We start from the raw sequence: 57,671 nt of genomic DNA, 5'->3' as shown, positions 1-57,671 counted from the left end.
GGGCACCATGCCCCCGGCGGAGCGGGAGAAGCTGCGGCAGATCGTCGGCGCCGCGCACCACGCCCGTCAGCGGGTGCGCTTCTGGGCCACTCCCGATGCGGCGGGGCCGGAGCGCGACGCTCTGTGGCGCGAACTGTTGGCCGCCGACGTCGACCACCTCAACACCGACGACCTGGCGGGTCTCGAGGACTTCCTCCGCGGCACCCGCTGAGCGGACGGGTGACCGGACAGCTGACCGGACTGGTGGCGGCGGACAGCAAAAACCCGTCGCGTTCCGCCGTCACCGGCGTCATGCTGACGGCCATGCTCATCAGGACCGCCACCCCTCAGGACTGGCCCGCGATCTGGCCCTTCCTGCACCGCATCGTCGCCGCGGGCGAGACCTACACCTATCCGCGCGACCTCGACGAGGACCAGGCGCGTGACCTCTGGATGCTGACGGCCCCGGGCCGTACCGTCGTCGCCACCGACCCCGACGGCACCGTGCTCGGCTCGGCCAAGATGAACCCCAACCACATGGGTCCCGGGTCGCATATCGCAAGCGCCAGCTTCATGGTGGCGCCCGAGCAGGCCGGACGCGGGGTCGGACGGGCCCTGGGCGAACATGTCCTGGAGTGGGCGCGGGCCGAAGGCTACCGGGGCATGCAGTTCAACGCCGTCGTGGAGAGCAACACCCGGGCGGTCGCGCTGTGGCGTTCACTGGGCTTCGAGGTGGTGGGCACCGTCCCGGAGGCGTTCGAGCATCCGACGAAGGGCTATGTCGGACTCCACATCATGCATCAGCACCTGTGAGCGCGGCCGGGCCACCGGACCTCGCCGTCGGACCGTCGAGCCCGGAGCGGTCCGACGCCGCCGCGGAACCGCGCACCGCACGGAACCGGGCGGTCACGACCGCCGCCGCGCGGTGTCCACCGCGCGGTTCCCTCGGGCACCGACGGCGGCGCCCGGGTCCTTGAACGCCGCGGGATCGTCGAGGACCGCCCGGACGACGGAGTGGGCCGCGCCGAGCAGCGGGCCCTCAGCGCCCAGGCGGGAGACGGTGACCGTCTCCCGACCCGGCCGGGCCGGATCGGCCACCCGCCGCCCCAACTCCCGTTCCAGGACGGGCAGCAGCCAGGGTGCCAGCGGGGTGAGGGCCCCGCCGAGCACCACCTTCTGCGGGTCCAGCAGATTCACCGTGCCCGCGAGCGCGATCCCGAGGGCCGCGCCCGCGTCCCGGAGCGCGCGCCGCACCCGGCGGTCGCCCGCGGCGGCCCGCACGGCCAGCAGGGCGATCCGGCCGCCGGGGCCGGGATGTTCGGCCGCGGCCTGCTCGGGGGAGAGGCCGCTCGCCCGCAGCACCGCCTCCTCGCCCGCGTACCGCTCCAGACAGCCGCGTCCGCCACACGGGCACTCGGGCCCCTCCGGACGGACCGGCACATGGCCCAGCTCGCCCGCGAAACCGCGCGTACCGCGCAGCAGCCGACCGTCGAGCACCACCGCGGCACCGATGCCGATCTCGGCCGAGACATGGACGAAGTCACGGAGCTCCGGATCGTGGCCACCGCGCCAGAGCTCGGCGAGCGCGCCCAGGTTGGCCTCGTTGCCGACCGTCAGGGGGAGGTCGGGCAGTTCGGCGCGCAGTCCGGGGCCGATGTCCACACTCTCCCAGCCGAGGTTGGGGGCCCGTACGACCAGGGACGAGCCACGGGCCACCAGACCGGGCACCGCCACCGTCAGACCCACCGGGCGCAGCCCCGCGCCCTCCGCGTCGGCCGCCACCGTCCGCACCAGGTCCGCCAGTTGACCGAGGACCGGTTCCGGGGCGCGGTCCCGGTTCGCCGCCGCGATCTCGGTCCGGGCCCGTATCCGCCCGCGCAGGTCCACCGCGCACACGGCCAGCCGGTCCACGCCGATCTCCGCGCCGAGCCCGGCCGGACCGCGTTCGTCGAGCTGGAGCGCGCTGCCAGGGCGGCCGACCGTACCGGGCCGGGAGGGGCCCAGCTCGACCAGCAGCCCGTCCCGGATCAGCTCGTCGACGAGGGTGGAGACCGCGGCCCGGGTCAGCCCCACCTCACCGGCGACGGCCGCGCGGGACAGCGGGCCCCGCGCGGCCACGGCGTGCAGGACGAGGGACAGATTGCGTCGGCGCATCGCCTGCTGGGTGTTGGGCAGTGGCGCTGCCACCGTCGTGGTCTCCTCTCGTGGTGCGTCAGGTCCGGTGGAGCAGACCGTCGGCGTCGGACAGCACCCCCGCGACACGCTCCAGCGTCGCTTCGTCGCGCGGCACCGCATCGTAGGACGGCCCCTGTGCCGTCGCCCAGCGCCGGGCCACCGCCGCGGGATCCTCGCCCAGCAGCAGCCCGGCGGCCTGGGCGGCGGCACCGAGGGCGACCAACTCCTGGGCGCGCGGCACCTGGACGGGGCGGCCGCTGAGCCTGCGCACCGTCTCCCGCCATGCCGTGCCCTTGGCGCCGCCACCGATGAGCAGCAGCGGAGCGTCGGACGCGCCGTCCCCGTCCAGCACCCGGTCCAAGGCGGTGAGCAAGGCGAACACGGCGCCGTCGTAGGCGGCTTGGAGCACCTGGCCGGGCGTGGTGTCATGGCGCAGCCCGTGCAGCAGGCCGGAGGCATTCGGCAGATGCGGGGTGCGCTCGCCGTCCAGGAAGGGCAGCAGCACGGCCGAGCCGCCCGGTTCCACCGCCTCCCGTTCCCGGCCGAGCAGCGCGGCGATCCGGTCCACCGCCAGGGTGCAGTTGAGGGTGCAGGCGAGCGGCAGCCAGGCGTCCCGGGTGTCGGCGAACCCCGCGACCACGCCGGTGGGATCGGCGGGCCGGTGCGCCGAAACCGCGTACACGGTGCCGGAGGTCCCCAGGCTCAGCACCGGCTGTCCCGGGCGCAGCCCGAGCCCGAGGGCGGCCGCCATGTTGTCGCCCGTACCGGTGGCCACCAGGGCGCCGCTGGGCAGCGGAAGGTCCGGGAGGTCCCGTACGGTCCCGGCGGCCTCGCCGTGGCGCAGCACCCGCGGCAGCAGCTCCGGCGGCAGCCCCACCCGCTCCAGGACCTCCTCGTCGTACGCCTCGGTCGCGGACGCCCACCAGCCGGTGCCCGAGGTGTCCCCGCGGTCGGTGGTGCCATGGCCGGTCAGCCGCTCGGTCAGGTAGTCGTGGGGGAGGCGTACGGCCGCGGTGGCGCGGGCCGCCTCCGGTTCGTTCTCCTTGAGCCACGCCCACTTGGTGACGGTGAAGGCGGGCGCGGGCACACTGCCGATCCGCTCCGCCCACGCCTTCGGGCCGCCCAGCTCCGCCACCAGCCGGTCGCGCTGCGGCGCCGAGCGCACGTCGTTCCACAGCAGCGCGGGGCGCACCGAGCGGCCGGAGGCGTCCAGGGTGACCAGACCGTGCTGCTGGCCGCCGACGGAGACCGCGGCCGCCTCGTGGGCGGGCGTCCCGCACTGGCGCAGGGCCTCGGTCAGCGCCTCCCACCACTGCTCCGGCGCGGACTCCTTGCCGGTGCCGTCGCGGCCGGTGGTGACGGTGTGCGGGGCCTGCCCGCGTGCCACCACCCGCCCCGTCGCGGAGTCGACGACCAGTGCCTTGGTCGACTGTGTGGAGCTGTCCACGCCGACGACCAGCGGTCCTTCCGGCACGGGCACGGCTGCTGCTGCCATCTCGGGCTCTCCCTTGCGTCCCAGGTGTGCGGGTGTGCGGGTGGGGGTGCGGGTGCGGGTGCTGCGGGGCTTCCCCGGATTGCTTGCGCATACTAATTTGTAAATCGCCATGACGAAATAGGCGAAGGAGCCGCGATGAGCCACACCCCCACCCCCGAGGACAGGTTCACCTTCGGCCTGTGGACCGTCGGCTGGCAGGGCCGGGACCCGTTCGGCGACGCCACCCGTCCGGCGCTCGACCCCGTCGAGACCGTGACCCGGCTGGCCGAACTCGGCGCCTGGGGCGTCACGTTCCACGACGACGACCTGATCCCCCATGGCGCCCCGGAAGCCGAGCGCGAAGCCCGGGTGAAACGTTTCCGGCAGGCTCTGGAGGCCACCGGCATGACCGTGCCCATGGCCACCACCAACCTCTTCACCCATCCGGTCTTCAAGGACGGCGCCTTCACCGCCAACGACCGGGACGTACGCCGTTACGCCCTGCGCAAGACCCTCCGCAACATCGACCTCGCCGTCGAGCTGGGCGCCACGACGTATGTGGCCTGGGGCGGCCGCGAGGGCGCGGAGTCCGGCGCCGCCAAGGACGTACGGGTCGCGCTGGACCGGATGAAGGAGGCGTTCGACCTGCTCGGCACGTATGTCACCGAGCAGGGCTACGACCTGCGCTTCGCCATCGAGCCCAAGCCGAATGAACCGCGCGGTGACATCCTGCTGCCGACCGTCGGCCACGCCCTCGCCTTCATCGAGCGGCTGGAGCGGCCCGAGCTGTTCGGGGTGAACCCGGAGGTCGGCCATGAGCAGATGGCCGGGCTGAACTTCCCGCACGGCATCGCCCAGGCGCTGTGGGCGGACAAGCTCTTCCACATCGACCTCAACGGTCAGTCCGGAATCAAGTACGACCAGGACCTGCGCTTCGGGGCGGGCGATCTGCGGGCCGCCTTCTGGCTCGTCGACCTCCTGGAGACGGCCGGATACCAGGGCCCGCGCCACTTCGACTTCAAACCGCCGCGCACCGAGGACAGGGAGGGCGTCTGGGCCTCCGCCGCCGGGTGCATGCGAAACTACCTGATCCTCAAGGAGCGGGCCGCGGCCTTCCGCGCCGACCCCGAGGTCCAGCGGGCGCTGCGCGCCTCCCGTCTGGACCAGCTGTCCCGGCCCACCCTCGGCGAGGGCGAAACCCCGGCGGCCCTGCTCGCGGACCGCACCGCCTTCGAGGACTTCGACCTCCAGGCGGCGGCCGAACGCGGTATGGCCTTCGAACGCCTCGACCAGCTGGCCATGGACCATCTGCTGGGGGCGCGGGACTGAGGGACTCCGCCCCCGGTGGTGGCCCGGACAACGAGCCACCACCGGGGTACGCCGGGCGCCTGCGCTCAGTCGGACGACTCCAGGCCCGCCAGTGCCGCCGCCGGGTCGTCGGCCGACGGACCGGCCGGCCACCAGCGGCTCCGTTCCTTGCGGTACGGCCACCACCGGCCGTCACGCCCCAGACGCACCTGGGTGTCGGAGCCCACGACCGTCCACCGGTTGCCCGCCATCCGCAGCCGCGGCGCCCGCTCGCCCTCCTCCCAGGCGGCGGAGAGCCGGGCGCGGGCACGGGCCAGCGCCTCCGTGTCCGGGGTCCACTCCTCCTCCAAGACCGCGAGGGCGGCGGGTCCGCCGTGCCCCCACGCCCTGACCGCCTGTGCCAGTTCGGCGCGATCGCGGCCGCAGCCCGCCGCGAGCCGCCCCGCGACCTCCTCCGGAGGCCCGGCCGCCATCAGCCGCACCGTGTCCTGCCACGCCGTGAGCGCGTCCGGGGCCCCGGGGGTGACCGGGGCGGTGGCATGGCCGGGTGACAGTGCCTCGGCCAGGTGCCGCTGGGCGCGTACGGCCGCGTCCGCGGCGAGGAACTCCAGCGCGGCCACATCCAGCCCCGGCGCCGGTTCCGCGCCGCCGACCAGCGCCGGTGGGCGGCCCGGCGTGGCCACCGCGGGCGGGGGCGCGGGGAGCGCCGCCGGGCCGGGCACGGCGAACGCCTCCCGGGCCGGTATGCCCGCCGGAACGGACAGCGGGTCCGGTCCCGCGGCGGCCTCCTCGGCCGGGGCGCGCCGCGCGGCACGCGCCACACTGCGCATCTGGAGTTCGTCCAGCAGCTCCCGCTCTCCCCGCCCGCGCATCAACAGCAGGACGAACGGATCCTCGTCCAGCAGCCGCGCCAGCTGGTAGCAGAGCGCGGCGGTGTGCGGACAGTGGTCCCACGCCTCGCATGCGCACTCCGGCTCCAGATCGCCGATCCCCGGCAGGAGATCGACGCCCGCGGCGGCCGCGTCCTCGACGAGCTGCGGGGGCATATCGCGGTCCAGCAGCGCGGCGATATGGCCCGAACGGTCCGCCACCACCTCCAGCAGCCGGTCCCATGCGGCCTCGCTCAACTCCTGGACCAGGACGTCGGAGCGGTAGGGCGTACGGTCCCGGTCCCGCACCACCGCGGTGATCCGGCCCGGCCGGACGCTGACCGCGCCCACCGCGCCCTCGCGGGCGTGCTTGCGGCCGCTTTTGAGCTGTTGGCCGTCGAGCGCCGTGTCCTCCAGGGCCTTCAGCCACGCCTGGCCCCACCAGGTCCGGGCGAACCCGCGGCCGCGGGCGGGCGGCAGCGCGTCGAAGACACGCTCCGCGCGCGGGACGGCACCGGCCGGGACGCCCTCGGTGTTCCGGTCATGGCTCATCGCTCGCTCCCCCTCAGCTCCACGAGCTCTGCCAGCTCGGCGTCGGTCAGTTCGGTCAGCGCGGCGTCGCCGGTGCCGAGCACCGCGTCCGCCAGCTCCCGCTTGCGCTCCAGCAGCGCGGCGATCCGGTCCTCCACCGTGCCCTCCGCGATGATGCGGTGGACCTGCACCGGCTGGGTCTGTCCGATGCGGTACGCGCGGTCGGTGGCCTGCGCCTCGACGGCCGGGTTCCACCAGCGGTCGTAGTGCACGACATGTTCGGCCCGGGTGAGGTTCAGCCCGGTGCCCGCGGCCTTCAACGACAGCAGGAACACCGGCACTTCGCCGTCCTGGAAGCGCCGCACCATCTCCTCGCGCCCTGCCACCGGGGTGCCTCCGTGCAGTAGCTGGGTCGCCACCCCGCGCTCGGCCAGGTGTGTTTCGAGGATCCGCGCCATCTGGACGTACTGCGTGAACAGCAGCACACTCGCGCCCTCGGCGAGGATGGTGTCCAGCAGTTCGTCGAGCAGCTCCAGCTTTCCGGAGCGGCCGGGAAGGACGGGGTGTTCCTCCTTCAGATACTGGGCGGGATGGTTGCAGATCTGCTTCAGACCGGTGAGCAGCTTGACGATGAGCCCGCGCCGGACCAGGCCGTCGGTGCCGGAGATCTCGGCGAGGATCTCGCGCACCACGGCCTCGTACAGCCCGGCCTGTTCGGTGGTGAGGGCGACCGCGCGGTCGGTCTCGGTCTTCGGTGGCAGTTCGGGGGCGATGCCCGGGTCGGACTTGCGGCGCCGCAGCAGGAAGGGCCGGACGAGTTTCGCCAGCCGCGCGGCGGCGGCCGGATCGCTGCCGCTCTCGACGGCCTGGGCGTAGCGCCTGCGGAATGCGCCGTGGGTGCCCAGCACCCCCGGCGTGGTCCAGTCGAGAATCGCCCACAGCTCGGACAGGTTGTTCTCGATGGGCGTGCCGGAGAGTGCGACGCGGGCCTTGGCCCCGATGGCACGCAGCTCTTTCGCGGTCGCCGAGAACGGGTTCTTGACGTGCTGGGCCTCATCCGCGACCACCATGCCCCAGGGCCCCGCCCCGGCCAGGCGCTGGGCGTCGAGCCGCATCGTCCCGTACGTGGTGAGGACGAACTCCCCGTCGGCGAGGTCGTCCAGGTTGCGCGCGCTGCCGTGGTAGCGGCGCACGGGGGTGCCCGGCGCGAACTTCTCGATCTCGCGCCGCCAGTTGCCCATCAGGGAGGTGGGGCACACCACGAGGGTGGGTCCGGCCGCCTCGGGGACGCCCTGACGGTGCAGATGCAACGCGATCAGGGTGATGGTCTTGCCGAGCCCCATGTCGTCGGCGAGACAGCCGCCGAGGCCGAGGGAGGTCATCCGGGCCAGCCAGTCCAGACCGCGTAGCTGGTAGTCGCGCAGGGTGGCGGTGAGCGCCGCGGGCTGGGCGACGGGCGGCTGCTCGGGATGGGCGGTCCCCTCGGGGTCGGCGAGCCGGTCGCGCAGCGCGGCGAGCCAGCCGGTGGGCTCGACGTCCACGGCGGTGCCGTCGGCCTCCGTACGGCCGGTGAGGACGGCGTCGAGTGCGTCGATGGGGGTGAGTTTGCGGTCCGTGCGGTCCCGGGCCCGGCGCGCCGACTCCGGGTCCAGGACGACCCACTGGTCGCGCAGCCGCACCACCGGACGACTGGCCTCGGCGAGCCGGTCGAGCTCCTCGCGGGTGAGGTCCTGGCCGCCGATGGCGAACCGCCAGCTGAAGCGGAGCAGCGCGTCGGCGGAGAGGAAGGACGGCATCCGGGGGCCGAGGCCGTCCTCGGCCCGGTCGTCCTCGTCGGGGCCGATGACGGCGCGCGCGGTGAGCCCGCGCACCAGCTCCCTGGGCCAGTGCACCTGCACCCCAGCGGCGTCCAGTGCCTCCGCCGCCGGGCCGAGCAGCTCGGTGACCTCCTCGTCGGCGAGGTCGATCGCATCGGGCACGGCGGACGACAGCAGCGGGGCGAGCGGGGGCCAGGCGCGGGCCGCGCGCCGCAGGGTGAGCAGCGCGTCCATCCGGGCGCGCGGGCCCAGTGCCGTGCCGACCGGAGAGGTGCCCGCCCAGATGTCGGCGGCGTCCGCGACGAGGGCAGGGTCGGTGAGGCTGTGCAGCTGGAGGACGGCGCGGAAGTCCGGCCCCGCGGGGGCGTGGTCGCCGTCGGTGGCTCGGATGTCGCCGCGCAGCACCTCGATGCGGAGCGACAGCCGCACCCCGGCGTCGTGTCCGGCGGCCACATCGGCCGCCCAGGCACGCTGTTCGGGCAGGCGCACGGGCGGCGCGGCGGCGAATGCGGGGCCGCCCGCGGCCAGGGACGCGGCGGGGGTGCGCGGCAGCCCGTCCGCCACCGCGTCCAGGAACGCACGCAGATGCCGCTCGGGCTCGGGCAGCAGAACGGGGTCGGTGCCGGGCAGCGGCAGGGCGTGCGCGGCGGGCGGCATGGCGCCGGCCAGTTCCCGCAGCCGCTCCAGATCCTCAGGGGTGAGCGGGCCGACGCGCCAGGCGTCGTGGTCGGTGGCGGTGAGACCGGGCAGCAGCCGTCCGCGGGCGGCGAGTTGGAGGGCGAGCACGGCGGCAGCGCCCCAGAAGGCTGCCGTGGGGTCGGTGTCGGCCGCACCGTCCGCCGCGCGGGCGGCGGCCCGTGCGCGGGCGCGGGTGAGGACCGGCAGCGCGGCGCTCAGGGGCAGGACGAGCGCCGGGACGGTACGGGTGCGGATGGTGCGGCCATCGTCGGGGGCGCCGTCCGGGCCGTCGGAGACCTGAGCGACGTCCGGAGCCGTGACGTCTGGAACGACAACGGTCAGCTCCTCGGTGGAGCCGGGGCCGGACGGGGGCGGGCCGTCCGGGGACCAGAAGGCGACCCGTCCGGTGCGTGCCGGGTCGGCGGGCAGGAAGACCGTGGTGGAACGGCAGAGTTCGGCGATCTCGGAGGGCGTCGCCGCGCGAGGTGGTGTCACAGCGCTGATTTATTCCTCAAATTTGACTAGTGGGTCGGGGCGGTCGAGGGTACAGGACGGCGGGACGATTGAGGAACCGGAGACCGCCGGTGTGCGTTGTGAGGAGTGAAAGCGGCTCGGAGCCGTGAAGAACGCGGCTCGGGGCCGTAGAGGAGGCGGGTGAGATGTCCACGCGCGCGAAGGTCGCCGCCGGAGGTGTGGCGGCAGGTGTGATCCTGATGTGGCTGCTGCCCTTCTGGGCAGCCCTGCTGGTGCTCGTCGGTGTGCCCGCGGCGGCCTATCTGCTGCTGGACCCCTCCCAGCGCCGCAGGCTGCGCCGGGTCTCCCGAAAGGAGCTCGGCCGCTGACCCCGGCCGCCAAGGACCGCTGGCCGGGCCCGGGGCCCACGGCGACACGCACCTGGGAGTGACCGTGCAGCACCGATCGCGGGCCGCCCGGCGTCCCATACGGGACCCGGCCAGACGGGGAGAGGGATGGCCGCGGCGGGTGCGGCGGTGCCGACACGCACCGCCGCAACCGCCGCGGCACGGGCCGCGCGTCAACCGCCACCGCACCGGTCTCCGCCAGGTCGTCCAGCGCCAGATGATGGCTGGTCGCGTGACGTCCGTCGATCAGCTTCGCCATGGCCGGGATCAGTGAGCCGCCACAGACCGTGGCCACCGTCACCCCGGGACTGTCCAGGGCGGCCTTCAGCAGCACCGGGAGCCGGGTGCCGAGCGCACGCGCAATCAGGGTCGGGATCGCGTCCTCGCCCGCCTTCTCCATGTCCTCACCGGGCGCGGGTATCCGCCCCGCGGGACCCGGCGCCACGATCAGATCCGCCCGCTCAGGGTCCATCGGCCCCCCCAGCCCGCAGCGACACCGGCTCCAGACCGCTCGGCACCTCGCGCGCCCCCTCCGCGGACACCACCTCCGTACGGATCGCCCCGCCGCTGACCACACCTCCGATGGCCATGGTCTCGAACGGCGCGATGACACGATGGCCGCCATGACGCAGGGAAAGGACGGCCTCGCGATCTCTCAGTGATCGCCTGGCCTCATACGGAACACCTCAGCCGCTGACCCCCTCCTGGCTCCGGGCCTACCGCGACCCGCTGCCCCGGCCTCAGTTGGGGCGTACGGCCAGTTCGTCCAGCGCGGTCAGCAGCCCCGGGAGTTCGGGGCCGCGCCCCACCGGAAGCACCTCGCCCGGTGCGTCGTCCAGCAGGACGAACGCGATGTCGTCGGTGCGCGCCACCATGCTCCAGCCCGGCCCGTCGGCCCGCAGGGTCCGCGCGTCACCGGCGGCGAACGCGGAGCGGACCCGGCCGAGCGGCGGGGGCGTGTCCAGATAGCCGCGCACCTCTTCGAGTACCCGTCGCACCCCTCCGTGCGGCTTCTCGCCGGGGGCGACGAACGTGACGTCGTTGTCCACCTGTTCACGCCAGATGGCCCACTGGAGGGCGATCTCGTCCGCGCCGAGCCGCCGCTGTGCCGGGCCCCACCGCTCGGAGTCCGGCGGTGCGAGCGGCGGCCGGGCGGTGTCCCCGAGCTCGGGACCGGGCTCGGGGTCGTGCGGTGCGGGGACGCCCGGGGCGGCCACCGCCACGGCGAGCGGCCAGCCGGGGAGGGAGGCGACCATGGTGCGTTCGTCGAGGGACAGGTCGTACTCCATACCGCAGTCCCACGTCGCGATGGCGCAGGCCACGAGTGAGACGTCGTCGGTGACCACCGTCCAGCGCGCTCCGTGGCCGTCCTGCCCCAGCACCAGGCCGTAGCCGACCTCGTAGGGCCGCAGACCGAGGGCGGCGCACGCCTCGGGGTAGTCGTCGCCGAGCACGCTCGGGAATTGAGCGGGTGTCAGCAGCACCGCGGTCAGCACGTACAGTGCGTCGTCGCCTGACTCCTCCGTGGCGGGCACGGCAGCCTCCTCTTGCAGTCCCGGATCCGATGGGCGATCCGTCGTCGGCGCACCCTAACCAGCCGGTAGCCACGGCGTCGAGATGGCTGCGACCAGGTCAGTCGCCGAAAGTGGCCCCAGGGTCTCCAGAGTGCTCCGCAGCCGGGACGGTTCGGTCCGGCCGGTGGCGCGGGCGATGGTGGGGAGCCCGCGCGGAACGTATCGCCGCCGCCTCGGTTCTCGCCGGACGCCGGTCGCTCTTCGTCGACCTGCCCGGCCACGGGATCGGCGCGGCGCTCACCGCGCGGGGATGAGCCGATCCTGGCCCAGTCGCGCACTGAAGCGTCCCTGACGGCCCTCAGCCCTCACGTACCGACAGCGCCAGAAAGCGGGTGTCCTCATCCGTGTACGACTCCAGTCGCCAGCCGGAACGGGCCAGCAGTGACCGCAGATTGGGCTCGGCCCGCAGATCGTCGGGGGTCAGCGGGCGGCCGTGACGGGCCGCGAGCGCGGCCCGGCCCACCGGGTGGAACAGCGCGAGCCGTCCGCCGGGGCGCACCACCCGGGCCAGTTCGCGCAGCCCGGGGCCGGGTTCGCCGAGATGCGAGATCAGCCCGGCGGCGAACACCGCGTCCAGACCGCCGTCACGCAGAGGCAGCCGGGTGACGTCGGCGAGGACGAGCGACGCCGCGCCGTCCCGCCCCGCGCGGACGGCGGCCTCCAGCATGGCGGGGGTGAGATCGGCCCCCAGGACGGTGCCCTCCGGACCGACGGCGGTGAGCAGGGCGGGCAGTGCCCGGCCCGTGCCGCAGCCCGCGTCGAGCACCGCGTCCCCGGTGCGCAGCCCGAGCTCGGCGACGGCGGCCGCGTAGGCGGGTCCGTCGTCGGGGAAGCGGCTGTCCCAGTCGGCGGCCCGGGGAGTGAAGAACTCCGTCACCTCGGTCGCCCCGCCCGCGCCGGGGCCGTGGCGATGCCGCTGGTGCTCGTCCTGGGGCATGACGCTCCTCCCTGTCGGTGGATCACCGTGGAGGAACCGTATCCGGCGGATCACCATCGATGGACCACTCCCGGTGCTCCCAGTGCACCACTCTCGGTGAAGCGGAAACCAAGGCCGACCTCCGTTGACGTACACATTCGGGCATCGATCGATCGCTCTGGCATCTGACCCTGTCAATACCCGGCAGATTCCGTAACTCGCCCCTCTCGCGCGCCCCGACCAGGTCTAGCGTCCCGAGCCAAAGGGGGCCACCTGGTCCAGGGGACAGCCGGAGCGCCGCCCGGTGCGGTGGGCGCTGACCGAGGGAGACCGCTCGTGACCAAGCACCGTGGCGCCGACGCCCGCTCCCTGACCGACCTCGATCGGATGCTGGACGACCTGGTGGACTGGGCCCGCGATGTACGCCATGTGGTGATCCTCTCCGGCGACGGGGCCACGGTGAGCGCGTCCCGGGGACTCTCCCGCGCGGAGGCCGAGCACCTGGCCGCCGTCGCCTCCGGGTTCCACAGCCTCGCCACAAGCGCCGGGCGCCGTGCCCGCGGCGGTAGGGCCCGTCCGGCGGTGATCGAGACGGAAGGGGGCCACCTCTGTGTTGCCGCGGTCGGCGACGGCGGGTGTCTGGCCGTCCTGGGTACCGCCGGAGCCGACCCGGCAGCCATCGCCGCCGAGACGGCCCGGCTGGTGGAGCGGGCGCGCGCACAACTGGACGGGCGGCGCGGATCGTGGCCCCGGCGCCGCTTCGGCCGGTCTCCTCGGGGTACCCGGAGGGACCTGCCGAAGACCACGGCGAAGGGACACGGCGATGCGAGCGGTGACCTGGCAGGGTCGGCGTGAGGTGAGCGTGGAGACGGTCCCCGACCCCATCATCAAGGAGCCCACGGACGCGATCGTCCGGATCACCACCACCGCGCTGTGCGGGTCCGATCTCCACCTCTACGAGGTGCTGACGCCTTTCATGACCCCCGGCGACATCCTCGGCCACGAACCCATGGGAATTGTGGAGGAGACCGGACCGGAGGTGACGAACCTCAGCCCCGGCGACCGCGTCGTGGTGCCCTTCCAGATCGCCTGCGGGAACTGCTGGATGTGCCGCTCGGGTCTGCCCACGCAGTGCGAGACCACCCAGGTCGTCGAGCACGGAATGGGCGCGGAGATGTTCGGCTTCAGCAAGCTCTACGGCGCGGTCCCGGGCGGCCAGGCGGAGTATCTGCGCGTGCCCCAGGCCCACTACGGACCGATCAAGGTGCCCGAAGGGCCACCGGACGACCGTTTCCTGTACCTCTCCGACGTCCTGCCCACGGCATGGCAGGCGGTGGACTACGCGGCCGTCCCGCAGGACGGCACGGTCGCGGTCCTCGGGCTCGGCCCCATCGGCAGCATGGCCTGCCGGATCGCGACGGTACAGGGAGCCGGCCGGGTCATCGGGGTGGACCTGGTGCCCGAGCGGCTGCGGCGGGCGCGCGCCGACGGTGTGGAGGTGTTCGACCTCCATGACTACGCCCATCAGGAAGATCTCGTCGAGGCCGTCGTCTCCGTCACCGAAGGCCGGGGGCCGGACGCGGTCATCGACGCCGTGGGCACCGAGGCCCACGGAAGCCCGGTCGGCAGGACGGCCCAGCTGGCCGTGGGATTCCTCCCGCGGGACTGGGCCGTCCGGCTCACGGCGAAGGCCGGGGTCGACCGGCTGGCGGCGCTGCGCCTGGCCATCGCGCTGGTACGGCGCGGCGGCACCCTCTCGCTCAGCGGGGTGTACGGCGGTATGGCCGATCCGATGCCGCTGATGACGATGTTCGACAAACAGATCCAGGTGAGGATGGGTCACGCGAACGTACGGCGCTGGGTCGACCACATCCTGCCGCTGCTGACGGACGAGGACCCCCTGGACGTCGACGGGTTCGCCACCCACCGCATGCCGCTGGACGAGGCGCCCCGCGCCTATGAGCTGTTCCAGCACAAGGAGGACGGGGCGATCAAAGTTCTGCTGCGGCCTTAGTGGTGGATGGACAACAGTCCGCCACGAAGCGAAGAATTTCGGTCGAATGTCATCAGTTGGCGGCTAGTCGGCAATGTCGGCGAACCCGACGACTTTCTCGATACGCACCCTGACCAGCAGTTCACCCGGTACACCGTTGCGTGCGCCGAACTCCTCCGCGCGGTCCTCGCCCATGTACCGCGCGGCGATCCGGGTCGCCCAGTCGCGGACCTGCGCCACGTCATCGATGAGCTCGGCGCGGCCCTGCACCGTGACGAACGAGAACGGCGGCCGCTCGTCGTCCACACAGAGACTGACCCGGCCGTCCCGCGCCATGTTGCGCCCTTTGAGCGTGTCCTGGCCCGTGTTGAAGACGAGATCGTCGCCGTCGAGCAGAAACCAGACGGGTGCGATGTGCGGGCTTCCGTCGGCGCGTACGGTCGACAGCTTTCCGGTGCGAGTGCCCTCGGAGACGAACGTCTGCCACTGATCCTTGGTCATTTTCTGTGCCATGTCTCCATCCTGCGTCAAACGGTCCACATCCCCGTGATGACGGACAGGGCGGGTTGCCCAGACGGCGGCAGTGAGAAAGGCTGGCACGCAGCTCTGGGGAATCGGGGAGGAACAGACATGGCACTCAGCAAGGGGCTCGACTGGTTACTGGACGACCTGACCGAGCGGATCGCGCAGATAGAGCATGCGCTGGTGCTGTCGAACGACGGGCTGGTGACGGGGGCGAGCTCCACGCTCGAGCGCCAGGACGCCGAGCACCTGGCGGCGGTCGCCTCCGGGCTGCACAGCCTGGCCAAGGGGTCCGGTCTGCACTTCAGGACCGGCCGGGTGCGGCAGACGATGGTCGAATACGACGAGGGAGTCCTCTTCGTCATGGCGGCTGGTGACGGCAGCTGCCTGTGCGTGCTCAGCGGACCGGAGGCCGATGTGGGCCAGGTCGCCTATGAAATGACGCTGCTGGTCAACCGGGTGGGAGAGCACCTGGGCGTCGAGGTGAGACAGGAGAGCGCCGCGTCCAGCTGACCGGGAGCGGCGGGCGGCTCCTGCCGGTGCTCATGAGGCGCTGACCTGCGCCCCGCGGAAGTTATCCACAGCCCTGACGCACTGTCGCGCCACGCGGCTATCGTCGTCACTGTCAGTGATTGATGGGTCGCGGGGGAGGACATCGCCATGACCGTGCAGATGTATGTGGGGCTGAAGGAGCGTCAGGGGTCGTGGGGACCGGCCGGTCCGGAGCCCGGTTCGCCCGAGGGGGAGCCTCGCTCGTCAGGGGAGGGGGAGGGCGTCGCGTTCGGCGCGGCGGCCCGCGCTCTGGGTCTCAGGCCCCGCGAGTTGGAGCTCGCCGTGCAGCTGGGAGAGGTGCACACCGTCGGCACCGGCGCTCGACCCCGGGTGGCGCACGCGGAGTTGGCGCGGCTGACGACCGCCGAGGGCTTCCCGGAAGCGCTGGCCGCCCGGCTCCGGGTGGTCGGCACGGCGGACGGGGCCGACTTGCTGGGCATCAGCCCTGGGCGGCTCACCCGGCTCGCCCGTGGCGGCTTCTTCGCCCCGGTCCGCTTCTATGTGAACCGCTATCGGGTGGTGGTGTGGATCTATCTGGCGGCGGATCTCACCGAGTTGGCCGCACGTCGGCCAGAGCTGCTGTCCGGCCGCACCCCGCCGGGGCTGAGCGCGGCGCTGGCCGCGGGGGAGGACCGGCGCGCTGAGTCCTGGCGCCGCCGCCGGATCGAGCAGCTGCTCGCGCGGACCGAGGAGCCCTGGGCCCGTGCTGCGGTTCTTGCTTCCGCCCTCGCGCCGGACGACCTCGCCGTCGTCGTCGGCGATCCGCACGAGCGGAGTCAACTGCGGGAGCTGCGCCCCGCCTTGATCCGGGTCCGCCCCGACAGCGGTCCGGTGCGCGAGGTGATCGACAGGACGGTGACGGCGGACGACCCTCGGGAGATCCGGCGCTACGGGGCCGCGCTCACCGAAGCCCTGCGGGACGTCCGCGCGTCCCTGCCCGCACCGTGCCCGGAGGCGGAGGAGCCCCCGCAGCGGGGAGGCCGTCACCGGTCCCCGGACCGTCCGCGGGGGCTGTGGCGCAGGCTGACCGGCAGGCGCTGAGCCATGGCCGTCGGCGCTCTCACAGTCCGCGCGGAAGTCGCTCTTACCGTGCGCGAGTCCGCGTGGCGGTCCGCAGCCGCTCTCCCCGCGTCCCCCGTTGAGCCCTCGGGGCCCGTGGTTCCCGCGGTGGGGGTCAGCGGGCGGAAGAGCCCCTCTCGGGAAGGTCTTGCACGTCCTGGACAGGACGAAAGAGCCCCTCTTGCACTACCGAGACCAGCAGCTGCCCCTCGCGGTTGTAGATCCGGCCGCGCGCCAGTCCCCGGCCCCCGGTGGCCACGGGAGACTCCTGGTCGTACAGGAACCACTCATCGGTGCGGAACGGGCGGTGGAACCACATGGCGTGATCCAGCGAGGCCATGTCGAAGCCCCGGCGGCCCCAGAGCGGTTCGACCGGCACTCGCACCGCGTCCAGCAGCATCATGTCGCTCGCATAGGTGAGCGCGCAGGTGTGCACCAGCGGATCGTCCCCGAGCGGGCCGACCGCCCGCATCCAGACGGCGCTGCGCGGCTCCGCACCCTTGAGCTCGTCTTCCGTCCAGCGCAACCGCTCGACATAGCGGATGTCGAAGGGCTGGCGGCGCTCCATCCGCGCGAGCGCCTCGGGGAGGGCCCCCAGATGGGCGCGGATCTCGTCGGCGAGTTTCGGCAGGCTCTCCGGCTCAGACACCCCGGGCATCGGCAGCTGCTGCTCGATGCCCGGCTCCGGACGGTGGAAGGAGGCCGTCAGATTGAAGATCGTCCGACCCTGCTGCACGGCGACGACCCGGCGGGTGGTGAAGGAGCGCCCGTCCCGGACGCGCTCCACCTGGTACACGATGGGCACGCCCGGCCGCCCCGGGCGCAGGAAGTACGCGTGCAGCGAATGCACCGGGCGCTGCCCGTCGGTCGTTCGCCCGGCGGCCACCAGCGCCTGTCCGGCCACCTGTCCGCCGAAGACGCGCTGGAGCGACTCATCGGGGCTCAGACCGCGGAAAATGTTCTCCTCGATCCGCTCCAGATCGAGCAGATCCACCAGACGCTCGGCGGGATTGGTCATCTGCGGCGTTCCTTCGCTGAGGGGGCTCGCGAGATGGCTCGCGGCGGGGATGGGGCTCAGGAGGCTACCGAGGCTACAGCGGACCCACGTCGGTGACCCGGACCACGGCGCGGCCCTCCTCGTCGGAGGCGGTCAGATCCACCTCGGCCGAGATGCCCCAGTCGTGGTCGCCATTCGGATCGTCGAAGGTCTGTCGCACCCGCCACAGCCCGTCCTCCGGCTGCTCCTCGATCCGCAGCAGCTTCGGCCCGCGGGCCTGCGGTCCGGTGCCCAGTTCCTCGTACTCCTCCCAGTACTTGTCCATCGCCTCCGCCCAGGCGTCCTCGTCCCAGCCGGCGTCCGCGTCCAGCTCGCCGAGCTCCGCGACCTGGTCGAGCGCGGCGAGCTCCACCCGGCGGAACATGGCGTTGCGCACGAGGACGCGGAAGGCACGGGCGTTCGCGGTGACCGGCCGCACCTGGTCGGCGCGCTCCTGTGCCTCCTCCGCGGACTCCTCCTCCGGATTGGCCAGCTGCTCCCATTCGTCGAGCAGGCTGGAGTCGACCTGACGCACCATCTCACCGAGCCAGGCGATGATGTCCTCGAAGTCGTCCGACTTCAGATCGTCCGGCACGGTGTGGTCCAGCGCCTTGTAGGCGCTGGCCAGGTAGCGCAGCACGATGCCCTCGGTCCGGGCGAGGTCGTAGAACGAGATGAACTCGGTGAAGGTCATCGCCCGCTCGTACATGTCGCGGATCACCGATTTGGGCGACAGCGGATGGTCCCCGACCCACGGATGGCTCTTGCGGTAGAGGCCGTAGGCGTGGGAGAGCAGTTCCTCCAGCGGCTTGGGATACGAGACGTCCTGGAGGCGCTCCATGCGCTCCTCGTACTCCATGCCCTCCGCCTTCATCGCCGCGACCGCCTCGCCGCGCGCCTTGTTCTGCTGCGCGGCCAGGATCTGCCGTGGATCGTCGAGGGTCGACTCCACGACCGAGACCATGTCCAGGGCGTAGGACGGCGATTCGGGGTCCAGCAGCTCGAACGCGGCGAGTGCGAAGGTGGACAGCGGTTGGTTGAGCGCGAAGTCCTGTTGCAGATCCACGGTCAGCCGGACGATACGGCCCTCGGCGTCCGGTGTATTGAGCCGTTCGACCACCCCGCCGTCCAGCAGCGAGCGGTGGATGGCGATGGCCCGGCGGATGTGCCGCAGCTGGTTCTTGCGCGGCTCGTGGTTGTCCTCGAGCAGCCGGCGCATTCCCTCGAAAGCGTTGCCCGGCCGGGCGATGACGGACAGCAGCATCGCGTGGGTAACCCGGAAGCGGGAGGTGAGCGGTTCGGGGTCGGAGGCGATCAGCTTCTCGAAGGTGTTCTGGCCCCAGTTGACGAAGCCCTCCGGTGCCTTCTTGCGGACCACCTTGCGGCGCTTCTTCGGATCGTCCCCGGCCTTCGCGAGCGCCTTCTCGTTCTCGATGACATGCTCGGGCGCCTGGGCCACCACAAAGCCCGCGGTGTCGAATCCGGCCCGGCCGGCGCGGCCCGCGATCTGGTGGAACTCCCGTGCCCGCAGCGTCCGCACCCGCTGCCCGTCGTACTTCGTCAGCGCGGTGAACAGCACCGTGCGGATCGGCACATTGACGCCCACTCCGAGGGTGTCCGTACCGCAGATGACCTTGAGCAGTCCGGCCTGCGCCAGCTTCTCCACCAGCCGCCGGTACTTCGGCAGCATGCCCGCGTGATGCACTCCGATCCCGTGCCGGACGTAACGGGACAGGTTCCGGCCGAACTTGGTGGTGAACCGGAAGTTGCCGATCAGCGAGGCGATCTCGTCCTTCTCCCCGCGTGTGCACATATTGATGCTCATCAGCGCCTGGGCCCGCTCCACCGCGGCGGCCTGGGTGAAGTGCACGATGTAGACGGGTGCCTGCCGGGTCTCCAACAGCTCGGTCAGCGTCTCGGTGAGCGGCGTTGTGCGGTACTCGTAGCTCAGCGGCACCGGCCGCGTCGCCGACCGCACCACCGCGGTGGACCGCCCGGTACGCCGGGTCAGATCCTCCTCGAACCGGCTCACATCGCCGAGTGTCGCGGACATCAGGATGAACTGCGCCCGCGGAAGCTCCAGCAGCGGGATCTGCCAGGCCCAGCCCCGGTCCGGCTCCGCATAGAAGTGGAACTCGTCCATCACCACCTGGCCGATATCGGCGTCCTTGCCGTCTCGCAGGGCGATGGACGCCAGGACCTCGGCCGTACAGCAGATGACCGGCGCATCCGCGTTGACCGACGCGTCACCGGTCAGCATGCCGACGTTCTCGGTGCCGAACAGCTTGCACAGCTCGAAGAACTTCTCCGAGACCAGCGCCTTGATCGGCGCGGTGTAGAAGGTGACCTCGTCACGGGCGAGGGCGGCGAAGTGGGCGCCCGCCGCCACCAGGCTCTTCCCCGAACCGGTCGGGGTGGACAGGATGACGTTCGCGCCCGACACCACCTCGATCAGCGCTTCCTCCTGGGCGGGATAGAGCGAGATGCCCCGCTCCTCGACCCAGGACGAGAAAGCCTCGAAAAGGGCGTCGGGGTCGGCGTCGCTCGGCAGCTGATCGATAAGAGTCACGTCCCTATACTGCCTGGTTCCCCGGGCGGGACGGGAACCGGCTGTGCGGGCGAAGATCGTCCGCCGCTAGGCTGTGGCGCGCCGAAGCAACCAACTCCCGCCTGGGCGCGGGCACGAACAGGGGCGGGGTACGACCATGATGGGACCGGCGCATTCGCTGTCCGGAGCCGCGGCCTGGCTGGGGGTGGGGGCGGCCGCCGCGGCGGCCGGCCACGAGATGCCCTGGCCGGTGCTGGTCGTCGGCGCGCTGATCTGCGCCGGAGCGGCGCTCGCCCCCGACCTCGACCACAAGGCGGCGACGATATCCCGCGCCTTCGGGCCGATCTCCCGGGGCCTGTGCGAAATGATCGACAAGATCTCGCACTCCGTCTACAAGGCGACCAGGAAGCCCGGCGACCCCCGTCGCACGGGAGGGCACCGCACCCTCACCCACACCTGGGTCTGGGCCGTCCTCATCGGAGCCGGTGCCTCGGTGCTCGCCATGGTCGGCGGCCGCTGGGCCGTGCTCGGTATCCTCTTCGTCCATATGGTGCTGGCCGTCGAGGGGCTGCTGTGGCGGGCGGCCCGGGTCTCCAGCGATGTCCTGGTCTGGCTGCTCGGCGCGACAAGTGCCTGGATCCTCGCGGATATTCTGAACAAACCGGGCAATGGTGCGGACTGGCTGTTCACCGCGCCCGGTCAGGAGTACCTCTGGCTGGGACTGCCGATCGTCCTCGGCGCCCTGGTGCACGACATCGGCGACGCCCTGACCGTCTCCGGCTGCCCGATCCTGTGGCCCATCCCGATCGGCCGCAAGCGCTGGTACCCGCTCGGCCCGCCGAAAGGGATGCGCTTCCGGGCGGGCAGCTGGGTCGAGTTGAAGGTGCTGATGCCGGTCTTCATGGTGCTCGGCGGCGTGGGCGGACTGGGCGCCTTCGGCATCATCTGACCACCCCGGTACCGGCCGCCCCGGTACCGACCGCCCCGATTCCGGATCCGAGCGCCCCGCATGCGGATCCGACCACCCCGGTCCGGATGGACCCGGGCCGGGGTGGTCAGCCGCCGCTCATCCGCACCGGGGACTCACTGGTGCCAGGAGCGCCACAGCGCCGCGTACGCCCCGTCCGCCGCGACGAGTTCGTCGTGACTGCCGAGTTCGCTGATGCGACCCGCCTCGACCACAGCGATGACATCCGCGTCATGTGCGGTGTGCAGCCGGTGGGCGATGGCGACCACGGTCCGGCCCTCCAGCACCCGACCCAGCGAGCGCTCCAGATGGCGGGCCGCCCGCGGATCCAGCAGCGAGGTCGCCTCGTCCAGCACCAGGGTGTGCGGATCGGCGAGCACCAGCCGGGCCAGTGCGATCTGCTGCGCCTGCGCCGGGGTCAGCGCCAGCCCGCCCGAGCCCACCTCGGTGTCCAGGCCGTCCTCCAGCGCGCCTGCCCAGCCGTCGGCGTCCACCGCGCCCAGCGCCGCCCACAGTTCCGCGTCCTGTGCGGAGGTGCGGGCCAGCAGCAGGTTGTCCCGCAGCGAGCCCACGAAGACATGGTGCTCCTGGTTGACCAGAGCCACATGCTCACGCACCCGCTCCGCGGGCATCCGCGCCAGCTCCGCACCGCCCAGGGTCACCTCGCCCGCCCGGGGCGCGTAGATCCCGGCGAGCAGCCGTCCCAGCGTGGACTTGCCCGCCCCGGACGGCCCCACCAGCGCCAGCCGGGTCCCCGGCCGCACCTTCATGGACACCCCGTGCAGTACATCGCTGCCCGCCCGGTAGCCGAAGCGCACCTCGTCGGCCCGCACATCCCGGCCCTCCGGCGTCACACCGCCGTCCCCGGGACCCTGCTCGATCTCCCGCACCCCCACCAGCCGGGCCAGCGACACCTGGGCCACCTGGAGCTCGTCGTACCAGCGCAGGATCAGCCCGATCGGTTCGACCAGCATCTGCGACAGCAGCGCCCCAGTCGTCAGCTCCCCGATGGACATCCAGCCCCGCATCACACAGACGCCGCCGATCATCAGCACCGATCCGGTGATCAGCGTGTAGGTCACATTGATCACGGGGAACAGCACCGACCGCAGCCAGAGCGTGTACCGCTCCCACGCGGTCCATCGCTGGATACGCAGTTCGGACTGGGCGATCCGCCGGTCGCCCAGCCGGTGGGACTCGATGGTGCGCCCGGCATCCACGGTCTCGGTGAGGGACGCGGAGACCGCCGCGTATCCGGCGGCCTCCGAGCGGTAGGCGCTCGGCGCCCGGCGGTAGTACCAGCGACAGCCGACCACCAGCACCGGAAGCGCGACCAGCACGGCCAGCCCCAGCGGCGGGGCGGTCACGGTCAGGGCGCCCAGCAGCAGCCCGGTCCACACCACACCGATGGTCAGCTGCGGTACGGCCTCGCGCATCGCGTTCGCCAGCCGGTCGATATCGGTGGTGATCCGGGAGAGCAGATCACCGGTCCCGGCCCGCTCCAGCACACCCGGCGGCAGACCCACCGATCGTACGAGGAAGTCCTCCCGCAGATCCGCGAGCATCTGTTCGCCCAGCACCGCGCCGCGCAGCCGCACCATCCGCACGAATACGGTCTGCACCGCCAGCGCCGCCGCGAACAGTGCGATCGTGCGCCCGATGGGCGGATCGTCCCGGCCCTCCGAGAGATCCTCGACCAGACCGCCGAGCAGATGCGGGCCGACCATCGAGGCGAGCACGGCGGTGGCGTTCACCACCATCAGCACAATGAACGCCCGGCGATGCCGCCGCAGCAGCTCGCGCAGATAGGCCCGGACGGTCGTGGGTGTGCCGACGGGCAGGGTCGTCGCCGACTCCGGCGCGGCCGGGTCGTAGCCGGGGGGTGCCACGCCGATCATGCCGACTCCTCGATCTGTTCCTCGATGCGGTCGATGTCCACGAGTCCGCTGCCGTCCGGCGTTGCACCGTCCTGTGGTGCCGTGCCGTTCAACGGCTCGGCACCCGTCAGCCGCTCCGTACCGTCCGGCCCGTCCGGCGGCGCCGTCCTGCCGCAGGGCTCGTCGTCCGGCTCACGGGTGACGACCGCGCGGTACGCGGGGTCACTCTTCAGCAGCTCCCGATGGGTGCCCACCCCGGCCACCTCGCCGTCGTGCACGAAGACCACCCGATCGGCCCGGTCCAGCAGCAGCGGGCTGGAGGTGAGGACGACCGTCGTCCGCCCTTCCCGTAGCCGTCGCACCCCCTGCGCGATCCGCGCCTCGGTATGCGAGTCCACGGCGGAGGTGGGCTCGTCGAGCACCAGCACCTCCGGGTCGGTCACCAGCGAACGGGCCAGTGCCAGCCGCTGCCGTTGGCCGCCCGACAGCGATCGGCCGCGCTCGGTGATCCGTGTGCGCAGCGCGTCCGCCTCGCCTGCCTCGTCGAGGGACGCCTGTGCCAGCGCCTCCAGCACATCGCCGCACTGGGCCGCGTCCAGTGCCTGCTCCGCGGTGACCCGGCCCGACCGCGGTACATCGAGCAGCTCGGTCAGCGTTCCCGACAGCAGTACCGGGTCCTTGTCCTGCACCAGCACCGCGCCGCGCGCCGCGGCCAGCGGCAGCTCGTCCAGTGCGACTCCGCCGAGCAGCGCCGACGGCGCCCGGCCGGAGCCGTCGGCGTCCGTGCCGTGCTCCGGGGGATGTCCGCCCAGCCGGTCGGCCAGCCGCCCCGCCGCGTCCGGGTCACCGCAGACCACCGCGGTCAGCCGCCCGGCCGATGCGAGCATGCCGCTCGCCGGGTCGTACAGATCGCCACCGAGTGCTGCCGCCCCGTCGGCCCCGTCGCCGTCCCCGCTTCCACCGCCGGGCGTGCCGTCGGCGTCGCCGCGAGGAGCTGGTGAGGGGCGCTCCAGCGCCAGCACCCGCGCCGCGCGCCGCGCGGACGGCCGGGAGAAGGAGTACGCCATGGCGATCTCCTCGAAGTGGCGCAGTGGGAAGAGCAGGAAGGTGACCGCGCTGTAGACGGTGACCAGCTCGCCCACGGCGATCCGCCCGTCCTGGGCCAGTGCCGCCCCATACCAGACGACACCGATCAGCAGCAGCCCCGGCAGTGCCACCTGGACGGCCGCGATCAGCGCCCACATCCGCGCGCTGCGCACCGCCGCGACCCGCACCTCCTGCGATGCGCGCCGGTAGCGGCCGAGGAACAGCTCCTCGCCGCCGATACCGCGCAGCACCCGCAGCCCGGCCACGGTGTCCGAGGCGAGCTCCGTCGCCCACCCGGCCTTCTCCCGCTGCTCATCGGCCCGACGGGCCGCGGGCGGCAGCAGCGGCAGCACGGCCAGCGCCAGGGCCGGCACCCCGAGGGCCACCATCACACCCAGCGCCGGCTGGTAGATCACCAGGGCCACACACACCCCGATCGTGGTGATCGCGGCCGCGGTGAAGCGGGACAGCGCCTCCACGAACCAGCCGATCTTCTCGACATCGCCGGTGGACACGGCCACCACCTCGCCCGCCGCCACACGCCGGGTCAGCGTCGAGCCCAGTTCCACCGCCTTGCGGGCCAGCAGCTGCTGGACCCGCGCCGCCGCCGTGATCCAGTTGGTGACGGCCGCGCGGTGCAGCATCGCGTCCCCGAGCGCGGTGAGCACGGTCAGCCCCACCATCAGCGCCCCGGCCAGCGCGAGTCGCCCACCGGAGCGGTCCACCACCGCCTGCACTCCTAAGCCGATGGCCACCGGGAAGCACACCAGGGCCGCCATGTGGAGCAGCCCCCACAGCGCGGCCTTGATCTGCCCGCCCAGCTGGTTCCTGCCCAGCCAGAGGAGAAACCGGGGACCTGACCGTACGTCGGGCCTGCCGGGGTCGGTGTACGGAAGATCGCGAATGTGCATGGGGTCCCAGGTCTCGGGCAGTGCGCGGGCGGGCGGAAACGGGCGGAAAGACGAGCCAGAGTCGCCCCCCGAGGGGTACGAATTCAACTGGTTTTTCCTCAAGGAGCAGGGAACACGCCACTCCGCGTGCGGTGCTTCAGCGTCGGGATGGGACCATGGGAAACATGCGAATGTCCGGCACGATGTCCATGCGTACGGCGGCCGCGACCGCCGCCGCGCTGCTCCTCCTCACAGCCTGCGGCGGTGGCGGTGACAGCGGTGGCAACAAGGGCGGTGATGAGGGCAAGAAGCAGGCGCCGCAAGGCGGAGCGTCCACGCCGGACCCCACCCGTATCCCGAAGGTCGGCGACACCCTCCAGTCCCGGATCCCGGCGAACGCCCGCCAGGTCGTCGCGGTCTACGGCAAAGGGGTGAACTCCGCGGACTCCACCGTCGTGCTTTACACCAAGCAGGGCAAGTCCTGGGAGCGCACCCGCAGTTGGGCGGCGCACAACGGCAAGCGAGGCTGGACGACCAGCCATCACGAGGGCGACAAGCGCAGTCCGGTGGGCGTCTACACGCTCAGCGACGCGGGCGGGGTGCTGCCCGACCCCGGCGCCCGGCTGCCGTACACCGCGTCGAACTCCTTTGCCGCGCCCCACTCCTGGCCCAAGTCCCACTGGACCGACTTCAACTACGTCATCGCGATTGACTACAACCGCGTCAAGGGCGCCTCACCGCTGGACCCGACGCGGCCCGAAGGGCAGAGCAAGGGCGGGTCCATCTGGCTGCACATGGACCACGGCAGCGGTACCTCGGGATGCGTCAGTCTCTCCAAGTCCGGCATGGAGTATCTGCTGAAGAACCTCGACCCCAAGCAGCACCCGGTGGTGGTCATGGGGGACAGGGCGCATCTGGCCGACTGAGACTCCGTCCGTCTGACGTCACGACATATGTCCCGTCGCTCACGACAGATGTGCGTACACAGGTACGTCACCTGCGCAAAATGTTTCTGCAAGTGACTGGAAACCTTTGCGTCATGTCTTGACGTGTTCAGCGCCAGCCCGGCAGGCTGCCGTCCGGAACCACCGCCCTCGGTGCGGCAGTTCCACTTCCCCCCACGGTGGCCTGGCGCGTGGCTGCCTTCGTGGGCACTTCGGTGCCCGGATTCCGAAGGAGCCGCTTTATGCGACACCGGTCCCGTCTGCTGGGCGGAGCGCTGGCCGGGCTGCTCACCGCAGCCGCCGTCGCCACCGTCGTCCCCTGGCCCTCCCAGGCCACCCCGCCGGGCGACAAGACGGTCACCGCCACCCTCTTCGAGTGGAAGTACGACGCGGTCGCGCAGGCGTGCAAGGACTCGCTGGGCCCTGCCGGTTACGGCTATGTGGAGGTCTCGCCCGCCTCCGAGCACATCCAGGGCGGACAGTGGTGGACCTCGTACCAGCCCGTCAGCTACCGGATCGCCGGGCGGCTCGGCGACCGGGACGCCTTCAGGAACATGGTGGACGCGTGTCACCAGTCGGGTGTGAAGGTGATCGCTGACGCGGTCATCAACCACATGTCGTCCGGTTCGGGCACCGGAACCGGCGGTACGTCGTACGCCAAGTACACCTACCCGGGCACGTATCAGGACCGGGACTTCCACGGCTGCCGCAAGGACATCACCGACTACGGCAACCGCGGCGACGTCCAGAACTGCGAACTCGTCGGCCTCGCCGACCTCGACACCGGCAGCGACGACGTCCGCGGCGCCATCGCCGGCTACCTCAGCGACCTCCGCTCGCTGGGCGTGGATGGATTCCGCATCGACGCCGCCAAGCACATGGCCGCCGATGACCTGGCCGCCATCAAGGGCAAGATGTCAGACCCGGGCATGTGGGTCTCGGAGGTCATCCACGGTGCGGGCGAGGCCGTTTCGCCCGAGGAGTACACCGGTATCGGCGACGTCGACGAGTTCCGCTACGGCGGCCACCTCAAGAGCGCGTTCCAGGGCGGGAACATCGCCCAGCTGAAGTCGGTGGCCGACGGCAAGCTGAGCGGCGACAAGGCCCGGACCTTCGTCGACAACTGGGACACCGAACGCAATGGCTCGACCCTCACCTACAAGGACGGCGCGTCCTACACCCTTGCCAACGTCTTCATGCTCGCCTCGCCCTACGGTTCGCCGAATGTGTACTCCGGCTACGAGTGGACCGACAAGGAAGCGGGCCCGCCCTCGGGCGGCGCGGCAAGCTGCGGCAACGGCAGCGGCTGGACCTGCACCCACGCCAGGGCCGATATCACCGGCATGGTCGGCTTCCACAACCAGGTCGCCGGTGCCGAGCTGAAGGACTGGTGGGACAACGGCGGGAGCGCCCTCGCCTTCAGTCGTGGCGACAAGGGCTTCGTCGCCCTCAACAACGGCGACGGCGAGCTGAGCGAGGCCTTCCGCACCTCGCTTCCCGCCGGTACCTACTGCAATGTGGCCAAGGCGGCGCCGGACCACTGCGACGGCCATACGGTGACGGTCGCCGACGACGGCACGGTGCGCACCACCCTTCCGGCCAAGAGCGCACTGGCGCTGCACACCGGCGCCAAGGGCTGAACGCCCGCCGGCTCCCGCCCGCCGCCCACGCGCCCCGCGTACGCGCCCGACGTACGCGGGGCGCGTACGGTGTCGCGGGAGGGGGCGGCCGTGAGGCGGCTTGAGCGATGGCGGCCGTACGCGGCCTCAGCAGTGGCGGCCGTGAGCGGTGGAGAGGGTGTCCAGCAGTCCGCCGAGGACCTCCCGCTGCTCAGGGCTGAGCGGCGCCAGGATGTCCTCGGCGGCCGCCCGGCGCGCGTCGTGCAGTGCCCGGAGCGTCGAGCGGCCGGTGTCCGTCAGCTCGACGCGCACCACCCGCCGATTGGTCGGATCCGGTACCCGGCGCACCGAGCCATGTGCCTCCAGGGCGTCCACCAGCGTGGTCACCGCACGTGGCACCACCTCCAGCCGCTGCGCCAGATCCGCCATCCGCGGGGGCTCGTCGGTGTGTGCGACGGTGCGCAGCAGCCGGGACTGGGCGGGGGTGATACCCAGGGGCTCCAAATGGAGCTTCTGGGCGCGGTGCAGCTTCCGGGTCAGGCGCAGCAGCTGCTCCGCCAGGAGGCCGGAGGTCTCGGGCTCGGGCATGATCGGCAGTCTATCAGGACCGGGTTCATTGTGAGCATAGGTAACAATGAGCTATGCTCCGGTAGCTTCGCACGACCGGACCGCCCGGTCCCCGGCGGCGGTCTCTTCCGCCGCCGGACCCCTGCCACCAGAAGGAGCCCATGCACCACGACGATGCGTCATGGACCCCGTCGTCCGCCGAACCGGAGCGCCCTGCCCAAGTGCGGCGCATCCTCCGGCTCTTCCGCCCCTACCGCAGCCGTCTCGCCGTGGTCGGTCTGCTCGTCGCCGCCTCCGCGCTGGTCTCGGTGGCCTCGCCCTTCCTGCTGCGTGAGGTCCTCGACACCGCCATCCCCGAGCGCCGCACCGGACTGCTGACCCTCCTGGCCCTCGGCATGATCGCCGCGGCCGTCGTCAACAGCTGCTTCGGAGTGCTCCAGACCCTCATCTCCACCACCGTCGGCCAGCGGGTGATGCACGATCTGCGCACCGCCGTCTACGACCGGCTCCAGCGCATGCCGCTGGCCTTCTTCACCCGCACCCGTACCGGCGAGGTCCAGTCCCGGATCGCCAACGACATCGGCGGGATGCAGGCCACCGTCACCTCCACCGCGACCTCGCTGGTCTCCAACCTCACCAGCGTCGTCGCCACGGTCGTGGCCATGCTCGCCCTCGACTGGCGGCTGACCGTGGTCTCGCTGCTCCTGCTGCCGCTGTTCGTCTGGATCAGCCGCCGCGTCGGCGCCGAGCGCAAGAAGATCACCTCACAGCGCCAGAAGCAGATGGCCGCGATGTCCGCGATGGTCACCGAATCCCTGTCGGTGAGCGGCATCCTGCTCGGCCGCACCATGGGCCGGTCCGCCTCGCTCACCGAGGAGTTCTCCCGGGAGTCCGAGCGCCTGGTCGGCCTCGAGGTGCGCTCCAGCATGGCGGGCCGCTGGCGGATGTCCACCATCGGCATCGTGATGGCGGCCATGCCCGCCGTCATCTACTGGGCCGCCGGAGTCACCCTCCAGACGGGCGGCCCGTCGGTCTCCATCGGCACCCTCGTCGCCTTCGTCTCGCTCCAGCAGGGGCTGTTCCGGCCCACGGTGAGCCTGCTGTCCACCGGTGTCCAGGTGCAGACCTCCCTCGCGCTCTTCGCCCGCATCTTCGAATACCTCGACCTGCCGATCGACATCACCGAACCCGCCGAGCCCCGGCGGCTGGAGAGCGTGCGCGGCGAAGTCCGCTTCGACGGCGTCGACTTCGACTACGACACCCAGGACCCCGCCTCTGCCGGAGGGACGCTGCGCGGTATCGAGCTGACCGTTCCGGCGGGCGGCAGCCTGGCCGTCGTCGGCCCGACCGGCTCCGGCAAGACCACCCTCAGCTATCTGGTGCCCCGGCTGTACGACGTGACCGGCGGCCGGGTGCTGATCGACGGAGTCGACGTCCGGGACCTCGACTTCGACACCCTCGCCCGCGCGGTCGGCGTGGTCTCCCAGGAGACCTATCTCTTCCACGCCTCGGTCGCCGACAACCTGCGCTTCGCCAAGCCCGACGCGACCCATGAACAACTCGTGGCCGCCGCCGAGGCCGCCCAGATCCACGACCACATCGCATCCCTCCCCGACGGGTACGACACCCTGGTCGGCGAGCGGGGCTATCGGTTCTCCGGCGGCGAGAAGCAGCGCCTCGCCATCGCCCGGACGATTCTGCGCGACCCGCCGGTGCTGATCCTCGACGAGGCCACCAGCGCCCTGGACAACCGCACCGAACAGGCCGTCCAGGAGGCCATCGACGCCCTGTCCGCCGGGCGCACCACCATCACCATCGCCCACCGGCTGTCCACCGTGCGCGACGCCGACCAGATCGTGGTCCTCGACGGCGGCCGGATCGCCGAGCGTGGCACCCACCAGGAGCTGATGGCCCGGGACGGCCGCTATGCCGCCCTGGTGCGCCGTGACGCCCAGCTGTCACCCGCCCCGGTCCTCTAGCGACGGGGTGTTCACATGAACTCGGCGCGCACCGCCTCCGTGTGCTCGCCGAGTTCGGGCACCGGCCGCATCGGTGCCCGGCGTCCCGCCACCTCGACCGGGGGCAGCAGTCCCCGCAGCGGTCCGACGGGGGAGTCGAAGTCGCCCCAGCGCTCCCGGGCCGCCAGCTGCGGATGCGCGGCGAACCCGGCGACATCCCGCAGCCGGGCGTTGGCGATACCCGCCCCGTCCAGCAGCGCGATCAGACCCTCGGCGGTATGCCCCGCAAAGCACTCCTCCAGCTCGGCCGTCAGCTTCTCGTCATGGGCGCGGCGCAGCGGATTGTCGGCGAACCGCGGATCACGGACCAGCTCGGGGCGGCGCAGCACCTGCTCGCACAGGGCCACCCACTCGCGGTCGCTCTGCACACTCAGGAACACCTGCGCGCCGTCACCGCACGCGTAGGCGCCGTACGGGGAGATCGACGGGTGGCGGGCGCCGCTGCGGGCGAGGGGCGTCCCCCCGTACTCCTGGGTGAAGTACGGATGCCCCATCCACTCGCCCAGCGCGTCCAGGAGACTGACACTCAAGTCCGTCCCCTCACCGGTGCGTTCTCGCTCGTACAGCGCGGTGAGAATGCCGCTGTAGGCGTACATTCCGCCCGCGATGTCCGCGATCGAGATCCCGGGGCGGGCGGGTTCCTCAGGACTGCCGGTGATCGACAGCAGCCCCGTCTCGCACTGGATGAGCAGGTCGTACGCCTTCTTGTCCCGGTAGGGCCCGCTGTCGCCGTACCCGGAGATGGCACAGGTGATCAGACGGGGATGCAGCGCCCGCAGCGTCCGGGCCCCCAGACCGAGCCGTTCCACCGCCCCGGGCGCCAGATTGTGCACGAAGACGTCCGCACGGCCGAGCAGCGCGTCGAGGACGGCCCGGTCGGCGTCCTCCTTGATGTCGAGGACAACGCTCTCCTTCCCGCGGTTGGTCCAGACGAAGTAGGCCGAGGCCCCCTTCACCGCGCGGTCGTAGTCACGGGCGAAGTCGCCCCGCCCCGGCCGCTCGACCTTGATGACCCGCGCGCCCAGATCGGCGAGCTGGCGGGTGGCGTACGGGGCGGCGACGGCCTGTTCCAGGGCGACGACGGTGATGCCGTCCAGCGGCTGTGCGGGCACGGATGACTCCTTCGGATACGGATAGGCCACTGTCTTCCCCGCGCGGGGCCACCGTGCTCGGCTCAGCCGAGCAGCCGCCGCAGGAAGGTGATCTGCGCTGCCTGCTGATGGGTGCCGCCGCCCTCATGGCCGTTGAAGGGCCACACCTTCAGTTCCTTCTCGCCCGCGTAGTGGTGGTACGCGGCGAAACCGCAGGACGTCGGGGTGATCTCATCACGCAGCGCGGTCGAGAAGAGCGCGGGCGCCTGGGCGCGGACTGCGAAGTTGAGCCCGTCGAAGTGGTCGAGTGTGCTGAGCACTTGGTCCGCCAGATCGCGCTGACCGGCACAGAACCGGGCCAGTTCCCCGTAGGGGTCCGCGTCGGTGATCTCGAGCGCCCGTCGGATGTGCGTCATGAACGGCACATCCACCAGTGCTCCGGCGAGACCGGGCACCAGTCCAGCCGCGGCGAGCGCCATCCCGCCGCCCTGGCTGTCGCCGCTGACGACGATCCGGTCGGGGTCCACCAGCGGATGAGCCCGGGCCGCCGCCACCGCGCGTACGGCGTCGGTGTAGAGCCGCCGGTAGTAGTAGTCGTCCGGGGAGAGGATTCCCTTGGTCATCATGCCCGGTGCCTCCGGTCCGGTGCCGCCCGCCGGATCCGGGGTGGCGCCGGGCTTCTGCTGGGACCAGCCCTGACCACGGGTGTCCATCACGAAGACCGCGTAGCCCACCGACGGCCACAGCAGCCAGTTGTGCGGCAGCCCGCGCCCGCCGTTGTAGCCGATGTACTGCACCACACACGGCAGCGGGCCCGCCGCGTCCCGCGGCGCCAGCAGCCACCCCCGTATCCGGTGCCCGCCGAAACCGGAGAACTCCGCGTCATCGGTGTGCACCCGCGTCAGACCCGCGTCGTACGGCGTGAACACCGCGTCCAAGTCCGCCGCGTTCGCCTCGGCGAGCGTGCGCTCCCAGAAGCCGTCGAAACCCTCGGGCTCGGGCAGCGGAGGACGGTAGGCGCGCAGCTGGTCCAGCGGCAGATCGACAAACACGTGGCAGGACCTCCGAAGGTTCTGTACGCCAGTGGCCGTCCGGGTATCCGATCAGCGTTCGAAGTGCTGGTCAAGGGGACACCGCGGCACCGCGGCCATGGTGCGCCCCGCGGTGGTGGCGACCGCGCGGGGGAGTCATCCGATGGCCGGCGTCAGCCTCCAGTGGGTGCCGGTGGTCCAGCCGAGGAGGCGCCGCGCGCGGCCTCCGTCCGCGGTCCCGTTGGCGGAGAACACCCGGCCCGGTGGATCAGGCGCGGTCCGGCCAGGGCGGGGGCCGGCCGGTCGGCGACATGGCCGGAGGCGGAAGGTCTCGTGGGTGAGCCACTGGATGCCGGCCGTACGCTCGACCGGAGCGCACAGCGCCAGATGGAAGACCATCTGGCGCCAGGCAGCGCCGTGGCGGGGCCGCGCAACGGGATGGGTGGCGGCCCCGCGCTCCTCAGCGGTCGATCCGGGCGTCGTGCGGCCCGCCGTCCGGTACCTCCCCAACATGGGCCGCCGCCGGGTCCAGCACCCGGTTGAGGAACGTCCGGGTGCGGGGATGGCGTGGAGCGGCCACCACCTGCTCCGGACCGCCCTCCTCCACGATCACCCCGTCGTCCATGAAGACGACCCGGTCCGCGACCTCCCGGGCGAAGCTCATCTCATGGGTGACCACGAGCATCGTCATCCCCTCGTCGGCCAGCGCGCGCATGACGGCGAGGACATCGCCGACCAGCTCCGGGTCGAGGGCCGAGGTCGGCTCGTCGAACAGCATCAGCTCCGGGTCCATGGACAGCGCCCGCGCGATGGCCACCCGCTGCTGCTGCCCGCCGGAGAGCTGTGCCGGATAGGCGTCCTCCTTGTCGGTCAGACCGACCCGTCCCAGATTGGCCCGGCCGATGCGCCGGGCCTCCGCCTTGTCGCGCCGCAGCACCCGCCGCTGGGCGATGGTGAGGTTCTCCAGCGCCGTGAGGTGCGGGAAGAGGTTGAACGCCTGGAACACCATGCCGATCTTGCGCCGCACCCGGTCGATGTCCACGTCCGGATCGGTGACCTCCGCCCCGGCCACGGTCACCGAGCCCGAGGTGGGCTCCTCCAGGAGGTTCACACAGCGCAGCAGGGTCGACTTGCCGGATCCGGAGGGGCCGATCACACACACCACCTCACCCCGCCGGACCGTGAGGTCGATCCCCTTGAGCACCTCCAGCTCCCCGAAGGACTTGTGCAGATTCTCGACCCGGATGGCAACACCGTCCGGCTGTGGCGTCTCGTTCTGCCCCTTCTGTTCCTTCATCGCGCTCACCTCGCCTTCGCCGTACGGGCCTCGAGCCGCCGCACCAGATGTCCCAGCGGAACGGTGATGACCAGGTAGCACACCCCGGCCACCAGGATCGGGGTGAGGCTGCGGTGCTGGTTGAGCGCGTCCCGGCCGAACTTGGACAGTTCGTACTGGTCCAGGGAGAGGCCGAGCAGATAGACCAGGGACGAGTCCTTGGTGAGCAGGATCAGCTCATTGGTGAGCGGCGGCAGCACGATCCGGAACGCCTGCGGAATGATGATCGAGACCATGGCCCGGCCGTGGGACATACCCAGTGAACGCGCGGCCTCCATCTGCCCCTTGGGCACCGCCTGGATGCCCGCGCGGATCGTCTCCGCCATATAGGCGGCGCCGACCAGCCCGAGCGCCAGCATCACGGTGACGTAGCGGTCCAGGGCCACCTGGAAGGCGAGCGGCACACCGAAGCCCAGCGCGATGAAGACCAGCAGTGCCGGTACCCCGCGGAAGAACTCGATATAGGCGATCGACAGCCACCGGTAGGGCGGCACCTGGGACAGCCGCATCAACGCGAGCATCAGCCCCAGCACCAGCCCGAAACCGAATCCGAGCAGGGTGTAGACGACGGTGTTGACCAGGGCCGTGGTGATGACGTCGGGGAACAGGGACCGGGCGACCTCCGCGTCGAAGAACGCGCGGCGCAGTTCACCCCAGTCCGCGGCCAGGACGAAGGCGAGCAGCACGGCGAAGAGCACGGCGTACTGGACCGCCCGTATCGCCCGCGCCCGCTGCCGACGGGTCATTGCCATATCTGTGCGGACTCCTCAGCTCCTATGGCGGTTCGCTGGTGTCAGTTCGCGGCGGGCTAGCTGGCGGACTTCTTGGGCGCGGTGCCGAACCACTTCTTGTAGATCCGGTCGTACCTGCCGTCCGACCGCACTTGCTTCAGCACCTTGTTGATCTTCTTGCGGAGGGCGTCATTGCCCGTGCGCACGGCGATGCCGTACTGCTCTCCGGTGTTGAACTCGGCGGTGACCTCGGTGTCGGGGTTGTCCTTGACGTAGTCGTAGAGCACACCGTTGTCATTGACGCCCGCGTCGACCTGCCCGGTCTTGACAGCAGTCAGCAGCAGCGCGAGGTCCTCGAACTGGACCAGCTCAGCGCCCTTGGCATTCTTCTGGGCGTAGGCCTCGCCGGTGGTTCCCTGCTGGACGGCCAGCTTCTTGCCCTTGAGATCGGCGAGCGAGGAGTAGGGCTTGCCCTTCTTGGTCACCAGGGCCTGGGTGGCCTCGAAATAGGGGGTGGAGAAGTCGAGGTTCTTCTCCCGCACCTCGTTGATGGTCATTCCGGCGGCGGCGACATCGCACTTGTTGGCGTTGAGGTCCTCACCGGACTGGATGCCCTCGAAGGGCGTGTCGACGATCTCCTGTTTCACCTTCAGCGCCGAGGCGATGAAGTCGACCAGGTCCACATCGAACCCGACGACCTTCTTGCCCTCCTTCGACTGGAAGGGGGCGTACGGAAGGTGGGTGCAGGTGGTGAGCTTCCCGGAGTGCACCAGGCTGATGTCCGAGCCGCCGGACCCGGACGACGCGGTACTGGTGCACCCGGCCAGCAGGGCGGTAGCGGCGGCTATGGCTGTGACGGACAGTGTGGAGCGAGCGGACACGGCACCTCCGGACATGGTCGGGGGCGACCCCACCGAACACGTGATCAGTGTGATGGGCGCATCCTGCCATTGGTGATGCCCAGTTGTACCCGCCGTGTGCGTTGCGAGCGGATAACGGCTCCGCGGCTAGCGGCGCCGCCGCCACCTGCGGCGCTTGCTCCAGAACCACCCGGCCGGAGGCTCGTCCGCGCGCCAGGGCTGGGGCTCGGGCCCACCGCGCCGCCAGCGCGCGCTCAGCATGCGGGTCCGCGCGGCGGGCTCGGAGACCTCCGCTCCGCGCACAAAATCCTCGTCGAGAACGACATCGTCCCAGCCGTCCGCGTCGTCTTCGGGCCCTCGATCCGTGGATCCGGTGCTCACGGGGGCACCTCCCGTCCGCCGGTGCCGCTCGGGCACATTTCCCTGGACGGGGAACGTGTGGGGCGGCGGCCGAGTTCCGGTCCCCGCGCTGCCGTCCGTGCATGGCCACCCGCCGTGTCCCACGGGGCGTGATCATGGTCACCCCGCCGAGCAGCCCCCGGCCGGCGAGGGCCGGGGGGGCCGGCTCAGCCGCCCCAGAGGAGGGCGGCTGGGCCGCGGAGGGGAAGTCGGGCAGCTCAGGCCGGGGCCAGGGCGCGCTGCTCCGCCACATGAGCCACCACACAGGTGACGTTGTCCGGCCCGCCGGCCCGCTGGGCGAGCGCGACCAGCTCCCTGACCGCCCGCCCCGGATCGGACTGCGCGACGAGGACGTGCCGGATCTCCTCGTGGGGCACGACCCCGCTCAGCCCGTCCGAGCACAGCAGATAGCGGTCACCGTCCCGGGCGTCCCGCAGCGCGAGGTCCGGTTCGAAGTCCGATCCGCAGCGCACGGCCCGCAGCAGCAGTGCCCGCTGGGGGTGCGACGCGGCCTCCTCCTCGGTGAGCCGCCCGTCGTCGATCATCGACTGCACCAGGGTGTGGTCATGAGTGATCTGGAACAGCGCACCCTCGCGCAGCAGGTAGGCGCGGGAGTCCCCGATGTGGACCAGACCCAGCTCGGAGCCCGACCACAGCAGTGCGGTGAGCGTCGTCCCGACCCCGGCCAGCGCCGGGTCGGACGCGGCGAGCTCGTTGACCGACTCATGCACCCGCCGTGCCGCGTCCTCCAGCGCGCTCAGCAGTTGACCGCCCGGCACCTCCGCCTCCAGTGGTTTGAGTGCCTCGATCGCCGCCTCGCCGGCGTGCCGTCCGCCGCCGAAGCCGTCGGCCACGGCGAGCAGCCGCGGACCCGCGTAACCGACGTCCTCGTTGCTCTCGCGGACGGCGCCGGTGTCGGAGAGCACGGCGTAGCGGATTCCCAGGGTGCTGTGAACAGAAGACATCGCGGTGTCCTTCCCGGACAGATGGTCCTCGAGGAAGGCGGCCAGTTCCCGCCGAGCCGCCGTGTCCGCCTCCACCTGCGACCAGTACGCCCGGACCTCCCGGGCCGCGGCCCGGGGCTCCAGCTCGCATACGGCCCGGATCCGGGCCAGCGGCATGCCCAGACGCCGCAGCCAGACCACCAGCCGGGCCCGCTCCAGCTGTGCCGGATCGTAGAAGCGGTAACCGGAGTACGGATCGACGCGGGCGGGCGTCAGCAGCCCGAGCTCGTCATAGCGGCGGAGCGCCTTGGCGGACAGCCGCGCCGCTCGCGCGAATGACCCGATCGTCAGCAACTCCATGTCCACCCTCCTCGAGCCGGGCGTTCGCCCGGTCATCGCCGATGCTGAGCCTTCCCCCGGGAGGAAGGTCAACGGCGAGGCGGTGGTTCCCCGGCTAGGCGATCCGGTCGAGGTCGGTGCGGAGCACCTGATGGAGCGGTGGCGCCCCGGCCATCAGCCGCTCCACCTCGTCGGTCACCGCCGCACCGAGCCGCTCCAGCTCATGGCCCAGCGCCCCCGCGATATGCGGGGTGAGCAGGACGTTGGGCAGGGTGAACAGCGGTGATCCGGCGGGCAGCGGCTCCGGTTCGGTGACATCCAGGACCGCCGAGATCCGGCCGGTGGACAGCTCGGTCACCAGGGCGTCGGTGTCGACCAGCGCGCCGCGCGCGGTGTTGATGAGCGTGGCGCCGTCCGGCATCAGGGCCAGCCTGCGGGTGTCGAGCAGCTGCCGGGTGGCGGGCAGCGACGGGGCGTGCAGGCTCAACACCTCACTGCTGGCCACGAGTTCGTCCAGCGGCAGGGCGCGTACGCCGAGCGCCTCCGCCTCCGGCGGTGCCAGATGCGGGTCGTACACCGACACTTCCAGATCGAACGGGCGCAGCAGCTCGATCACCCGGCGACCGATCCGGGAGGCGCCCACGATCCCCACCCGGCGCCGGAAGTTGCCGGTGCGCGCGGTCCGGGCGGGGGAGGGGAAGCGGTGTTCGGTCGCGTACAGGGCGCGCAACCGCAGGGTGTCCTTGCCGGCCAGCAGGATGGCGGCGAGGGTGAACTCGGCGACGGGCAGGGCGTTGGCCGCCGCGGCGGAGGAGACCAGAAGCTCGCGCTCCCAGCAGGCGGGGGTGATGTGTCCCTTGACGCTGCCCGCGGCGTGCACCACGGCGCGCAGCTTCGGAAGCCCGTCGAGCACCTCGGCGGTCAGCGGTTCACAGCCCCAGCCTGTGATCAGCACCTCCACGGCGGCCGGGTCGGCACCGGTCACCGCCGACGGGCGGACGGCGGCGGCGGGCGGGATCGTCACGGACGCCGTGAGACGGTCCAGCAGCGGCGCGGGAAAGAGCCTCGGGAGATGGACGGGGTCCATCACGAACAGCGCGGCGGGGGAGTCGGGCACCATGGCCTCCTGGTCACCAGGCGATATGCGATCAGCCTCTCTCGCCCTGAGGAGACAGTCCAATAAGAAAGAGAAAGGGCTCAATCCGATATAGCTGTGTCATTGCTAATAATCAGTCATATCCTTGCATCTTCCCCTCTTCAGGCATTCGCCATGCTTTCCCCGGGCACTGACGGTGTATCCGCGCACACCTGTGCGCTCTCGTGGCCTCACGCATAGAGGCCTCACGAGAAGAGGGAGGTTCCTCATGTCCATATCCACCACACCCGGAACCGTGTGGGGCACCTGGATCAACCTGCAAGGCGGGATCCACTCCGAGCCCGCCCCGGTCCTGTTCGCCGACGACCGGGTGCAGGTTTTCATCCGCGGCGGGTCGAACGCCCTGTGGAGCAGGGTCGAGGGCCGCGACGGCAGTTGGCTCGGCTGGTTCCAGTACATCGGTGTGTCGATCGACGGCATCCCCGCCCCCATCCGCGGCAAGGACGGCAAGATCCGGGTCTTCTACCGCACCCCGAACAACAACCTCGAGGTCATCACCCAGACCAGTCTCAACGGCGGCTACAGCGGGCCCCAGGTGCTGGTCACCGGCATCGGGGACGACCCGGCCGCGGTGCTCAACGCCGACGGCCGCATCCAGGTGTTCTTCCCCGGCACCGACGGAGCGCTGTGGACCCTCCGCAATCAGGACCTGCTGTACGAGACCTACACCGCACCGGTCTCCCTCGGCGGAAGCATCCGCTCCACCCCCTCACCCATCCTGGACGGCGGGGGACGGATCGTGGTGGCCTTCAAGGGTGTCGGCGACACCCTCTACACCACCCAGCAGACCGCCGAGAACTCCACCACGTGGGAGGCCTTCGCCCTGGCCTCCAACAACGTCACCAGCCGGCCCTCGGTGTGCCTGGACGCGGCGGGGCGGGTGCAGATCTTCTTCCGCGGATCCGACGCCGCCGTATGGCGGGTGGGTCAGAGCGACAACTACGACACGTTCGGCGCCCCGGTCCAGCTCGGCGGCCAGATCGTCTGGCGCCCCACCTGCGGCCTGGGCCAGGACGGCCGGATCAACGTGTTCATCAAGGCCACCGACAACGCCCTGTGGGTCGCCGTCCAGTCCACCGAGAACGACCCGACCTACACCAGCTTCCAGTCGCTCGGTGGGTCGATCGGCTCCGCGGGCATCAGCGTCCCCATCCTCAACGAGGAGAATCTGCTCTACGTCTTCCTCCAGGGCAGCGGAATCGCCAGGGACCTCTGGCTCCAGCGCCAGACGTTCGTCTGACCGCCCCCCGTACCGCGACCGGCCTCATCGCGCACCCTGAGGCCGTGACGAGCGCCGGCAGTGATGCCCACACTGCTGGCCTCTTGCATGTGCGGCCCTTCTCGCGACGCCGACGAAGGCCGGCGGCGGAGAACACATACGGAGGATCCACCGGGCGTGATGTCGCGGCCCCGGCGCAGACCTGGCAGGCTCGGCCCGGCGGCCCCCGCTCCGCCCGGGGAGGCCCGCCCGCCCCGAACCTCCGTCGAGGACAAGGAAGAGCCACATGGTCCATCTCGCCGCGGACGACCGCTACGACTCCATGCACTACCAGCGCTGCGGACGCAGCGGAGTGCTGCTGCCGAAGGTCTCGCTCGGCCTGTGGCACAACTTCGGCGACACCCACCCGCTCGAGAACCAGCGTGCGGTGCTGCGCCGTGCCGTGGACCTCGGCGTCACCCACATCGACCTGGCCAACAACTACGGCCCGCCGCCCGGCAGTGCCGAGGCCAATTTCGGCACCGTATTCGCCCAGGACTTCCGTCCGTACCGCGACGAGCTGTTCATCGCGACCAAGGCCGGATACCTCATGTGGCCTGGCCCGTACGGCGAATGGGGCTCGCGCAAGTACCTCCTCGCCAGCCTTGACCAGTCGCTGTCCCGGATGGGCCTGGACTACGTCGATGTCTTCTACTCCCACCGCTTCGACCCGGACACTCCCCTCGAGGAGACGATGGGCGCGCTCGACAGCGCGGTACGGCAGGGCAAGGCGCTCTACGCGGGCCTGTCCAACTACCCGCCGGAGGCGATCACCGAGGCAGCCGCGATCCTGAAGGAGCTGCGCACGCCGTATCTGATCAACCAGCATCCGTACTCGATGCTCCAGCGCGGGGTCGAGGGCGGGGTGCTGGAGTCCGCGGCGCGCGCGGGCGTCGGCGTCATCGCCTTCTCGCCTCTCGCGCAGGGCCAGCTCACCGACCGCTATCTGAAGGGGGTGCCCGCCGACTCCCGGATGGCGCTCGGCCACTTCCTCACTCGTGACGCGCTCACCGAGGAGCGCCTCACCCTGCTGCGCGCGCTCGACAAGATGGCCGAGGGGCGCGGTCAATCCCTCGCCCAGATGGCGCTGGCATGGGTGCTGCGGGACCCGCGGGTGGTCTCGGTGCTGATCGGCGCGAGCTCCGTCGCGCAGCTCGAGCAGAACGTCGCCGTGCTGGACTCGCCCGGCTTCACCGACGCCGAACTCGCCGAGATCGACCGGCTCTCCGCCGAGGCCGGGGTGGAGATCCCCTGATGACCCGGGTGCCTCCCCGTCGGGCGCGCGTCCGCCGGGGAGGCGCGGCGGCTACGGTTCACCCATGAGCGGTGAGACGGGCCTGCGGGAGCGCAAGAAGCAGCGGATGTACCGGACGATCTCCGAGACGGCGATCTCGTTGTTTCTCCAGCGGGGGTTCGACGAGGTGTCCGTCGCGGATGTGGCGGCCGCGGCCGAGGTGTCCAAGCCCACGCTGTTCCGCTACTTCGCCTCCAAGGAGGACCTGGCGCTCCACCGCTTTGCCGACCACGAGGACGAGGCGGCCCGGGTGGTGCGCGACCGGGCGGAGCGGGAGTCGCCGCTGGAGGCGCTGCGGCGTCATTTCCTGGCCGGGCTGGAGCGCCATGACCCGGTGACCGGGCTCAACGACGACGCGGATGTCCTCGCCTTCCACCGGCTGCTGTACGGCACCCCCAGTCTGGTCGCCCGGCTCTTCGCGTACATCGGCCGCTCGGAGGACGCGCTCGCGCGCGCCCTCGCGGAGGCGGAGCCGGCGGAGGGCGGTCCGGACGACATCACGGCGCGGCTGGCCGCGGGTCAGATCATCGCCGTCCAGCGGATTCTGGCGCAGGAGAACTGGCGTCGCATCGAGGCCGGAGCCCCCGCCTGGGGGGTCCAGCCGGACGCGGTCGCCGCTGCCGAGCGCGCCTTCACCATGCTCCGCTCGGGACTTGCCCCCTACGCCTGACCTGGAACGTCTGCCCCGGGGAGATTCACTCCTCCACAAAAAACGTGACCGGGTTAAAAAATTCACCGAGTCACGCTATGCTGTTCTGGTCGAACGGTACGAGGGGCGGCACAACCATGACCACAACCGATCAGCACATCCACGGCGCCGAGCGGGGCCACGCGGACCCCGTGGACGCTGCGGGCTCTCCGGGTCCCGGAGATGCGCTCACCGGGCAGCTCACCGAGGAGCGCGCTTACCACGACGCCTGCCGCGCGGCGATGGCCCGGATGGTGCGCGGCGCCGATGACCAGGTCATCACCGGTGAGGACGTCTCGGGCAGCGGCGCGGACGCCGAGGTCCTCGGCCGCCATCTGCGCAGCTTCGCCAAGAAGCTGGCCGAGGAGCCGGACACCCCGCTGTTCTTCGGCCGGCTCGACTTCGGCCACGGCCCCGCGGCAGGGGACCACAGTGGTCAGCGCTACCACATCGGCCGCCGGCGGATCGTCGAGCACCCCTCCGCGCCCCCGATGGTGATCGACTGGCGGGCTCCGGTCTCCCGCGCCTTCTACCAGGCCGGTCCCCGCGATCCCCAGGGGGTGGCGGTCCGCCGCCGCTTCGGCTGGGCGCCCTTCAGCCGCGGCGACGCCGAGGACCTCACCGGTATCGAGGACGAACACCTCACCTCCGGCCGGGCCCGCCAGGACCCCAGCCGGATCGTCACCGGTGAGATCGAACGCCCCCGGGTCGGGCCGATGCGTGACGTCGCCGCCACCATCCAGCCCGAACAGGACGACCTGGTCCGTGGCGAACTCACCGCTTCGGTCTGTGTCCAGGGCGCCCCCGGCACCGGAAAGACGGCCGTCGGCCTGCACCGGGCCGCCTACCTCCTCTACACCCACCCTCAGCGCATCCAGCGCGGCGGCCTGCTCGTCCTCGGCCCCAACCGCGCCTTCCTGCGCTACATCGCCGAAGTCCTGCCCGCGCTTGGAGAGATCGACATCCGCCAGTGCACGCTGGAGGACGAGATCGCCCGCCACCCCGTGGGCGCGATCGATGACGAGGCCACCGCGGCGCTCAAGCACGACCCCCGCATGGCCACCGTGCTCGCCCGCGCCCTGTACGACCAGGTCCGCCCGCCCACCGAGTCGCTCGCCGTCCCGGACGGCTCGTACCGCCGCCGTATCCCGCGCGACGAACTGGAGCGGATCGTCGAGGAAGTTCACGCCGACCGGCCGCCCTACGCGGTCGGGCGCGAGCGGGTACGGTCCCGCGCGGTCGGCCTGCTCCAGCGCCAGGCCGAGCGGCGGGCCGGACCGCCGAGCACCGCATGGCTGCGCCGGATGGAGCGGTCCGCGGCCATGACCGCGTTGGTGGACGCCGTATGGCCCGCCGTCCGCCCCGAGGAGCTGGTGGCCGAGCTGTTCAGCGACGCCGACGCGCTGGCCCGTGCCGCCGACGGACTGCTGACCGAGCGGGAGCGGTTCGCCCTGCTGTGGCGCAGACCTCCGCGGTCGCACAAGAGCGCCCGGTGGTCGGCGGCGGACCTGGTGCTCCTCGACGAGGTGGCCGGGCTCATCGAACGGCCCACGGGCTATGGCCACATCGTTGTCGACGAGGCCCAGGACCTCTCCCCGATGCAGTGCCGCGCCATCGCCCGCCGCGCCGGATTCGGCTCCCTCACCGTCCTCGGCGACCTCGCCCAGGGCACCAGCCCCTGGGCCGCGCGCAGCTGGGCCGAACACCTCGGCCACCTGGGCAAGCCAGAGGCCGCCGTGGTACCGCTGACCACCGGATTCCGGGTCCCGGCAGCCATCGTCGAGCTGGCCAACCGCCTCCTGGCGCGGCTGCCGGTCGACGTACCCGCGGCCCGCTCGCTGCGCCGCGACGGGAGCCTGCGGATCCGCCGGACGGCCGCACTCACCGAGGAGGCGGTGGCAACGGTCCGGGGAGCCCTGGAGCGGGACGGCTCGATCGCCGTCATCGCCGCCGCGTCGGACACCGCGCGGCTGAGCCAGGCGCTGGAGAAGGCCGGGATCGCGACCGCCGCCGCTGAGGAGCCGGACAGTGCCGCCCGTGTCACCGTGCTCCCCGCGACCCTGGCCAAGGGGCTGGAGTACGACCATGTGGTCGTGGCCGAACCGGCGGCCATCGTGGACGCCGAACCACGCGGTCTCCACCGGCTGTACGTGGTCCTCACGCGCGCCGTCTCCCGGCTCGACATCCTCCACCACCGCCCCCTGCCGGACGCCCTGCGCTGATCGCGGGGGAGGGTACCCGGATAGCATGAGCGGTCCGCCCGCGACCGCCCCACCACGCCCTACGGAGACGCACCCTTGGCCACACCACGGATCCCCGTCATCCTCCTCACGGGCTTCCTGGGCTCCGGGAAGACCACCCTGCTCAACCATCTGATGCGGGACAGCGCGGGCACCCGCATCGGCGTCATCGTCAACGACTTCGGCAGCGTCAACATCGACGCCCTGGCCGTCGCGGGCCAGGTCGACTCGATGATCCCCATCGAAAACGGCTGTCTGTGCTGCGCCGCGGACGCCTCCGAAATGGACGACATGCTCCAGCGGCTCACCGACCCGGCGCTGCGCATCGACGTGGTGGTGATCGAGGCCAGCGGTCTCGCCGAGCCGCAGAGCATGATCCGTTCGCTGCTGTCCAGCACCAGCGAACGGATCGTCTACGGCGGGCTGGTGGAGGTCGTGGACGCCGCGGAGTTCCCCCGTACCCGCGAGCGCCATCCCGAGCTCGACCGCCATGTGCGCGCCGCCGACCTCGTGGTGCTCAACAAGACCGACCGGGTGGAGGAGGAGGAGCGCCGGGCGGTGCTGGAGACGGTGGAGGAGATCGCTCCGGGCATCCCGCTCCTGACCGCCGAACACGGTCGTGTCGACCCCGCTCTGCTCTTCGACCACCGGCCCCGCACCACCGCCGAGGAGCGCTTCCAGCAGCTCTCCTTCGCGGATGTGTGCAGCGGCGAGCACGACGACCACAGCCGTCATCTCCACGCCGCCTACGAGAGCGTGGAGTTCATCTCAGCCGAGTCGCTGAACCCACGGCGTGTCATGGATGTTCTCGACAGCCGCCCCGCCGGCCTCTACCGCATCAAGGGCTTCCTGCACTTCGCGGGTGCCGGAGCCGACCACAAGTACGGGCTGCACGCGGTCGGTTCGTTCCTCCGGTTCCAGCCCGTGCCCTGGGAGCACGGTGAACCCCGCGCCACCCAGCTGGTGATGATCGGCACCGGTCTCGACGCCGACACCCTCACCAAGCGTCTCGCGGACTGCGTCGAGACCGCGCCGGACGAAGTCGACGACCGGCAGATGATGGGCGTTCTGCGCTATGTGCAGACCGAAGAGCCGGACGAGCCCGAAGAGCCCGCTGAGACTGGTGTGTTGGCCGAAAATCTACGGGACTAGGGAATCTCTGCGGCGGGGTGCACAACGGTTCGGCGGTCTCACGGGTCGAGGTGGGTGTACATGAGGTAAACGCTTGCCAACAAGCAGGAGGATGTGTGCGTTCCCGTTCCCTCTCCACCGTCGCACGCTGCGCGACGGTGGTCGCACTAGTGACCACCCCCGCTGTCTTAGCCGGCCCCTCCGCCAGTGCGGCCGGTTCCGCCCGCACCACCGCGGCCGCCGCCACCCCACAGGCCGACTTCAACAAGGACGGATTCGCCGACCTCGCCGTCTCCGCGCCGACCGGCACGGTGGGCGGCAAGGCCAAGGCGGGCTATGTCGCCGTCGTCTACGGCTCGGCGTCCGGGGCGAACACCGGCCACCGGCAGGTCATCGGCGAAGACGCCGCCGGCGTCCCCGGGGACCCGGAGGCGGACGCCAGATTCGGACAGCGCACGGTCGCCCGCGACTTCGACGGCGACGGCTACACCGATCTCGCGGTCCAGTCCAGCAGCACCCCGTCCGTCACCGTCCTGTGGGGCTCGGCCAACGGTCTGAGCGGTGGCACCGCGCTGCCCAAGGGCGACGGCGACAACTTCGGTTCCAGCATCATCGCCGGTGGTGACATCAACGGCGACGGCCACGCCGACCTGATCGACCTCACCCAGGTCGGCACCGACCCGGATTCCTCGACCGCCCTGCGCGTCCGGTTCGGCCCGTTCACCCGTGACGGCGCCGACGCGGGCAGCGCCACCGCCGACACCGGGAAGATCGACGCGCCGACCAGCCTGACCGTGGGCGATGTCACCGGCGACGGCAAGGACGACGTGGTCACCACCCACGCCTTCGAGGAGATGTCCGAGGCCACTCTGTTCTGGAAGGGCGGCACGGACGGTCTGACGAAGTCGTCCGCCCGGCTCGATCACGGTGCCTCGGCGGCCATGGGTGACGTCGACAAGGACGGCCACGCCGATCTGATCATGCGCACCGTACCGGGCAACGTCGTGGAGAACCTGCCGTACGACCACGGCACCCTCAAGGTGCTCTATGGCACCGCGTCCGGTCCGAGCACCACCCGCACCAGGGTGATCGACCAGAACACCCCGGGTGTGCCGGGCGCCAATGAGGACGGCGACCAGTTCGGTTACGAGCTGAGCGCCGGTGATGTCAACGGCGACGGCTACGCCGATGTCGCCGTCGGCATCCCCTACGAGGACATCGACAGCGGCAAGGACGCGGGCAGCGTGGTCCAGCTTTACGGCGGCGCGGGCGGTCTGTCCGGCACCGGCGCCCAGGCGTTCACCCAGGACACCGCCGGTGTTCCGGGTGCGGGTGAGGCGGGCGACCACTTCGGCGCGGCGGTGCGGCTCGGCGACACCAATGGTGACCGCAAGGCCGATCTGTCCGTGGGCGCCCCCGAGGAGGACGGCGCCCAGACCTCCAGCGGTGCCGCCTGGGTGCTGCGCGGTCAGCCCGGTGGCCTCACCACCGACGGCGTGGTCTCCTTCGGCCCCGCCACGCTCGGCGCCTCCGAGCCGGGGGCGGGCCTGGGCACCGAGTTCCAGCGGTAAGCACTCGCCCTCGCACGCTCAGCCCTCCCCGGCGTCCTCCGGCCCGTTGGCCCGCTCGCGCGGGTCGGCCCGGTCCGGTTCCTCGCCCGGGGAGGGCAGCGGAAGCAGCACCCGGAAGGTACAGCCCTCACCGGGCGCGGTGTCGATGTCCACCCGCCCGCCGTGCGCGGAGACGAGCGAGTGGACGATGGCCAGGCCCAGCCCCGAACCGCCGCCCGCGGTCCGGCTGCGGGAGTCATCGGCGCGGTAGAAGCGCTCGAAGACCCGCTGTCGTTCCTCCGGTGACAGACCGGGACCCCGGTCGGCCACCTCGAGCACGGCGTACGCGCCTTCGGTGCCCACGCCGATGCGGACGGCGGTGCCGGACGGGGAGTGCGCCACCGCGTTGCCGACCAGATTGGTGACCACCTGCCGCAGCCGCGCCTCGTCGGCCAGCGCCGGTGCGGAAGCCGGCCGGCCGCCGCCGGGCCCGGTGAGGGTGACCTCGCGGGTGGCGTCCAATGCGCGTACGTCGTGCAGGGCGTCGGCCGCGAGGGTGCGCAGATCCATCGGGGCCAGATCCAGCGGGAAGGCGAGCGGCTGGTGCGCGTCGGCCGCGGTGCGATGGGCGTCCTCGTCCAGCCGTGCCAGCAGCAGCATGTCCTCGACGAGCTGGGTGAGACGTTCGGACTCCTCGGCGATCCGCCGCATGGTGTGGTCGATGTCCTGACGGGTCGGCAGAGCGCCCATGCGGTACAGGTCCGTATAGCCCTTGATGCCGACGAGCGGGGTGCGCAGTTCATGGCTGCCGTCGGCGAAGAAGCGCCGCATCCGCGCCTCGGCCTCGGCCCGGGCGCGGAAGGCGGTGTCGATCCGGGCGAGCATCCGGTTCAGATACTCGGTGAGACGGCCCACCTCGGTGTGCGGGCCCGCCAGTTCGGGGATCCGCTGGGAGTAGTCGCCCGCGGTGATCGCTGCCGTGGTCTCCTGGATCCGGGTCAGCGGGCGCAGTCCGGAGCGGACCGCGAACCATCCGGCCACGGCGAGCACGGCGATCAACGCGGCCCCGGCGGTGAGCGAGACGTACCGGGTCCTGGTGACGGTGGCCTCGACCGCGTCCAGGGACGAAGCCACGATCACGCTCCCGGAGCGCTCCGAGGTGGCTGCCATGGGCAGGTCGCGCGGTTCGTCCCGGGGTACGGTGATCACCCGCCAGGTGTGGTCGCCGTGGTGCGCGCGCACCGTGAACGGACGCCCGTGTGTGGCCAGGACGGTCTGGCGGTCCAGCCGGGGGAGTGCCGGGCCGCCGCCGGGCGGTGCCGCGGTCGCCCCGAACGCCCCGTCCGGGGCGCCCCGGTCGTCCACGTACGTCACCGTCGTGCTCTCGAAGAAGCTGAGGAGCCGCACACTGTGCGGGGGTTCCGGGGGAGGGGCCACCCTGCAGGCGATCTCGGCGGTCAGCGCGAGCCGGGAGTCCATCCGGTCCTGGAGATAGTCGCGCAGCGTGGTGCTGACGACCACGCCCGCCGCCAGCAGCCCCACCGAAACCAGGGCCATGGACAGACACAGCAGACGTGTGCGCAGCGACAGCCGGGTCAGCGCGCGCCCCATCCGGGTCACGGGCGGCCGCCCCGCTTCCTCGGTCCGCGGATGACGTATCCCACGCCGTGCACCGTGTGCAGGAGTTTGGGCTCCACCCGGTCGATCTTCCGCCGCAGATAGCTGATGTAGGTGTCGACGATGCTCGGGTCACCGCCGAAGTCATAGGCCCAGACGTTCTCCAGGATCTGCCCCTTGGACATCGTCCGCCCGGCGTTGGCCATCAGGAAGTGCAGCAGCCGGAACTCGGTCGGCGACAGCCGGATCTGCTCCCCGGCCCGGGTCACCAGATGCCCCTCCGGCTCCAGCTCCAGATCGGCCACGACCAGACTGGCGGGCGGCTCGCCCTTGGTACGGCGCAGCACGGCCTGGATCCGGGCGATCAGCTCCTCCAGGTCGAACGGCTTGGTGACGTAGTCGTCGCCGCCCAGCCGCAGCCCGTTGACCTTGTCCGCGGCGGCGTCGCGCGCGGTGAGGAAGAGCACCGGCACGGCGCCGCCGTGCCCGGTACCGGAGGACCTCGGCTGTGCGCGCAGCCTGCGGATCACCTCGAAGCCGTCCATGTCCGGCAGCATGATGTCCAGCAGGACCAGATCGGGGGGCTGACGGGCGGCCATGTCCAGCGCCTCCAGCCCGTTCGCCGCCGCGTCGACGTCGAACCCGGCGTACCGCAGCGCCGCGGGCAGCAGCTCCCGGACGGTCGGTTCGTCGTCGACGACGAGGAGATGGGGCCGGGGAGCCGCCGCCGTATGCCGCGGGTCTGTCGCTTCTGCCATGGTCTGGGGTGCCGCCTAGAGGGACTGTGGGTACCGGGTTTGTTCAGCACAGCACGGGGGTGGTCAGGATGCCGAGTCGTAGCTGCCCTGCGGGCGGCGACCGGGAGCGCGGGCGGCCACGGGCCGTCCGGAGCCGTCGGGGCGCGCCGGGCTCCGGTGTGTGGTGCGGGTTCCGTGGATCCGGCTCCCCCAGTATGCCGCGAGCCCGGCGAGGACGAGGCTGCTCAGCCCGGCCAGGCCCACCGCGCCGTCGAGGCCGCCGGTGACACCGCGCATTTCCTGCCCCATGACGCTGACACCGATCCGGAAGGAGGCCCGGGGGAGCAGGGCGAGCAGGATCGCCGTGCCGCATACCGCGAAACTCGTCCGCAGGGCGATCTCCACATGGCGGCTCAGAAGCGCGTTGGCCTCCTCGCGCGCTCCACGCACCGGCGTCCGCGCCGCGGCCCGGTAGCCGGTGAGCACCAGAGCGGTGACGAGCACGAGCAGACCGATCAGCCACAGCGGTGCCCCGGCCACGGTCCGGTCGGCGATGGTCACCGTCCGGTCGGTGAGCCCACCGTCGGTCCGGCCACCCTGGCCCATCATCCCCAGCAGTCCGCCGAGCTCGCCCTGTTGCTGGTGGATGCCCGCCTCCCACGACGCGCCCAGACCGGAGGTGAGCGCCACGGCCGGCAGATCCGGCCCCGCCAGCAGCAGCGCCCCGGCGGCCTTCGCCGCGCGGTCCCACCCGGCCAGGGCGGCGGCGCCTGCCAGCGCCCCGACCATCAGGGGCAGCGAGCACAGGACGGTGAGCACACCGGCCAGCGCCGAGGCCACGGGGTGCCACTTGAGCCGCAGTCGGCTGAGGGCCAGGGTGCTCGGCAGCGTCGTCCGCCGGGCCGCCACACAGCCGAGCCCGAGGATCACCGCCACCCCGACCACACCGAGGAGGCCCGCCATCGCGGGGTCGGCCTCGAAACGCACCGAGCGCAGGGCGGACATGCCGCCGGACATGCCGCCGCCCCCGAACCCGCGGAGGGGCTGCTGCCCTGAGCCGTCACCGACTCCCCCGGCCACGCCCTCCGGCAGCCGCAGCGTGCCCTGAGCCGGCAGCGCCAGCGACGGGAACAGCACCGCGGCGGCGCACAGCGCACCGCACATCCGGGCCAGCAGCAGCGCGGAGGCCGGGCGGGGGCGTGAGCGCAGCGGCCGGAAGAAGCCGTACCCCAGTACCACCGCCCCCAGGAACGTCAGCCCCAGCGGTATCGCCGCGGCCTGACCCGCCACCTCCAGACTCAATCCGTCGGTAAGACCGCCCAGGCCGCCGCCACCGCCCAGACCGCCCGCGCGCCCTCCGTCCTCCCCGAGCGGTACGGGCGAGTCGGACCCGAGTGTGAGCCCGCTCCCCGTGGCCATGCTGGTGATCGCCCAGGTGAGCCGGGACACCGGGGCGAGCTCATCGGCGCCCAGCGCCATCAGCGCCAGATACGCGGTGGCCGCCGTCACCACCACCGCGGCGAGGACCGCGAGCGCGCCTTCGAGGGCGTGGCGTAGGGCGCCACCGGGCCGTATGGCCGTGGACCGCGACGCTACGGACATCACTGATCCTTCCTTTCGCCGTTACGGTGGATCAGGAGCCGAGTCCGGCCGGGGCGGTGGATGCGCGGACAGCCTCATCCGGTTCGTTGCGCTCCGGGGCGCCCAGCTTCGCGCCCTCCACATCGATGTCCGGCACCCAGCGGTCCAGTCGGCGGGGGAGCCACCACGCCCGGTGGCCCAGCAGGGCCAGGACGGCCGGTACGAGTGTCATCCGGACGATGAAGGCGTCCAGGAAGACGGCCGTGGCCAGCCCGAAGCCGATGGTCTTCACCATCAGCTCGTCCGATCCCATGAACGCCGCGAAGACCGAGATCATGATGATGGCTGCCGCCGTGACGACCCGTCCCCCGAATTCGAATCCGCTGCTGATCGCGTTGAGGGGCGACTGCCCGCTCACATACGCCTCCCGCATCCGGGTCACCAGGAACACCTCGTAGTCCATGGCCAGTCCGAACACCACTCCGACCATGAAGATCGGCGTGAGCGACACCACCGGCCCCGGATCGGACACCCCGAACAGGGAAGCGCCCCAGCCCCACTGGAAGACCGCGACAACCACGCCGAGCGCCGCGGTGATGGACAGGACAAATCCCAGCGCGGCTTTGAGGGGGACCAGAAGGGAGCGGAAGACCGCGATCAGCAGCAGCAGCGCCAGGCCGGCCACGAGTGCGAGATAGGGAACGAGCGCGTCGGTCAGCTTCTGCGAGACGTCGATGTTCATCGCGGTGGAGCCGGACACCATGATCTGCGCACCGCTGTCGGCCTCGAGACCGGGATCGCGCAGTGCGTGAACGAGGTCGGTCGTTTCCAGACTGCTCGGCGCGGTGGCGGGCACCACGGTGAGAACTGCGGTGTCGTCGGAGTTGTTGAGGCGGGGCGGATTGACCCGGGCGACATCGTCCATCCGCTGGATGCGGGCGGTGGCGCTCTCCGCGGCGGTCTTGGCGCTTCCGCCCCCCTCGGGCTGCGCAACCACCATCAGCGGGCCGTTGAATCCCGGGCCGAACTCCTTCGACAGCAGGTCGTAGGCGCGGCGCTGGGTGGTGGACGTCGGCTGGCTGCCGTCGTCGGGCAGTCCCAACTCCAGGGAGGCGGCGGGCACGGCCACTGTGAGCAGGGCGGCCACCCCTACGAGGAGGACGGCGAGCGGGCGCCGGGTGACGAAGCGGGCCCAGCGCACGCCCATCCCGGGCCGGGGAACGGCACCCTCGTCAGGGCTCTTGGCGTCAGGGCTCTTGGCGTCAGAGGTCTTGGCGTCAGGGGTCTTGGTGAATAGCTTTCCGCGGCGCGGTCCGGCGGGCCGGATACGGCGCCCGGCGATGCCGAGGAGCGCCGGGACCAGTGTGACGGCGATGAGGACGGCGAGCGCGACGGTACCGGCCGCGGCCAGCCCCATCTGCGTCAGCACCGGGATGTTCACCACGGCCAGACCCACCAGCGCGATCACCACGGTGAGTCCGGCGAACACCACGGCCGATCCCGCCGTGCCCAGGGCCCGTCCGGCCGCCTCCTCCCTGTCCCTGCCCTCCGCGAGCTCGGCGCGATACCGGGAGACGACGAACAGGGCGTAGTCGATGCCCACCGCGAGGCCGAGCATCGTGGCGAGCACGGAGGTGGTGGAGCCCAGGCCGAGCGCGCTGGAGAGCGCCTTGATGACACTCATGCCGATACCCACCCCCAACATGGCGGTGAACAGGGGCAGGCCCGCGGCGAGCAGCGCGCCGAAGGTGATCACGAGGACCACCGCGGCCACGGCGAGCCCGATGGCCTCCGAGGCATGGCTGCCCTCCGAGGCGGACAGGGCGTTGCCGCCCACCTCGACCGTGAGTGTGGAGGACCGAGCCCGCTCCACGGTGTCCATCAGCGCAGTGCGCGAATCCTCCTCCACCTCCGGGCTGGACACCTCATAGGTGACCTGGGCATAGGCGGTGGAGCCGTCCTTGCTCACCGAGTGGGTCACGAAGGGATCGGCCACCTGGCTGACCTGCGGGTCCTTCCCCAGCTCCTGGACGGTTCGCCCGATGGCCTCCTTGGTCTGCGGCTCCGTCACCCGGCCGCCGTCGCTCTTGAACACCACACGTGCCGTGGCCCCGTTGGCGTTCTGCGCGGGAAACCGTTCGTGGAGCACGTCATAGGCGCGCTGCGCCTCCGTGCCCGGCATGGCGAAGTCGGTCTGGGGGGCCGCGGGGGCCTGGGCGGCCAGCACACCGGCGAGGACCAGGAGACCGGTCCACAGCACGGTGACGTACCACCGTCGTCGGAAGGAGAAGCGGCCCAGCGCGGACAGGAAGGTGGCCACAGACATGGCTCCCGGTCGGATCGTGGTTCAACAGGGCGGAAACCGCACGCCCTTGAGACCCGATTGCCGCCGCCGCGCCCCTGAAGGAGGGGACGTGGCTGACGTGACGCGGACCGGTCGGGCGGTACGGCGAGCGGGCGGCCGGTCCGGACCGTGGTCCGGACCCGCCGTGCCGCCGATCCGTAACGGGACCGGCCGGTCCGCTCTGACATCGGAGCCTGACAGCCGCCACCGGCCGCTTTCGGAGAGTTCCTGGGAGCTTTCTGAGAGCCCCGCGGGGGGACGGTGCCGCTACCGGCCTCCGGGCGCGGCACCGTCCCGCTTTCCCGGCCCCCGGATCCAGTTCCTCACAGGACACTCCCAGAATCGGCCCGCGCCGGTGCGCCGATGGCACCCCCGGGCGGGGAACCGATGCCCGCCCTCATCTCTCGTCAGCCCTTGTCAAGTACCTACAAAAACATCATGTGAGCTGCGGCGATTGCTGTCGCGGTACCTGACAAGTAGGGTGTGCCACATGTCAGCCCTCAACGTGGAATTCAGCGATCGGGAACTTGAGGACCTCCGCCAGATCGCCAAGGAGCGCGGCACCACCATGAAGGCCCTCGTCCGGGAGGCGACCGTGGCCGACATCGCCCGGCACCGCGCGCTCCAGGAAGGCGCCGAGGTCTTCCGCCGGTTCTTCGCGGACAACGCCGACGCCTTCGCCGACGCGTTCCCCGAGGACGAGCACGGCCCCCGGGGACGGGCCGCCTGACCCATGGCCCCCCTTCTGCATATCGACGTGCCGTGGCTGTTGCAGCGACATGAGGAAGTCCTGCCCGAACAGCCGGCCATCTCGGACTTCTCCGGTCTTGTCGCCGCCGTGGCCCGCCACCGGGTCGATCCGCCGCGTCTGGGTGTGGACCCCGACCCCGCATGGCGGGCCGCCGCCCTGCTGCACACACTGGCCACGCTCAGACCGCTTCCGGCGAGCAACGCGCGGTTCGCCAGCGCCACCGCGGTCGCCTATATGCACGCCTCGGGTGAGGGCATCGACCCGCCGTACGGAGCGCTGATCGACCTGGTCCGGGACATCCTGTCCAGCAAGGCCGATGTCTTCGACGCGGCGGGCCGTATCCGCTCCTGGCGCATCTGACCCCGGCACAGGCCGACTCGTCCGCCGTTGCGGCCCGGGCCGGGACCGCATGATGCACGCCACGCATACCGTCTCCCACCAGCTGTGATGGCGTGCCTATGCTGTCTGCCGTGCCCCGTCATACGCCTCCGCGCCCCTTGGATGTCGAGCAGGTCTTCCCCGAGGTGGCCGCGCTTCGGAGGCAGTCGGTACGGCTACACCCCCGCGCGGGCAGTCCAACGTCGCGGGACAGTTCGGTGGGCGGGCCGCTGTTGTGGCCCGAGCAGGATCCCTGGCCCGCGTGCCCGGAGCACCGTGGGTCGCGCATGGTGCCGATCCTGCAGCTCTACGCCGACGATGCCCTGGGGCTCGTACCGTTTCCGTCCGGACGCGACCTCCTTCAGGTGCTGTGGTGCCCGCTGGAGCACGACGGCCGGTGGGTCATTCCTGAAGTGCACTGGCGGGACGCCAAGGAAGTCGAGAGCATCTGCGAGGCACCGCCGGCGCCTACCGAGGCCCGTTTCGGGCGGATACCGAAGCCGTGCGTCGTCCATCCGGAGTTGGTCACGGAGTACCCGAGCTGGGACCTGGACGACGCACTCTGGGACGTGCTGGAGCCGCGCTTCGAGCAAGTGGAAGCCGAGACCGGGTGGGACTACCAGTCCCACCTGTCCACCGCTCCGGGGACCAAGCTGGGCGGGTACCCCGGCTGGTGCCAAGGCCCGCAGTGGCCGGACTGCTCAGGATGCGGAAAACCAATGGACCACCTGCTGACGGTGGAGAGCACCGAGGCGGATGCCGCGTCCTGGCTGGCCTGGACTCCGATCGAGGACCGGGGCATCGAGTACGAACACGCCGACCTGAGGCTGGGCGACATGGGTGGGGTCTATCTCTTCGAGTGCCGTACCTGTCCAGGCCGCCCATACAAGGACTGTTTCGACGGCTCCTGAACAAGCAGTTGGACCAAGACGAACCGGCAGAAGACCGACCAGGACCCGGCCATCTGGCTACCAGCGGACCCCGAAACACGCTGGTGGGCGGACCCGGCCGAGGTGGCCGCGCTCCAGCAGGTCCCGGCTGCCTGCCCGGATACGGAGATCACGGTCGTGCCTGCCCGCTGACGCCCGACAGCCTCGCCCCCCTCTCTGGCCTTCGGGCCCGGCGCAGGGGCCTCTCGTTATGCCCAGGAACACGTCGGCCCCCACCGAAGCGGGGGCCGATCAGGCATACCTGCGGAGCCGACTGCCGGTACCGTTCTGAGTGTCCAGGCCAGAACGGAGTTCAGCATGCCGCAGGGCAATGAAGAACACACCGGCGCACGGATCGCACGCACTCGCCGCGAGCGCGGCCTGACTCAACAGGGCCTGGCCATACGTGCCAACGTCTCGAAATCCCTGCTGTCCAAAGTCGAATGCGGCCAGAGGCCCGCCTCCCCATCGCTCGTCGCAGCCTGCGCGCGCGGACTCAGCGTGACCGCTGCGGACCTGCTTGGCCAGCCATACACCCAAGAGCTCCGCCGCGAGCGGCTCGATGAGGTGATACAGCCCATCCGAGTCAGCATGGAGAACTGGGACATCGCCCTCGACTGGCAGGTGCCGGCACGCCCGATCGCCCTCATCCGCGCCGACATGGCGAGAGTGCTCGTGCAGCGCCGCCAGGCCGAGTACCTCCCGATGGCCATGGACCTTCCAGCCCTCATCAATGAGTGCGTGCAAGCCATCCACACCACCACCGGCGACGAGCAACGGCAGGCACACGAGTGCCTGGCGTGGGCATTCCGATGCGTCTTCACACTGGCCTGGTCGTTCGGGTATATCGATCTGGCTACCGTCGCCCTGCTACGCCTGGATTGGGCCGCTCCCCGAGCTGACGAGCCGGGCCTCGCGGCGATGTACGGATACCTGCGTGCTCAGACCACGTTCGCCTCCAGTCGGTACGACCTCGGTATGCGGGTGGTGGACAGCACGCTGCGCGAGCTTGAAGGCCAGGACGCCCGGAACGCCCTTGGGCTCTCTGCCATGGCTGGCGTTCTCCAGCTGCGGGCCGCTGTGCTCGCCGGCCGGATGAAGGATGCCGACGAGGTGCAGGCACGCGTCACCGAGGCCCGCGCCTTGGCGACGCGGACCGGCGAGACTGCGGCATACGGTGTGGGATGGGGGCCGACGAACGTCGGAGTCCATGCCGTCGCGATCGCGTGTGACCTGGAGCAGTACGACCAGGCGGTGCAGCTGGCGGAAGACGTGCGCTTCCCCAGGCGTTGGGACCGGTCTCGGGCCGGGCACCATTGGCTGGACCTGGGCCGGGCCAACGTATGGGCCGGCGACGCTGAGCAGGCCCTCGCCTGTCTCCAGCGGGCACGCCGCACGGCGCCGCAGCAGACGCGGTACCACCCCACAACGCGTGAAGCGGTCATCGCGCTGAGGTCACGGGAGCGGTCACGTAGCAGCGAGCTTGCCGATTTCGCGAACTGGATCGGCCTATAGCCCCGGCGGCTGCGCTGAAGTTGCACAGTTCAGTGCAACTTGACTGCCTGCCAGGTCGAGAGTCTGTGACGGTCAGCACACAGACCGTTGCATGGAGCCGACCATGACGACCAGAGCCCTGCCGTGGACGCCGCCGATCGGCGTGCAGTTACTTCCCGCCGGACGGTGGTGGGATGCGGTGCGGGTCCCCGTTCATCTCGGGGACGACGCGCTTCACCTCTTGGGCGAGAACACCGGTGCCGTCATCGGTGACTCCCTGGGCAGAGCGCTGTGGTGGCTGATCAAGCCCGGGGCAGCCGTGCACTGGGACCCGCTGCCCTCGGTGAAGGTCTATGGCGACACCGCGTACGTCGAGGTCCCCTCGACGGAACGCACAGCAGGGCCCGGGGTCCACTGGCGCGTGCCGCCCACAGCTGAGCACCTCACCGGGGCAGCGGCTCTGCACTTCGCCCTCCAAGTGGCGTCGCAGGATGCCGAGGTGGCTCGTCGGCGGGGGCGGACATGACCCCCGAACCTGATCTGTGCGGAACCGCGGCCCCGCAGGCAGAGGCGGAGTGGCGAGCTGCCATCGAGCACGCTGCGCATTGCCTCGCCTGCCTGACACCGGGCGGCGTATGCAGCACGGGCGAGCAGTTGCTGAGGACCTACGAGACGGCAGTGCGCAACGCGCGGTCCAGTGGTGCCGGATGAGCCGCGAGCGGTCCGTGCGGGCTGCGAAGTACCTCTTCCGGGTTTGCCGGGCCGTACTCGTCCTCGGCGCGATGTTCGGCATCCTGGCCGCCACCATCGCCCTGTGCATCGCAGGCGATCCGGCCGCCCCATGGACCGGGTGGGCCGCTGGCGGGTCCGGCCCCGTATCCGATCGACGGTTATCGGCTCACCCCCCGGGGATTTCCCGGAGTCCCTGACCATGGAGGTCCGGATCGGCCCCGACCGGACCTCGTGGCAAGGTCGCCACGTACCAGACCGCGCCCTGCTCGGGGCAGCCCGCAGCGAGCCAGCCGTCCCCCGGACCCTGATCACCAACGGCCCAACAGCGCTTGCCCAGTTCGTCTCAGCACGGCCCGGCCAAGTCGCCGCGTTCAAGGCGCTTGGCACCACCCACGCCAGCGAGCGACGACAAGCCACACGTCCCATGGACGACGCAGGTCCGCGCCGACGAGACGGCGTACGGCGGAGGATCCCGCCGTACGACCGCCGCGGCCGGGAGTCCCTTCGAGGGACCGCCCGGCCGCGGCACGGATCGATGGGCGCGCAGGCTCAGCCCGCGGAGCCGAACTCCTCGGCGACGGCCCGCTTCTCCAGCGTTTCGTGCCGTGCCTCGGCCGGGCTGTGACCGGCCGCCTCCGCCGCCTGCGCGCGCTCGGCCTCGGCCAGCAGCGAATGGCCCGTGGCCAGCACACCGATGCCCAGCGCCACCGCCGCGGCCCCGATGTAGAACGGCATATGGACCCCGGCGTGTTCGGCCACCTTGCCCGCGGCGTACGGCGCCAGACCACCGCCGATGAAGCGGACGAAGCCGTAGGCCGCGGAGGCGACCGGACGCTCCACGGGCGCGACGGTCATCACCGCCTGCGTGGTGATGGTGTTGTTCACCCCGATGAAGGCACCGGCCACGATCACCGCGACGATCAGTGTCGTACGGGAGGTGGTGAACAGGCCGATGACGAGGATGTCGAGCGCGAAGAGCGCCAGATTCAGATACAGCGCCCGCGCGATGCCCAGCCTGGCCTGGAGCCAGGGCGCGCCGAAGACCGAGAAGAAGGCGACGAGCAGCCCCCAGCCGGTGAAGACATAGCCCAGCTCCTGTGTGCCCAGGTCCATGGGGAAGGGCGCATAGCCCAGCACTGTGAAGAAGCCCCAGTTGTAGCAGAGCGCGGTGAGCCCCATGATGAGCAGCCCGCGGTGGCGC

The 57,671-nt window shown here is 71.4% G+C and carries 49 protein-coding genes (2 of these 49 cut by a window edge); 23 read left to right on the top strand and 26 right to left on the bottom strand.

Annotated features, from left to right (window positions below; all coding sequences use genetic code 11):
- Together JK363_RS27575 and JK363_RS27570 are read left to right on the top strand one after the other, a co-directional pair.
- Window positions 1-211: the end of a phosphatidylinositol-specific phospholipase C/glycerophosphodiester phosphodiesterase family protein gene (locus JK363_RS27575; protein WP_201878240.1), read on the top strand. It extends 653 nt beyond the left edge of the window; 211 of the gene's 864 nt are visible here — the last part of the coding sequence; its start codon lies off the left edge, out of view; the stop codon is at window positions 209-211.
- A 92-nt stretch (window positions 212-303) separates the two neighbouring features.
- Window positions 304-792: a GNAT family N-acetyltransferase gene (locus JK363_RS27570; RefSeq protein ID WP_372444858.1), complete on the top strand. Its 489-nt coding sequence runs from the start codon at window positions 304-306 to the stop codon at window positions 790-792.
- A gap of 93 nt (window positions 793-885) precedes the next feature.
- Here the strand turns inward: JK363_RS27570 and JK363_RS27565 are convergent, their stop codons facing one another.
- Entirely contained in the window at window positions 886-2,133 is a 1,248-nt protein-coding gene (locus JK363_RS27565) for an ROK family transcriptional regulator (protein WP_236076154.1), read from the bottom strand.
- A gap of 58 nt (window positions 2,134-2,191) precedes the next feature.
- A complete protein-coding gene (gene xylB, locus JK363_RS27560) occupies window positions 2,192-3,649 on the bottom strand; it encodes a xylulokinase (RefSeq protein WP_215911329.1) in 1,458 nt (485 codons plus the stop codon).
- A 135-nt stretch (window positions 3,650-3,784) separates the two neighbouring features.
- Here xylB and xylA point away from each other — a divergent pair, with 135 nt between their 5' ends.
- The gene (xylA, locus tag JK363_RS27555) at window positions 3,785-4,957 is read left to right on the top strand and encodes a xylose isomerase (RefSeq protein ID WP_201878236.1); all 1,173 of its coding nucleotides are present in this window, start codon (window positions 3,785-3,787) and stop codon (window positions 4,955-4,957) included.
- Between the two features lie 65 nt (window positions 4,958-5,022).
- Here the strand turns inward: xylA and JK363_RS27550 are convergent, their stop codons facing one another.
- Window positions 5,023-6,357 carry an SWIM zinc finger family protein gene (locus JK363_RS27550; protein WP_201878234.1) on the bottom strand — a complete coding sequence of 445 codons (1,335 nt, stop codon included), beginning with the start codon at window positions 6,355-6,357 and terminating at the stop codon, window positions 5,023-5,025.
- The gene (locus tag JK363_RS27545) at window positions 6,354-9,326 is read right to left on the bottom strand and encodes an SCO1167/SCO6262 family helicase (protein WP_201878232.1); all 2,973 of its coding nucleotides are present in this window, start codon (window positions 9,324-9,326) and stop codon (window positions 6,354-6,356) included. Before JK363_RS27545 ends, JK363_RS27550 begins: the two co-directional genes overlap by 4 nt.
- A gap of 164 nt (window positions 9,327-9,490) precedes the next feature.
- Here JK363_RS27545 and JK363_RS27540 point away from each other — a divergent pair, with 164 nt between their 5' ends.
- Window positions 9,491-9,673, top strand: a complete 183-nt coding sequence (locus JK363_RS27540) for a tail-anchor membrane protein (protein WP_176185577.1) — start codon at window positions 9,491-9,493, stop codon at window positions 9,671-9,673.
- Between the two features lie 479 nt (window positions 9,674-10,152).
- On the opposite strand, the gene JK363_RS43910 is transcribed toward JK363_RS27540, so the two are convergent.
- From JK363_RS43910 to JK363_RS27530, 3 genes are all read right to left on the bottom strand, one after another.
- Window positions 10,153-10,281: a hypothetical protein gene (locus JK363_RS43910; RefSeq protein ID WP_268981097.1), complete on the bottom strand. Its 129-nt coding sequence runs from the start codon at window positions 10,279-10,281 to the stop codon at window positions 10,153-10,155.
- Window positions 10,282-10,431: 150 nt separating this feature from the next.
- Entirely contained in the window at window positions 10,432-11,226 is a 795-nt protein-coding gene (locus JK363_RS27535) for a hypothetical protein (protein ID WP_201878230.1), read from the bottom strand.
- Between the two features lie 337 nt (window positions 11,227-11,563).
- Window positions 11,564-12,202: a class I SAM-dependent methyltransferase gene (locus JK363_RS27530; RefSeq protein WP_201878228.1), complete on the bottom strand. Its 639-nt coding sequence runs from the start codon at window positions 12,200-12,202 to the stop codon at window positions 11,564-11,566.
- 315 nt (window positions 12,203-12,517) lie between these two features.
- Here JK363_RS27530 and JK363_RS44310 point away from each other — a divergent pair, with 315 nt between their 5' ends.
- Together JK363_RS44310 and JK363_RS27520 are read left to right on the top strand one after the other, a co-directional pair.
- Window positions 12,518-13,036, top strand: coding sequence for a roadblock/LC7 domain-containing protein (locus tag JK363_RS44310; RefSeq protein WP_307821885.1), 519 nt, complete (start codon window positions 12,518-12,520; stop codon window positions 13,034-13,036).
- Complete coding sequence (locus tag JK363_RS27520; protein ID WP_201878226.1) at window positions 13,005-14,195, top strand: zinc-dependent alcohol dehydrogenase; 1,191 nt, start codon at window positions 13,005-13,007, stop codon at window positions 14,193-14,195. The genes JK363_RS44310 and JK363_RS27520 overlap by 32 nt, the downstream gene beginning before the upstream one ends.
- Before the next feature lie 63 nt (window positions 14,196-14,258).
- Here the strand turns inward: JK363_RS27520 and JK363_RS27515 are convergent, their stop codons facing one another.
- Window positions 14,259-14,687, bottom strand: coding sequence for a PPOX class F420-dependent oxidoreductase (locus JK363_RS27515; RefSeq protein ID WP_201878224.1), 429 nt, complete (start codon window positions 14,685-14,687; stop codon window positions 14,259-14,261).
- A 117-nt stretch (window positions 14,688-14,804) separates the two neighbouring features.
- Between JK363_RS27515 and JK363_RS27510 the strand changes: the two genes are divergently transcribed.
- Window positions 14,805-15,209, top strand: coding sequence for a roadblock/LC7 domain-containing protein (locus JK363_RS27510; RefSeq protein WP_201878222.1), 405 nt, complete (start codon window positions 14,805-14,807; stop codon window positions 15,207-15,209).
- Window positions 15,210-15,356: 147 nt separating this feature from the next.
- A complete protein-coding gene (locus JK363_RS27505) occupies window positions 15,357-16,289 on the top strand; it encodes a DUF6397 family protein (RefSeq protein WP_201878220.1) in 933 nt (310 codons plus the stop codon).
- 133 nt (window positions 16,290-16,422) lie between these two features.
- Here JK363_RS27505 and JK363_RS27500 read toward each other — a convergent pair whose 3' ends face one another.
- Both JK363_RS27500 and JK363_RS27495 read right to left on the bottom strand, forming a co-directional pair.
- The gene (locus JK363_RS27500; protein ID WP_201878218.1) at window positions 16,423-17,325 is read right to left on the bottom strand and encodes an acyl-CoA thioesterase; all 903 of its coding nucleotides are present in this window, start codon (window positions 17,323-17,325) and stop codon (window positions 16,423-16,425) included.
- A 73-nt stretch (window positions 17,326-17,398) separates the two neighbouring features.
- Window positions 17,399-19,912, bottom strand: a complete 2,514-nt coding sequence (locus JK363_RS27495) for a DEAD/DEAH box helicase (protein ID WP_201878217.1) — start codon at window positions 19,910-19,912, stop codon at window positions 17,399-17,401.
- A gap of 136 nt (window positions 19,913-20,048) precedes the next feature.
- On the opposite strand from JK363_RS27495, the gene JK363_RS27490 reads away from it, so the two are divergent.
- Window positions 20,049-20,840: a metal-dependent hydrolase gene (locus tag JK363_RS27490; RefSeq protein WP_201878215.1), complete on the top strand. Its 792-nt coding sequence runs from the start codon at window positions 20,049-20,051 to the stop codon at window positions 20,838-20,840.
- A gap of 134 nt (window positions 20,841-20,974) precedes the next feature.
- On the opposite strand, the gene JK363_RS27485 is transcribed toward JK363_RS27490, so the two are convergent.
- Window positions 20,975-22,756 (bottom strand): ABC transporter ATP-binding protein, encoded by a 1,782-nt coding sequence (locus JK363_RS27485; protein WP_201878213.1) that lies wholly within the window; start codon window positions 22,754-22,756, stop codon window positions 20,975-20,977.
- Complete coding sequence (locus JK363_RS27480) at window positions 22,753-24,732, bottom strand: ABC transporter transmembrane domain-containing protein (RefSeq protein ID WP_201878211.1); 1,980 nt, start codon at window positions 24,730-24,732, stop codon at window positions 22,753-22,755. Before JK363_RS27480 ends, JK363_RS27485 begins: the two co-directional genes overlap by 4 nt.
- Before the next feature lie 164 nt (window positions 24,733-24,896).
- Here JK363_RS27480 and JK363_RS27475 point away from each other — a divergent pair, with 164 nt between their 5' ends.
- Together JK363_RS27475 and JK363_RS27470 are read left to right on the top strand one after the other, a co-directional pair.
- On the top strand, window positions 24,897-25,637 hold the full coding sequence (locus JK363_RS27475) for a L,D-transpeptidase family protein (RefSeq protein WP_236076140.1): 741 nt from the start codon (window positions 24,897-24,899) through the stop codon (window positions 25,635-25,637).
- A gap of 260 nt (window positions 25,638-25,897) precedes the next feature.
- Window positions 25,898-27,295 carry an alpha-amylase gene (locus tag JK363_RS27470; RefSeq protein WP_201878209.1) on the top strand — a complete coding sequence of 466 codons (1,398 nt, stop codon included), beginning with the start codon at window positions 25,898-25,900 and terminating at the stop codon, window positions 27,293-27,295.
- Window positions 27,296-27,421: 126 nt separating this feature from the next.
- On the opposite strand, the gene JK363_RS27465 is transcribed toward JK363_RS27470, so the two are convergent.
- Window positions 27,422-27,862, bottom strand: coding sequence for a MarR family winged helix-turn-helix transcriptional regulator (locus JK363_RS27465; RefSeq protein ID WP_201878207.1), 441 nt, complete (start codon window positions 27,860-27,862; stop codon window positions 27,422-27,424).
- Between the two features lie 140 nt (window positions 27,863-28,002).
- On the opposite strand from JK363_RS27465, the gene JK363_RS27460 reads away from it, so the two are divergent.
- Entirely contained in the window at window positions 28,003-29,820 is a 1,818-nt protein-coding gene (locus JK363_RS27460) for an ABC transporter ATP-binding protein (RefSeq protein WP_201878205.1), read from the top strand.
- A gap of 11 nt (window positions 29,821-29,831) precedes the next feature.
- On the opposite strand, the gene JK363_RS27455 is transcribed toward JK363_RS27460, so the two are convergent.
- From JK363_RS27455 to JK363_RS27420, 8 genes are all read right to left on the bottom strand, one after another.
- Window positions 29,832-30,971, bottom strand: coding sequence for a CaiB/BaiF CoA transferase family protein (locus JK363_RS27455; protein ID WP_201878203.1), 1,140 nt, complete (start codon window positions 30,969-30,971; stop codon window positions 29,832-29,834).
- Window positions 30,972-31,033: 62 nt separating this feature from the next.
- Window positions 31,034-32,002, bottom strand: coding sequence for an acetylxylan esterase (locus JK363_RS27450; protein ID WP_201878201.1), 969 nt, complete (start codon window positions 32,000-32,002; stop codon window positions 31,034-31,036).
- A gap of 439 nt (window positions 32,003-32,441) precedes the next feature.
- Window positions 32,442-33,278, bottom strand: a complete 837-nt coding sequence (locus JK363_RS27445; RefSeq protein ID WP_201878199.1) for an amino acid ABC transporter ATP-binding protein — start codon at window positions 33,276-33,278, stop codon at window positions 32,442-32,444.
- A 5-nt stretch (window positions 33,279-33,283) separates the two neighbouring features.
- Window positions 33,284-34,069: an amino acid ABC transporter permease gene (locus JK363_RS27440; RefSeq protein WP_201878198.1), complete on the bottom strand. Its 786-nt coding sequence runs from the start codon at window positions 34,067-34,069 to the stop codon at window positions 33,284-33,286.
- Between the two features lie 56 nt (window positions 34,070-34,125).
- Window positions 34,126-34,929, bottom strand: a complete 804-nt coding sequence (locus tag JK363_RS27435) for an ABC transporter substrate-binding protein (RefSeq protein ID WP_201878195.1) — start codon at window positions 34,927-34,929, stop codon at window positions 34,126-34,128.
- 126 nt (window positions 34,930-35,055) lie between these two features.
- Window positions 35,056-35,289 (bottom strand): SGM_3592 family protein, encoded by a 234-nt coding sequence (locus tag JK363_RS27430; protein ID WP_201878193.1) that lies wholly within the window; start codon window positions 35,287-35,289, stop codon window positions 35,056-35,058.
- A 236-nt stretch (window positions 35,290-35,525) separates the two neighbouring features.
- Window positions 35,526-36,611 carry a MerR family transcriptional regulator gene (locus JK363_RS27425; protein WP_201878191.1) on the bottom strand — a complete coding sequence of 362 codons (1,086 nt, stop codon included), beginning with the start codon at window positions 36,609-36,611 and terminating at the stop codon, window positions 35,526-35,528.
- 94 nt (window positions 36,612-36,705) lie between these two features.
- Entirely contained in the window at window positions 36,706-37,710 is a 1,005-nt protein-coding gene (locus JK363_RS27420; protein ID WP_201878185.1) for a hydroxyacid dehydrogenase, read from the bottom strand.
- A 244-nt stretch (window positions 37,711-37,954) separates the two neighbouring features.
- Between JK363_RS27420 and JK363_RS27415 the strand changes: the two genes are divergently transcribed.
- The 6 genes from JK363_RS27415 (at window position 37,955) to JK363_RS27390 (ending at window position 45,928) form a co-directional block, all read left to right on the top strand.
- Complete coding sequence (locus JK363_RS27415) at window positions 37,955-38,986, top strand: PLL family lectin (protein WP_201878183.1); 1,032 nt, start codon at window positions 37,955-37,957, stop codon at window positions 38,984-38,986.
- 265 nt (window positions 38,987-39,251) lie between these two features.
- Window positions 39,252-40,259 carry an aldo/keto reductase gene (locus JK363_RS27410; protein ID WP_201878181.1) on the top strand — a complete coding sequence of 336 codons (1,008 nt, stop codon included), beginning with the start codon at window positions 39,252-39,254 and terminating at the stop codon, window positions 40,257-40,259.
- Between the two features lie 64 nt (window positions 40,260-40,323).
- Window positions 40,324-40,968, top strand: a complete 645-nt coding sequence (locus tag JK363_RS27405; RefSeq protein WP_201878174.1) for a TetR/AcrR family transcriptional regulator — start codon at window positions 40,324-40,326, stop codon at window positions 40,966-40,968.
- A gap of 116 nt (window positions 40,969-41,084) precedes the next feature.
- Window positions 41,085-43,208 (top strand): HelD family protein, encoded by a 2,124-nt coding sequence (locus JK363_RS27400; RefSeq protein WP_504752268.1) that lies wholly within the window; start codon window positions 41,085-41,087, stop codon window positions 43,206-43,208.
- Between the two features lie 75 nt (window positions 43,209-43,283).
- A complete protein-coding gene (locus tag JK363_RS27395; RefSeq protein WP_201878172.1) occupies window positions 43,284-44,378 on the top strand; it encodes a CobW family GTP-binding protein in 1,095 nt (364 codons plus the stop codon).
- A 95-nt stretch (window positions 44,379-44,473) separates the two neighbouring features.
- Window positions 44,474-45,928 (top strand): FG-GAP and VCBS repeat-containing protein, encoded by a 1,455-nt coding sequence (locus JK363_RS27390; protein WP_201878170.1) that lies wholly within the window; start codon window positions 44,474-44,476, stop codon window positions 45,926-45,928.
- A gap of 18 nt (window positions 45,929-45,946) precedes the next feature.
- Here the strand turns inward: JK363_RS27390 and JK363_RS27385 are convergent, their stop codons facing one another.
- From JK363_RS27385 to JK363_RS27370, 4 genes are all read right to left on the bottom strand, one after another.
- On the bottom strand, window positions 45,947-47,518 hold the full coding sequence (locus tag JK363_RS27385) for a sensor histidine kinase (protein WP_201878293.1): 1,572 nt from the start codon (window positions 47,516-47,518) through the stop codon (window positions 45,947-45,949).
- A gap of 5 nt (window positions 47,519-47,523) precedes the next feature.
- Window positions 47,524-48,282 carry a response regulator transcription factor gene (locus JK363_RS27380; protein ID WP_201878161.1) on the bottom strand — a complete coding sequence of 253 codons (759 nt, stop codon included), beginning with the start codon at window positions 48,280-48,282 and terminating at the stop codon, window positions 47,524-47,526.
- Window positions 48,283-48,345: 63 nt separating this feature from the next.
- Window positions 48,346-49,863, bottom strand: coding sequence for a streptophobe family protein (locus JK363_RS27375; RefSeq protein WP_201878159.1), 1,518 nt, complete (start codon window positions 49,861-49,863; stop codon window positions 48,346-48,348).
- Window positions 49,864-49,894: 31 nt separating this feature from the next.
- The gene (locus tag JK363_RS27370; protein WP_201878286.1) at window positions 49,895-52,162 is read right to left on the bottom strand and encodes an MMPL family transporter; all 2,268 of its coding nucleotides are present in this window, start codon (window positions 52,160-52,162) and stop codon (window positions 49,895-49,897) included.
- Between the two features lie 514 nt (window positions 52,163-52,676).
- On the opposite strand from JK363_RS27370, the gene JK363_RS27365 reads away from it, so the two are divergent.
- The 5 genes from JK363_RS27365 (at window position 52,677) to JK363_RS27345 (ending at window position 56,264) form a co-directional block, all read left to right on the top strand.
- Entirely contained in the window at window positions 52,677-52,916 is a 240-nt protein-coding gene (locus JK363_RS27365) for a hypothetical protein (RefSeq protein ID WP_201878157.1), read from the top strand.
- A 3-nt stretch (window positions 52,917-52,919) separates the two neighbouring features.
- Window positions 52,920-53,297: a toxin Doc gene (locus JK363_RS27360; protein ID WP_201878155.1), complete on the top strand. Its 378-nt coding sequence runs from the start codon at window positions 52,920-52,922 to the stop codon at window positions 53,295-53,297.
- A gap of 305 nt (window positions 53,298-53,602) precedes the next feature.
- Window positions 53,603-54,226 carry a DUF1963 domain-containing protein gene (locus JK363_RS27355; RefSeq protein ID WP_236076139.1) on the top strand — a complete coding sequence of 208 codons (624 nt, stop codon included), beginning with the start codon at window positions 53,603-53,605 and terminating at the stop codon, window positions 54,224-54,226.
- A 336-nt stretch (window positions 54,227-54,562) separates the two neighbouring features.
- Complete coding sequence (locus tag JK363_RS27350) at window positions 54,563-55,759, top strand: helix-turn-helix domain-containing protein (RefSeq protein WP_201878151.1); 1,197 nt, start codon at window positions 54,563-54,565, stop codon at window positions 55,757-55,759.
- Between the two features lie 103 nt (window positions 55,760-55,862).
- On the top strand, window positions 55,863-56,264 hold the full coding sequence (locus JK363_RS27345) for a hypothetical protein (protein WP_236076138.1): 402 nt from the start codon (window positions 55,863-55,865) through the stop codon (window positions 56,262-56,264).
- Window positions 56,265-57,019: 755 nt separating this feature from the next.
- On the opposite strand, the gene JK363_RS27340 is transcribed toward JK363_RS27345, so the two are convergent.
- A protein-coding gene (locus tag JK363_RS27340; protein WP_201878284.1) for an MFS transporter crosses the window boundary here: on the bottom strand, window positions 57,020-57,671 show its 3' portion. It continues 650 nt past the right edge of the window; only the last 652 of its 1,302 coding nucleotides appear in the window; the start codon falls outside the window, past its right edge; its stop codon occupies window positions 57,020-57,022.

The sequence above is a fragment of the Streptomyces coffeae genome, from assembly GCF_016741875.1.
GTDB lineage: Bacteria > Actinomycetota > Actinomycetes > Streptomycetales > Streptomycetaceae > Streptomyces > Streptomyces coffeae.
The sequence above is the reverse complement of the archived record's forward strand: the minus strand, read 5'-3'. Positions and strand labels throughout refer to the sequence as shown.

Coding starts and splice junctions, on each gene's coding strand:
- JK363_RS27480 (WP_201878211.1), bottom strand. CDS start 24,732: ATGCACATTCGCGATCTTCCGTACACCGACCCCGGCAGGCCCGACGTA.
- JK363_RS27515 (WP_201878224.1), bottom strand. CDS start 14,687: ATGGCACAGAAAATGACCAAGGATCAGTGGCAGACGTTCGTCTCCGAG.
- JK363_RS27540 (WP_176185577.1), top strand. CDS start 9,491: ATGTCCACGCGCGCGAAGGTCGCCGCCGGAGGTGTGGCGGCAGGTGTG.
- JK363_RS27350 (WP_201878151.1), top strand. CDS start 54,563: ATGCCGCAGGGCAATGAAGAACACACCGGCGCACGGATCGCACGCACT.
- JK363_RS27570 (WP_372444858.1), top strand. CDS start 304: ATGCTCATCAGGACCGCCACCCCTCAGGACTGGCCCGCGATCTGGCCC.
- JK363_RS27520 (WP_201878226.1), top strand. CDS start 13,005: ATGCGAGCGGTGACCTGGCAGGGTCGGCGTGAGGTGAGCGTGGAGACG.
- JK363_RS27475 (WP_236076140.1), top strand. CDS start 24,897: ATGCGAATGTCCGGCACGATGTCCATGCGTACGGCGGCCGCGACCGCC.
- JK363_RS27410 (WP_201878181.1), top strand. CDS start 39,252: ATGGTCCATCTCGCCGCGGACGACCGCTACGACTCCATGCACTACCAG.
- JK363_RS27565 (WP_236076154.1), bottom strand. CDS start 2,133: ATGCGCCGACGCAATCTGTCCCTCGTCCTGCACGCCGTGGCCGCGCGG.
- JK363_RS27375 (WP_201878159.1), bottom strand. CDS start 49,863: ATGTCCGTAGCGTCGCGGTCCACGGCCATACGGCCCGGTGGCGCCCTA.
- JK363_RS27345 (WP_236076138.1), top strand. CDS start 55,863: ATGACGACCAGAGCCCTGCCGTGGACGCCGCCGATCGGCGTGCAGTTA.
- JK363_RS27445 (WP_201878199.1), bottom strand. CDS start 33,278: ATGAAGGAACAGAAGGGGCAGAACGAGACGCCACAGCCGGACGGTGTT.
- JK363_RS27360 (WP_201878155.1), top strand. CDS start 52,920: ATGGCCCCCCTTCTGCATATCGACGTGCCGTGGCTGTTGCAGCGACAT.
- JK363_RS27510 (WP_201878222.1), top strand. CDS start 14,805: ATGGCACTCAGCAAGGGGCTCGACTGGTTACTGGACGACCTGACCGAG.
- JK363_RS27500 (WP_201878218.1), bottom strand. CDS start 17,325: ATGACCAATCCCGCCGAGCGTCTGGTGGATCTGCTCGATCTGGAGCGG.
- JK363_RS27490 (WP_201878215.1), top strand. CDS start 20,049: ATGATGGGACCGGCGCATTCGCTGTCCGGAGCCGCGGCCTGGCTGGGG.
- JK363_RS27440 (WP_201878198.1), bottom strand. CDS start 34,069: ATGGCAATGACCCGTCGGCAGCGGGCGCGGGCGATACGGGCGGTCCAG.
- JK363_RS27400 (WP_504752268.1), top strand. CDS start 41,085: ATGACCACAACCGATCAGCACATCCACGGCGCCGAGCGGGGCCACGCG.
- JK363_RS27465 (WP_201878207.1), bottom strand. CDS start 27,862: ATGCCCGAGCCCGAGACCTCCGGCCTCCTGGCGGAGCAGCTGCTGCGC.
- JK363_RS43910 (WP_268981097.1), bottom strand. CDS start 10,281: ATGGCCATCGGAGGTGTGGTCAGCGGCGGGGCGATCCGTACGGAGGTG.
- JK363_RS27365 (WP_201878157.1), top strand. CDS start 52,677: ATGTCAGCCCTCAACGTGGAATTCAGCGATCGGGAACTTGAGGACCTC.
- JK363_RS27425 (WP_201878191.1), bottom strand. CDS start 36,611: ATGGAGTTGCTGACGATCGGGTCATTCGCGCGAGCGGCGCGGCTGTCC.
- JK363_RS27470 (WP_201878209.1), top strand. CDS start 25,898: ATGCGACACCGGTCCCGTCTGCTGGGCGGAGCGCTGGCCGGGCTGCTC.
- JK363_RS27530 (WP_201878228.1), bottom strand. CDS start 12,202: ATGCCCCAGGACGAGCACCAGCGGCATCGCCACGGCCCCGGCGCGGGC.
- xylB (WP_215911329.1), bottom strand. CDS start 3,649: ATGGCAGCAGCAGCCGTGCCCGTGCCGGAAGGACCGCTGGTCGTCGGC.
- JK363_RS27355 (WP_236076139.1), top strand. CDS start 53,603: ATGGTGCCGATCCTGCAGCTCTACGCCGACGATGCCCTGGGGCTCGTA.
- JK363_RS27405 (WP_201878174.1), top strand. CDS start 40,324: ATGAGCGGTGAGACGGGCCTGCGGGAGCGCAAGAAGCAGCGGATGTAC.
- JK363_RS27420 (WP_201878185.1), bottom strand. CDS start 37,710: ATGGTGCCCGACTCCCCCGCCGCGCTGTTCGTGATGGACCCCGTCCAT.
- xylA (WP_201878236.1), top strand. CDS start 3,785: ATGAGCCACACCCCCACCCCCGAGGACAGGTTCACCTTCGGCCTGTGG.
- JK363_RS27415 (WP_201878183.1), top strand. CDS start 37,955: ATGTCCATATCCACCACACCCGGAACCGTGTGGGGCACCTGGATCAAC.
- JK363_RS27380 (WP_201878161.1), bottom strand. CDS start 48,282: ATGGCAGAAGCGACAGACCCGCGGCATACGGCGGCGGCTCCCCGGCCC.
- JK363_RS27385 (WP_201878293.1), bottom strand. CDS start 47,518: ATGGGGCGCGCGCTGACCCGGCTGTCGCTGCGCACACGTCTGCTGTGT.
- JK363_RS27505 (WP_201878220.1), top strand. CDS start 15,357: ATGACCGTGCAGATGTATGTGGGGCTGAAGGAGCGTCAGGGGTCGTGG.
- JK363_RS27550 (WP_201878234.1), bottom strand. CDS start 6,357: ATGAGCCATGACCGGAACACCGAGGGCGTCCCGGCCGGTGCCGTCCCG.
- JK363_RS27460 (WP_201878205.1), top strand. CDS start 28,003: ATGCACCACGACGATGCGTCATGGACCCCGTCGTCCGCCGAACCGGAG.
- JK363_RS27485 (WP_201878213.1), bottom strand. CDS start 22,756: ATGATCGGCGTGGCACCCCCCGGCTACGACCCGGCCGCGCCGGAGTCG.